General features: G+C 48.3%; 58 protein-coding genes, 1 other RNA gene and 1 riboswitch (1 of these 60 cut by a window edge). Of the genes, 12 read left to right on the top strand and 47 right to left on the bottom strand.

Features of this window, described 5'->3' with window-relative positions:
* The first annotated feature begins 62 nt into the window (after positions 1-62).
* From NFR98_RS02500 to NFR98_RS02490, 3 genes are read left to right on the top strand one after another with little or no spacing between them, the layout of a single operon-like run.
* Positions 63-782: a metallophosphoesterase family protein gene (locus tag NFR98_RS02500; protein ID WP_013859407.1), complete on the top strand. Its 720-nt coding sequence runs from the start codon at positions 63-65 to the stop codon at positions 780-782.
* Positions 775-999 carry a hypothetical protein gene (locus tag NFR98_RS02495; protein WP_251459598.1) on the top strand — a complete coding sequence of 75 codons (225 nt, stop codon included), beginning with the start codon at positions 775-777 and terminating at the stop codon, positions 997-999. The genes NFR98_RS02500 and NFR98_RS02495 overlap by 8 nt, the downstream gene beginning before the upstream one ends.
* Positions 987-2,051, top strand: coding sequence for a permease (locus tag NFR98_RS02490; protein WP_251459596.1), 1,065 nt, complete (start codon positions 987-989; stop codon positions 2,049-2,051). Before NFR98_RS02495 ends, NFR98_RS02490 begins: the two co-directional genes overlap by 13 nt.
* A 63-nt stretch (positions 2,052-2,114) precedes the next feature.
* Here NFR98_RS02490 and NFR98_RS02485 read toward each other — a convergent pair whose 3' ends face one another.
* Entirely contained in the window at positions 2,115-3,362 is a 1,248-nt protein-coding gene (locus NFR98_RS02485) for a glutamate-5-semialdehyde dehydrogenase (RefSeq protein WP_035184808.1), read from the bottom strand.
* Positions 3,363-4,457: a glutamate 5-kinase gene (gene proB, locus NFR98_RS02480; RefSeq protein ID WP_179234417.1), complete on the bottom strand. Its 1,095-nt coding sequence runs from the start codon at positions 4,455-4,457 to the stop codon at positions 3,363-3,365.
* A 576-nt stretch (positions 4,458-5,033) separates the two neighbouring features.
* On the opposite strand from proB, the gene NFR98_RS02475 reads away from it, so the two are divergent.
* The gene (locus NFR98_RS02475; protein WP_035184804.1) at positions 5,034-5,483 is read left to right on the top strand and encodes a helical membrane plugin domain-containing protein; all 450 of its coding nucleotides are present in this window, start codon (positions 5,034-5,036) and stop codon (positions 5,481-5,483) included.
* Between the two features lie 34 nt (positions 5,484-5,517).
* Positions 5,518-6,699: an NAD(P)/FAD-dependent oxidoreductase gene (locus tag NFR98_RS02470; RefSeq protein WP_251459594.1), complete on the top strand. Its 1,182-nt coding sequence runs from the start codon at positions 5,518-5,520 to the stop codon at positions 6,697-6,699.
* A gap of 149 nt (positions 6,700-6,848) precedes the next feature.
* Here NFR98_RS02470 and NFR98_RS02465 read toward each other — a convergent pair whose 3' ends face one another.
* The 3 genes from NFR98_RS02465 to NFR98_RS02455 form a co-directional block, all read right to left on the bottom strand.
* The gene (locus NFR98_RS02465) at positions 6,849-8,036 is read right to left on the bottom strand and encodes a DHH family phosphoesterase (RefSeq protein ID WP_251459592.1); all 1,188 of its coding nucleotides are present in this window, start codon (positions 8,034-8,036) and stop codon (positions 6,849-6,851) included.
* A gap of 53 nt (positions 8,037-8,089) precedes the next feature.
* On the bottom strand, positions 8,090-8,776 hold the full coding sequence (gene rpiA / locus NFR98_RS02460; RefSeq protein ID WP_035189947.1) for a ribose-5-phosphate isomerase RpiA: 687 nt from the start codon (positions 8,774-8,776) through the stop codon (positions 8,090-8,092).
* A 261-nt stretch (positions 8,777-9,037) separates the two neighbouring features.
* Entirely contained in the window at positions 9,038-9,733 is a 696-nt protein-coding gene (locus tag NFR98_RS02455) for a C39 family peptidase (protein ID WP_014098245.1), read from the bottom strand.
* Between the two features lie 365 nt (positions 9,734-10,098).
* Here NFR98_RS02455 and NFR98_RS02450 point away from each other — a divergent pair, with 365 nt between their 5' ends.
* The gene (locus NFR98_RS02450; protein ID WP_014098244.1) at positions 10,099-10,419 is read left to right on the top strand and encodes a MerR family transcriptional regulator; all 321 of its coding nucleotides are present in this window, start codon (positions 10,099-10,101) and stop codon (positions 10,417-10,419) included.
* Between the two features lie 44 nt (positions 10,420-10,463).
* Here the strand turns inward: NFR98_RS02450 and def are convergent, their stop codons facing one another.
* The 16 genes from def to NFR98_RS02370 all read right to left on the bottom strand — a co-directional run bounded on the left by def (position 10,464) and on the right by NFR98_RS02370 (position 28,755).
* On the bottom strand, positions 10,464-11,045 hold the full coding sequence (gene def / locus NFR98_RS02445; protein WP_014098243.1) for a peptide deformylase: 582 nt from the start codon (positions 11,043-11,045) through the stop codon (positions 10,464-10,466).
* Between the two features lie 217 nt (positions 11,046-11,262).
* Positions 11,263-11,442: a FeoB-associated Cys-rich membrane protein gene (locus NFR98_RS02440; RefSeq protein WP_014098242.1), complete on the bottom strand. Its 180-nt coding sequence runs from the start codon at positions 11,440-11,442 to the stop codon at positions 11,263-11,265.
* Between the two features lie 17 nt (positions 11,443-11,459).
* The gene (gene feoB / locus NFR98_RS02435) at positions 11,460-13,454 is read right to left on the bottom strand and encodes a ferrous iron transport protein B (RefSeq protein WP_014098241.1); all 1,995 of its coding nucleotides are present in this window, start codon (positions 13,452-13,454) and stop codon (positions 11,460-11,462) included.
* The gene (locus NFR98_RS02430) at positions 13,454-13,681 is read right to left on the bottom strand and encodes a FeoA family protein (protein ID WP_026104508.1); all 228 of its coding nucleotides are present in this window, start codon (positions 13,679-13,681) and stop codon (positions 13,454-13,456) included. The genes feoB and NFR98_RS02430 overlap by 1 nt, the downstream gene beginning before the upstream one ends.
* 206 nt (positions 13,682-13,887) lie before the next feature.
* Positions 13,888-15,072, bottom strand: a complete 1,185-nt coding sequence (locus tag NFR98_RS02425; RefSeq protein WP_061577604.1) for an LL-diaminopimelate aminotransferase — start codon at positions 15,070-15,072, stop codon at positions 13,888-13,890.
* A gap of 238 nt (positions 15,073-15,310) precedes the next feature.
* Positions 15,311-16,693: an argininosuccinate lyase gene (argH, locus tag NFR98_RS02420; protein WP_251459589.1), complete on the bottom strand. Its 1,383-nt coding sequence runs from the start codon at positions 16,691-16,693 to the stop codon at positions 15,311-15,313.
* 186 nt (positions 16,694-16,879) lie between these two features.
* Positions 16,880-18,094, bottom strand: a complete 1,215-nt coding sequence (locus tag NFR98_RS02415; RefSeq protein ID WP_179234420.1) for an argininosuccinate synthase — start codon at positions 18,092-18,094, stop codon at positions 16,880-16,882.
* Between the two features lie 68 nt (positions 18,095-18,162).
* The gene (gene argF, locus NFR98_RS02410) at positions 18,163-19,116 is read right to left on the bottom strand and encodes an ornithine carbamoyltransferase (RefSeq protein WP_035189940.1); all 954 of its coding nucleotides are present in this window, start codon (positions 19,114-19,116) and stop codon (positions 18,163-18,165) included.
* A 17-nt stretch (positions 19,117-19,133) separates the two neighbouring features.
* Complete coding sequence (carB, locus tag NFR98_RS02405) at positions 19,134-22,337, bottom strand: carbamoyl-phosphate synthase (glutamine-hydrolyzing) large subunit (protein ID WP_251459587.1); 3,204 nt, start codon at positions 22,335-22,337, stop codon at positions 19,134-19,136.
* Positions 22,324-23,400 (bottom strand): carbamoyl phosphate synthase small subunit, encoded by a 1,077-nt coding sequence (locus NFR98_RS02400; RefSeq protein WP_179234421.1) that lies wholly within the window; start codon positions 23,398-23,400, stop codon positions 22,324-22,326. The genes carB and NFR98_RS02400 overlap by 14 nt, the downstream gene beginning before the upstream one ends.
* 30 nt (positions 23,401-23,430) lie before the next feature.
* On the bottom strand, positions 23,431-24,627 hold the full coding sequence (argD, locus tag NFR98_RS02395) for an acetylornithine transaminase (protein ID WP_014098233.1): 1,197 nt from the start codon (positions 24,625-24,627) through the stop codon (positions 23,431-23,433).
* Positions 24,620-25,408, bottom strand: coding sequence for an acetylglutamate kinase (gene argB / locus NFR98_RS02390; protein WP_014098232.1), 789 nt, complete (start codon positions 25,406-25,408; stop codon positions 24,620-24,622). The genes argD and argB overlap by 8 nt, the downstream gene beginning before the upstream one ends.
* A gap of 64 nt (positions 25,409-25,472) precedes the next feature.
* Positions 25,473-26,711, bottom strand: coding sequence for a bifunctional glutamate N-acetyltransferase/amino-acid acetyltransferase ArgJ (argJ, locus tag NFR98_RS02385; RefSeq protein WP_026683379.1), 1,239 nt, complete (start codon positions 26,709-26,711; stop codon positions 25,473-25,475).
* 39 nt (positions 26,712-26,750) lie between these two features.
* On the bottom strand, positions 26,751-27,788 hold the full coding sequence (gene argC / locus NFR98_RS02380) for an N-acetyl-gamma-glutamyl-phosphate reductase (protein WP_168986027.1): 1,038 nt from the start codon (positions 27,786-27,788) through the stop codon (positions 26,751-26,753).
* Positions 27,789-27,951: 163 nt separating this feature from the next.
* Positions 27,952-28,278: a hypothetical protein gene (locus NFR98_RS02375; RefSeq protein ID WP_168986028.1), complete on the bottom strand. Its 327-nt coding sequence runs from the start codon at positions 28,276-28,278 to the stop codon at positions 27,952-27,954.
* 15 nt (positions 28,279-28,293) lie between these two features.
* Positions 28,294-28,755, bottom strand: coding sequence for a hypothetical protein (locus NFR98_RS02370; protein WP_014098228.1), 462 nt, complete (start codon positions 28,753-28,755; stop codon positions 28,294-28,296).
* Between the two features lie 150 nt (positions 28,756-28,905).
* Between NFR98_RS02370 and NFR98_RS02365 the strand changes: the two genes are divergently transcribed.
* Positions 28,906-29,730, top strand: a complete 825-nt coding sequence (locus tag NFR98_RS02365) for a manganese catalase (RefSeq protein WP_168986029.1) — start codon at positions 28,906-28,908, stop codon at positions 29,728-29,730.
* A 49-nt stretch (positions 29,731-29,779) separates the two neighbouring features.
* Here the strand turns inward: NFR98_RS02365 and NFR98_RS02360 are convergent, their stop codons facing one another.
* From NFR98_RS02360 to dacB, 5 genes are all read right to left on the bottom strand, one after another.
* Positions 29,780-30,247, bottom strand: coding sequence for a hypothetical protein (locus NFR98_RS02360; RefSeq protein WP_168986030.1), 468 nt, complete (start codon positions 30,245-30,247; stop codon positions 29,780-29,782).
* A 160-nt stretch (positions 30,248-30,407) separates the two neighbouring features.
* The gene (locus tag NFR98_RS02355) at positions 30,408-30,608 is read right to left on the bottom strand and encodes a cold-shock protein (protein ID WP_013859436.1); all 201 of its coding nucleotides are present in this window, start codon (positions 30,606-30,608) and stop codon (positions 30,408-30,410) included.
* A gap of 308 nt (positions 30,609-30,916) precedes the next feature.
* On the bottom strand, positions 30,917-31,159 hold the full coding sequence (locus tag NFR98_RS02350; RefSeq protein ID WP_437184211.1) for a hypothetical protein: 243 nt from the start codon (positions 31,157-31,159) through the stop codon (positions 30,917-30,919).
* Between the two features lie 198 nt (positions 31,160-31,357).
* Positions 31,358-32,272 carry a S66 peptidase family protein gene (locus tag NFR98_RS02345; RefSeq protein WP_061577608.1) on the bottom strand — a complete coding sequence of 305 codons (915 nt, stop codon included), beginning with the start codon at positions 32,270-32,272 and terminating at the stop codon, positions 31,358-31,360.
* Positions 32,269-33,756 carry a D-alanyl-D-alanine carboxypeptidase/D-alanyl-D-alanine endopeptidase gene (gene dacB, locus NFR98_RS02340; RefSeq protein ID WP_061577609.1) on the bottom strand — a complete coding sequence of 496 codons (1,488 nt, stop codon included), beginning with the start codon at positions 33,754-33,756 and terminating at the stop codon, positions 32,269-32,271. Before dacB ends, NFR98_RS02345 begins: the two co-directional genes overlap by 4 nt.
* Positions 33,757-33,946: 190 nt before the next feature.
* Between dacB and NFR98_RS02335 the strand changes: the two genes are divergently transcribed.
* Positions 33,947-34,531 carry a lysophospholipid acyltransferase family protein gene (locus tag NFR98_RS02335; protein ID WP_061577610.1) on the top strand — a complete coding sequence of 195 codons (585 nt, stop codon included), beginning with the start codon at positions 33,947-33,949 and terminating at the stop codon, positions 34,529-34,531.
* 231 nt (positions 34,532-34,762) lie between these two features.
* Positions 34,763-35,215 (top strand): DUF2621 family protein, encoded by a 453-nt coding sequence (locus NFR98_RS02330; RefSeq protein WP_251459584.1) that lies wholly within the window; start codon positions 34,763-34,765, stop codon positions 35,213-35,215.
* Between the two features lie 39 nt (positions 35,216-35,254).
* Here the strand turns inward: NFR98_RS02330 and NFR98_RS02325 are convergent, their stop codons facing one another.
* From NFR98_RS02325 to yneA, 9 genes are all read right to left on the bottom strand, one after another.
* A complete protein-coding gene (locus NFR98_RS02325; protein ID WP_014098220.1) occupies positions 35,255-35,734 on the bottom strand; it encodes a CcdC family protein in 480 nt (159 codons plus the stop codon).
* A 141-nt stretch (positions 35,735-35,875) separates the two neighbouring features.
* Positions 35,876-36,235: a response regulator gene (locus NFR98_RS02320; RefSeq protein ID WP_013859444.1), complete on the bottom strand. Its 360-nt coding sequence runs from the start codon at positions 36,233-36,235 to the stop codon at positions 35,876-35,878.
* Between the two features lie 46 nt (positions 36,236-36,281).
* Positions 36,282-36,989, bottom strand: coding sequence for a cytochrome c biogenesis CcdA family protein (locus NFR98_RS02315; RefSeq protein ID WP_014098219.1), 708 nt, complete (start codon positions 36,987-36,989; stop codon positions 36,282-36,284).
* A gap of 200 nt (positions 36,990-37,189) precedes the next feature.
* Positions 37,190-37,408 (bottom strand): YneF family protein, encoded by a 219-nt coding sequence (locus NFR98_RS02310; protein ID WP_013859446.1) that lies wholly within the window; start codon positions 37,406-37,408, stop codon positions 37,190-37,192.
* Positions 37,409-37,475: 67 nt separating this feature from the next.
* Complete coding sequence (gene sirA / locus NFR98_RS02305) at positions 37,476-37,913, bottom strand: sporulation inhibitor of replication protein SirA (RefSeq protein ID WP_014098218.1); 438 nt, start codon at positions 37,911-37,913, stop codon at positions 37,476-37,478.
* Between the two features lie 286 nt (positions 37,914-38,199).
* Entirely contained in the window at positions 38,200-40,206 is a 2,007-nt protein-coding gene (tkt, locus tag NFR98_RS02300) for a transketolase (RefSeq protein ID WP_014098217.1), read from the bottom strand.
* 118 nt (positions 40,207-40,324) lie between these two features.
* Positions 40,325-40,558, bottom strand: coding sequence for a DUF896 domain-containing protein (locus NFR98_RS02295; protein ID WP_014098216.1), 234 nt, complete (start codon positions 40,556-40,558; stop codon positions 40,325-40,327).
* Between the two features lie 90 nt (positions 40,559-40,648).
* A complete protein-coding gene (locus NFR98_RS02290) occupies positions 40,649-41,302 on the bottom strand; it encodes a YneB family resolvase-like protein (protein WP_014098215.1) in 654 nt (217 codons plus the stop codon).
* The gene (gene yneA, locus NFR98_RS02285) at positions 41,299-41,637 is read right to left on the bottom strand and encodes a cell division suppressor protein YneA (RefSeq protein WP_014098214.1); all 339 of its coding nucleotides are present in this window, start codon (positions 41,635-41,637) and stop codon (positions 41,299-41,301) included. The genes NFR98_RS02290 and yneA overlap by 4 nt, the downstream gene beginning before the upstream one ends.
* Positions 41,638-41,843: 206 nt before the next feature.
* Here yneA and lexA point away from each other — a divergent pair, with 206 nt between their 5' ends.
* Positions 41,844-42,464: a transcriptional repressor LexA gene (gene lexA / locus NFR98_RS02280; RefSeq protein ID WP_014098213.1), complete on the top strand. Its 621-nt coding sequence runs from the start codon at positions 41,844-41,846 to the stop codon at positions 42,462-42,464.
* A 218-nt stretch (positions 42,465-42,682) separates the two neighbouring features.
* On the opposite strand, the gene glnA is transcribed toward lexA, so the two are convergent.
* The 3 genes from glnA to NFR98_RS02265 all read right to left on the bottom strand — a co-directional run bounded on the left by glnA (position 42,683) and on the right by NFR98_RS02265 (position 48,171).
* Positions 42,683-44,020, bottom strand: a complete 1,338-nt coding sequence (gene glnA / locus NFR98_RS02275; RefSeq protein ID WP_014098212.1) for a type I glutamate--ammonia ligase — start codon at positions 44,018-44,020, stop codon at positions 42,683-42,685.
* Positions 44,021-44,089: 69 nt separating this feature from the next.
* Positions 44,090-44,479, bottom strand: coding sequence for a MerR family transcriptional regulator (locus tag NFR98_RS02270; protein ID WP_014098211.1), 390 nt, complete (start codon positions 44,477-44,479; stop codon positions 44,090-44,092).
* 92 nt (positions 44,480-44,571) lie between these two features.
* Complete coding sequence (locus NFR98_RS02265; protein WP_251459582.1) at positions 44,572-48,171, bottom strand: dynamin family protein; 3,600 nt, start codon at positions 48,169-48,171, stop codon at positions 44,572-44,574.
* A gap of 165 nt (positions 48,172-48,336) precedes the next feature.
* Here NFR98_RS02265 and NFR98_RS02260 point away from each other — a divergent pair, with 165 nt between their 5' ends.
* Together NFR98_RS02260 and NFR98_RS02255 are read left to right on the top strand one after the other, a co-directional pair.
* Complete coding sequence (locus NFR98_RS02260; RefSeq protein WP_035188116.1) at positions 48,337-48,540, top strand: hypothetical protein; 204 nt, start codon at positions 48,337-48,339, stop codon at positions 48,538-48,540.
* Positions 48,541-48,663: 123 nt separating this feature from the next.
* Positions 48,664-49,503 (top strand): SPFH domain-containing protein, encoded by an 840-nt coding sequence (locus tag NFR98_RS02255; protein ID WP_035188112.1) that lies wholly within the window; start codon positions 48,664-48,666, stop codon positions 49,501-49,503.
* Between the two features lie 46 nt (positions 49,504-49,549).
* Here NFR98_RS02255 and NFR98_RS02250 read toward each other — a convergent pair whose 3' ends face one another.
* The 9 genes from NFR98_RS02250 to NFR98_RS02210 form a co-directional block, all read right to left on the bottom strand.
* Positions 49,550-50,863, bottom strand: coding sequence for a nucleobase:cation symporter-2 family protein (locus NFR98_RS02250; protein ID WP_061565595.1), 1,314 nt, complete (start codon positions 50,861-50,863; stop codon positions 49,550-49,552).
* Positions 50,860-51,447 (bottom strand): xanthine phosphoribosyltransferase, encoded by a 588-nt coding sequence (locus NFR98_RS02245; protein WP_035188158.1) that lies wholly within the window; start codon positions 51,445-51,447, stop codon positions 50,860-50,862. The genes NFR98_RS02250 and NFR98_RS02245 overlap by 4 nt, the downstream gene beginning before the upstream one ends.
* 152 nt (positions 51,448-51,599) lie before the next feature.
* Positions 51,600-51,701: riboswitch (purine riboswitch) on the bottom strand.
* A 292-nt stretch (positions 51,702-51,993) separates the two neighbouring features.
* On the bottom strand, positions 51,994-53,514 hold the full coding sequence (locus tag NFR98_RS02240) for a carboxypeptidase M32 (protein WP_251459580.1): 1,521 nt from the start codon (positions 53,512-53,514) through the stop codon (positions 51,994-51,996).
* Between the two features lie 81 nt (positions 53,515-53,595).
* Positions 53,596-54,741, bottom strand: coding sequence for a THUMP domain-containing class I SAM-dependent RNA methyltransferase (locus tag NFR98_RS02235; protein ID WP_251459578.1), 1,146 nt, complete (start codon positions 54,739-54,741; stop codon positions 53,596-53,598).
* A gap of 154 nt (positions 54,742-54,895) precedes the next feature.
* Positions 54,896-55,287, bottom strand: an RNA gene (gene rnpB, locus NFR98_RS02230) — RNase P RNA component class B.
* Positions 55,288-55,471: 184 nt separating this feature from the next.
* On the bottom strand, positions 55,472-55,774 hold the full coding sequence (gpsB, locus tag NFR98_RS02225) for a cell division regulator GpsB (RefSeq protein WP_013859462.1): 303 nt from the start codon (positions 55,772-55,774) through the stop codon (positions 55,472-55,474).
* Positions 55,775-55,854: 80 nt separating this feature from the next.
* Positions 55,855-56,406 carry an SLOG family protein gene (locus tag NFR98_RS02220; protein WP_014098203.1) on the bottom strand — a complete coding sequence of 184 codons (552 nt, stop codon included), beginning with the start codon at positions 56,404-56,406 and terminating at the stop codon, positions 55,855-55,857.
* A 69-nt stretch (positions 56,407-56,475) separates the two neighbouring features.
* Positions 56,476-56,727, bottom strand: a complete 252-nt coding sequence (locus NFR98_RS02215; protein WP_014098202.1) for a CotD family spore coat protein — start codon at positions 56,725-56,727, stop codon at positions 56,476-56,478.
* 343 nt (positions 56,728-57,070) lie between these two features.
* On the bottom strand, positions 57,071-57,671 hold the final stretch of the coding sequence (locus NFR98_RS02210; protein ID WP_251459576.1) for a ribonuclease H-like domain-containing protein. 698 nt of this gene lie beyond the right edge of the window; only the last 601 of its 1,299 coding nucleotides appear in the window; its start codon lies beyond the right edge, outside the window; its stop codon occupies positions 57,071-57,073.

Genomic DNA, 57,671 nt, shown 5'->3' with positions numbered 1-57,671 from the left:
TCGGGATAAACCCGCAACCCATTATGGTATAATAAAGGAAACAAATTTTTGAGGTGATCGCGTTGAAACTGGCATTTATATCCGATATTCACGGCAATGCGCATGCGCTCGAAGCCGTGCTGGAAGATATTGAACAAAAGCGGGCCGATAAAATTTTTGTCCTCGGCGATCTTTGCTTTCGCGGCCCGGAACCACAGCGGGCATATGAGATGGTGATGGCTTTAAATACGGAAGTGATTAAAGGAAATGCTGATGAATGGGTGTACAGGGGTGTCGGCATGAACGAAGTGCCGGAAAAGGCTTATGAAATGATGAACCGGGAGCGGGACTGGACGGTTTCCCGGATGGAGCAGAATGCAGTGGAGTCGTTGCACCAGCTCCCCGAAGAGGTAAAATACGAATACGGCGGCATCAAAATTCACGGATTTCACGCCACCCCGTACAGTTTGTTTGAAAATGTGCCGCCGGATAGTGAAAACAGCAAGTTGAAAGAGAAGTTAATGCAGGAAGACGCGGATATTTATTTATACGCGCACATCCACCTGCCGTTTATCCGCACGTTTGATGGCAAAACGTTTGTCAATCTCGGCAGTGTCGGTCTGCCGTTTGACGGGATCGCCAAAGCCTCTTATGCGATGGTGGAAATTGGCGATCACGATTACCAGGTTTCCAATGTCCGTGTTTCCTACGATGTGCAAAAGACGATCGGGTTATTTGAAGCTTCCGATTATCCGAATAAAGACAAGCTGATCGACATTTTAACCCGGGCAAAAAATGATTGAACCCACCCCCGGTTTTAACCGGGGGTTTTTTTCGGCAGAAGTTTTTGTGAAATTTTTCACGAAAGAGCATAAAAAAGCGCAGCAGCCCCATGCCAAAAAAGAGACAGCCTTTGGCATCACCCGCCATTTATTTTTTCACCTTATTATGTTATCATTAACAATTGGTATAAATTTTACTGTCATAGAAATGGAGATGTTGTTGCTTTGGCTGTTGTGAATCATACGGCAAAACCTGAACAGCAATCCGGGAAAAAGGCGGCCTGGCTTGCCGTTTTGTTTCTCGTCATTGCCGGATTCGGCCTTTTTTATGTAAAATGGTGGCCGTACTATGAGAAGTCTTTGCTTGCCGCCCATACGCATTCCATCGGGACGTCGATTCTCGGGGATCCGGGCAAATCGGCATCATTTTCATGGGATGGCACCTTCCAATATGTGATCGCGTATTTTCAGGCTGTTTGGAAAGCGGCCGTGCTCGGCATTTTGCTCGGTTCGCTCGTGCAAGTGCTCCTGCCTTCTGCATGGCTGCTTAAAGTGCTCGGCAAAACGTCATTTGGAAGTACGGTCATTGCCGGAGCGAGCGCCATTCCCGGCATGATGTGCACATGCTGCGCAGCACCGATTGCAGTCGGGCTGCGCAAAAAACAAGTGTCCACACCTGCGGCACTCGCCTTTTGGATTGGTAACCCGATGCTGAATCCGGCAACGCTGATTTTCATGGCTTTTGTATTATCATGGAAATTTACCCTTCTCCGCATCGTCGCAGGGCTTATCATGACGTTCGGGGTCAGCTGGCTGGCGGGCCGGCTTGTGAAAAACGAACAACCGGTGAACATCCGCCAGTTCGAGCCAGATGCCGGAGAAAACAACGGGTCCTTTTTCTTAAGATGGGGAAAGGCCGCCGGAAATATGATCCTGTATCTTGTTCCGGCTTATTTGCTTTCGGTTGTTGTGTTAAGTGCGGCCCGTTTCTGGTTGTTTCCGGCATTCGGCCAGCATGCCGGAAACAGCATTACGGCGGTGATCCTGCTTGCTCTTGCCGGCATGCTGTTTGTCATTCCGACAGCAGCTGAAATTCCGATTGTCCAGACGATGATGGCTTTCGGGCTCGGGACAGGTCCGGCCAGCGCACTGCTTGTGACGCTTCCGGCCATCAGCCTTCCTTCCTTGATCATGGTTGGCCGGTCGTTTTCAAAACAAACCCTTCTGTTTGTTGCAGCCTCCTGTGTTGTGGTCGGGATTGTGGCAGGATTATGTGGAATGTTTTTTTAACCAAACGATTGCCCGGAGCATATGAATAAAACGGCGCGGCTATCTGGCCGCGCCGTTTTGCATTCATTCTCTGACTTGGCCGCTCCCGTAAATCCAATATTTTGTGGACGTTAAGGCATCCAACCCCATCGGACCGCGGGCATGCAGTTTCTGGGTGCTGATGCCGATTTCCGCCCCGTATCCGAACTCAAAACCGTCTGTAAAGCGGGTGGACGCATTATGGTACACACAGGCGGCATCCACCATGAACATGAAATGTTCCGCCCGGGCCCCGTCTTCTGTTACAATCGCCTCTGAATGTTTTGTGCCGTAACGGTTGATGTGCCGGATCGCTTCATCTGTATCTTCCACCGTTTTGACGCTGATTTTAAGCGCGAGGTATTCGCAATACCAGTCCTCTTCCGCCGCCTCTTTTGCAGCCGGAAAAATTTTTCGCACCGGCTCGTCTCCGTAAATCTCCACCCCTTTTTCGGCCAGTGCGCTAAGCAGCTTTTCACCGTGCTGGGCGAGCCAATGCGCATGGATTAAAAGCGTTTCGATAGCATTGCAGACGGATGGGCGCTGTGTTTTTGCATTGACTGCGATCCGCACGGCCATTTCCGGCTGTGCTGTTTCGTCAATATATAAATGGCAATTGCCCGCCCCGGTTTCAATCACCGGTACAGAAGCTTCGCGGACAACAGTATCAATCAGCTTTTTCCCGCCTCTCGGGATTAAGACATCAAGATAATCACGAAGGTGGAACATTTCTGTTGCCGCCTCCCTGCCTGTATCTTCGATGAGCTGGACGGCATCTTCAGGAAAGCCTGTCTCCGCCAATGCGCGGTGAATGGAAGAGACGAGCGCCTGATTTGAGCAGATGGAAGACGAGCTTCCCCTTAAAATGACCGCATTGCCCGTTTTGATCGCAAGCGTGGCAGCATCGACCGTAACATTCGGGCGCGCTTCGTAAATCATGCCGATGACACCGACCGGCACTTTCTTTTTGAGGATGAGCAATCCGTTTTCTTTCTTGATTTCCTCGACCGTTTCCCCGACCGGATCTCTTAATTTCACAAGCAGCCGGACCGCTTCTGACATATCATGGATCCGCTTCTCGTTCAGCATCATCCTGTCGAGTATATTTTCCGGAAGGCCCGCCCGGCTCCCCCGCCTGAGGTCTTTTTTGTTTTCGAAAATGATCGTTTCCCGGTCCTCAAGCAAAACACGGGCAATCGCCAAAAGCGCTTTGTTTTTTTCTTCCGTTGTTTTTTTGGCGAGTACCATGCTGATATTCTTCGCTTTTTTTCCTTTTTCTGCGGCTTCAGACATTTAACCCAGCCCCTTTCTGTTTAAAGGCACCCAATGATCGCGGTGAATGACTTCTTCTGCTGCCCGCCCGCTAGGCCTCATAAGCACGCGCAACAGCTCTTCTGCACCGTAAAGCACTTCCCCTTTTCCAAGCAGCCCTTTTGCGCCGTAGACGTCCACGACATCGCCTTTTTGGAATGTGCCGGAAATTTTTTGAATGCCTGCCGGAAGCAGGCTGCTCCCTTTTTGCAGCAAAGCCTGTTCCGCGCCGCGGTCAATGTATATTTTTCCGGCACTTTCCGAAAACAGCGCGATCCATTGTTTCCGGCTCTTTACAGCTGGGCGGGTGGCTCCGATATACGTGCCGTCCCCTTTTCCTTCGAGTATCCTGACGAGTTTATCGCACCCTTTTCCTTTTCCAATAAACACCCGGACGCCGAGGGAAACCGCTGTATTTGCGGCTTTTAACTTTGACAACATGCCGCCTGTTCCTGCTTTCGACCCGGCGCCTCCAGCCATTTTCATCATCTCGGGCGTAATATGATCGATAAAATCAATGCGCTGCGCACAACGGTCGTATTTTGGATTCGTGCTGTACAGCCCATTTACATCCGTTAAAATGATGAGGCATCCGGCGTGGACAAGCCCGCTGACAAGCGCTGACAGCATATCATTATCGCCGAAAGTCAGTTCTGAGACCGACACGGAATCATTCTCATTGATAACTGGGATGACGCCGCGGCGCAAAAGTTCTGTTATCGTTGAATAAGCGTTATGGTACCGGTCTTTTGTGGAAAAATCTTTCCGGGTCAACAAAATTTGCGCCGGTATTAAGCCGTAAGTACCGAGCGCTTCCCTGTAACGCTGGATGAGCACACTCTGGCCGATAGCAGCAGCAGCCTGCTTCCCTTTTAACGTGACGGGCCGCGCCGGGTAACCGAGCAGCCGGAACCCGCACGCGACGGCGCCGGATGAAACGACGACCACCTCATGCCCGGCTTTGTGCAATGCGACAAGGGCGCCGATATGATCGGCAAACTTCTGTTCATCGATTTCACCGGCGTCATTTGTTAAAGAACTGCTTCCGATTTTTACGACGACTCTGTTTTTCTCCATGGCTTTTCTCTCCTTCTAAAAAAGGTGAAACAAAAAGGCCTTTCCGTCCCTGTAAAAAGGACGAAAAGGCCTTGCTTTTCGCGGTACCACCTTTTTTGGGCGACATTTGCGCCCCGCTCTTTTTTGATAACGCAAAACTTTGCGCCCGGTTTTCCGGGACTCGGAAGGCAGGTTCGGCAGGCCGCCTGCTGCTGCACCTTTCAGCCTGTGGGTGCCGCTCTCTTATGCAAGGGTGATCCGCCTACTATTCCTTCGTTCACGTTCAGTATTTTTAATTATCTTACAACAGCAGTCGCAGAAATGCAAGCAAAATATTTTGCTATGCATAACCCAGGCAGCCGGGACAGAAAATAAGCTTACATGCGGATTTCCCCCGAAAATGGAAAGCAAATTACTTTCTATACGGTGAAAATTTGATATACTAGTCATGTATGAGGTTTCATCACCTTTCTTTGTGAATCTTGGTACGTAATTATGGGAGGAAATTCACAATTAGGAGGGGGGAATCAGGGAACCCGTATATTTTTTTGCATCTACATATGTGTGGGAATTCCATCAGAAAAGGAGAAATAGAAGATGGCAGAAACTTCAGCTCAAAAAGGCAATCCTGAAGAAAAACCGGAAGTAACCCCGGAAACGGCAGTCGTACAGAAAGATTTGCTGGATCAATTATTGGATCCGGAAATCCAGCAATCTTTGACGGTGTTGGTTGAAAGCCTGCCGAAAATGGCCGAACTGGTCACCATGTTAAACAAAGCCTATGATTTTGCGCAATCCATTATGACAGATAAAGTGCTGGTCAATGATTTTAAAGGCGGATTTCTAGGCTTTCTGGATCCCGTTGCCGAAAAAGCAAAGGGGCTTGCCCAAACTGCGATTGAAGCAAAAGACCGTGCCGAGACGTCCACAGACACAATCGGATTGTTCGGCCTGTTGAGGTTGCTGAAAGATCCGCAAGCCCAGAAGCTGTTCCGTTTCCTGCAGTCTTATCTTGCAGTCGCGGAAGAACGCAGCAAACAGCAGTAAGGTGAATGAGAACTAATGAAAACGGGGGATCCATATGAGTAAAAAAATTGTCATTTTAGGGGCCGGTTATGGCGGCCTGTTATCTGCGTTATCAGCGCGTGAATATTTGTCAAAAGACGATGCAGCGATCACGGTCGTAAACCGTGTGCCGGACCATCAAATTATTACGGAATTGCACCGTCTGGCGGCGGGCGGCGTTTCTGAAAAACGGGTGTCGCTTCCGCTCAGAAAACTGTTTAAAGGTAAAGATGTCGACGTTCAGGTGGATGAAGTCACAAAAATCTCGCCTGATTCGAAAGAAGTATCGCTCGGAAGCGGCTTTAAGCTGAATTACGATGTGCTCGTTGTCGCACTCGGCAGCGAAACAGCTTTCTTCGGCATTCCGGGCCTTGAAGAAAACAGCTTTCTGTTAAAATCAGTGGACGATGCGAAACGCATTCATGCCCATATCGAGTCCTGCCTTGCGCAGTATGTCAAAACGAAAAACAAAGCGGATGCCACATTTGTTGTCGGCGGTGGCGGCCTGACCGGGATTGAACTGGTTGGTGAGCTGGCGGACAAGGTGCCGGTATGGTCGAAAAAATTTGCGATCGACCCTTCCGAAATCTCGCTTATTTGTGTCGAAGCGGCGCCTTCCATTTTGCCGAACTTCGCGCCAAATCTGATTGAGCGGGCAACGAAGAGCCTGGAAGCGCGCGGCGTGCAATTTTTCACAGGCATCCCTGTTACAAAATTCCAAGACAATGTCGTGGAATTAAAAGACGGCCAGAAAATCGAAACGAAGACGCTTGTCTGGACGGGCGGCGTGCAAGGAAACCGTGTCGTTGCGAATTCCGGGATTGAAGTAAACCGCGGGCGTGCAACGGTAAACGCCTTTTTGCAATCCACTTCCCACCCGGATGTGTTTGTTGCAGGCGACAGCGCGGTTGTCTTCCCGTCAGAAGGCGCACGCCCTTATCCGCCAACAGCACAAATGTCATGGCAAATGGGCGAATTGATCGGCTATAATCTTTATGCTTATTTAAAAGGCGGAAAAATGCAGACGTTCCAGCCGGTCAACTCCGGTACGCTTGCAAGCCTCGGCAGAAAAGATGCCATTGCGTTTATCGGGGAAAACCAAACGCAATTAAAAGGCTTCCCTGCTTCCGCTATGAAAGAAGCAAGCAATATTCGTTACCTGGCCCATATTAACGGGTTATTCTCACTTGTATATTAAGGAAAAAGGCGCATCCAAACGCGGATGCGCCTTTTTTAAGCCTCTTTTTCCCCGGCAAACCTAAGTTGCAGGCCGCGCTTTTTTTCGTGCAAATTTGGCCGCAACCGGCTCTACCTGCACGAAAAAAAGCCCGGCATCACCGGGCAGCTTTACAAACCACTTTTGCTTCTTTTTTTCTTTTTGTCCATATATTCCAAATACGCCTCATCGTGGGTAAGCCATGCTTGGAACTGGCGCTTTACAAATTTTTCCGCTTCTTCAAAGGCAGAAAAAGAAGGAGACTGCTTTAAGCCTCTTGCTTCGATCGCCCAGCCTTTTTGAGGGTCTTTATAAATAAAGATCGGTTCCCCGCTGCGGTTTTGGTATAAACATCCCGCTTCCTGCCCTTTGATATTGGACTGGTTATGGGCAAAATCGCGTTTCAGCGGTTCTGTTTTAAACGTTTCGACGACAAACTGCCGGAACGCCTCTTCCGTCAGCACGGCCCCCGATGCTTTTTTGTGCCCGCCCCCGTCGTATTTTTTGGCAATTTCCGATACGTCAATATGGTCATGAATCGTCCTGAAACTGATCCGTTTCTTTCCGACCATGCAAATGGCGATATAATCGAGATGCGGGTATTCTTTTGCAACGGCATTCCCCAATTCGGAATGATGCGACTCGGCATGAATAACGCCTGCATAATAACCGTCAATCACAGCCTGGTAGACTTCCCGCTTTTTTCCATTTATATATCTTTCGATTTTTTTCTCTTCCAGATCGAGGATCTTTTCTTCCAAATCATCAAATGAAAACGTTTCACTGCCGCTAAGTTTATGTAGCAAAATCTCTTCAAACTCTTCGATCGGATACAGATAGAAAAGATCATTTAATTTTTTGGCCTGCATATTCCCGTTGCGTTCCCATTCCCATGTATCCATTTGCCGGACAAGTTCGACAAACGCGTCAACAGCACCTGTCGGGTTGATTTTTCCTTCCGCTTGCAGATACCGATAAAACAAAGAAGTGGCGCTTGCCTGTTTGCCGTCTTCCTCCACCTGGACAGAAGCCCATTCATGCTCATTTAAGTGAAGCGCGCTTTTATGGTGGTCAATCAGTTTCACTTTTCCGCCCTGTGCGGCATAGGCATCAAGAAGCTGCGCATTTTTTTCATTGACCGATAAATCGGTAATCCATAACATGTCTTCTTTATGTTCTTTTTTCAAAAAAGCTTCAACCTGGGTATTTAAACCGGACACGGAATTATACTGGATTTCAATGTCTTTGCCGAATGCAAGCCTGGCAAGAATCCCGCAGCCAAGCCCGTCCAGGTCATTGTGGGTTAATAAACGATACATCAATCTTCCTCCGAAATTCAATTTTCTGTATGGTCTCCCATACGGCTGTTTTTTCACAAAATAATGCTCTTTGCCTCCGCCCGGTTCTTGGTATATACCTTGCTGCCGTCCCCGATGACAACAAGATCGCAAATGCCGAGAAAAAGCCCGTGTTCAACAACACCTGTGTAACCATCAAGCCAGGCTCCAAACGCGCCGATATCAGGCGATTTGAGCTTTATATCCACGATATAGTGGCCGCCGTCTGTTACATACGGCCGGCCTTCTTTCATCCGGAGGACAGGGTTTAATCCTTCCCGCTCAAACGTTTTCATCAAATGCTTGTATCCGAACGGGACCACTTCCACCGGCAGCGGAAAAGCGCCAAGTTGTTGAACCATTTTCCGGGAATCCACCACCCAGATATTTCTTTTTGATGCCTTTGCCACCAGCTTTTCAAACAACAACGCCCCGCCGCCGCCTTTAATGCCATTTAAGGAAGGGTCCACTTCATCGGCCCCGTCAATGGTCACATCCATTTGTGCCGTGTCGTTCAAGTCTGCTATCGGAATGCCGCATTCGCGCGCAAGTTTTTCTGTCGCACGCGAGGTGGGCACACCGGTGATGTGCAGGCCGCTTTGCACCCGTTCCCCTAATTTTTTTATCGTGTAATAAACAGTTGAGCCGGTCCCAAGCCCGACAATCATTCCATCTTCTACGAGTTCCGCTGCTTTCTCCCCGGCCATCTTTTTCCCGTCCATACCTCTGCACCTGCCTTTACTTTGATTTTATAACAGTCTTAAAGAATTATAAAGGAAAGCGCAAACAGCCATGAAATGAAAATAAAAAAATCGCTCTGCCTTTCAAGGTTTAAACGCAACACGCACACACACGGGCCATTTTTGGATAATATAACCGGACATGCCGGGCCTTATACAAGCATACATTCACGGGCGGCCGCTTTTTGCGCTTTTTCGGGCAATCCAACAACTTTGAAGCTCGTTTTCCGTCAGGCTTTTTGTTCACCGGATCACAATGGCCTGGCTGCCCATCTGCTTCCACGCTTTCTCAAATGCTTCACGGCCAAGCTGCTTATTTTTTGTTCCATACGGGTCATTCACATAAATATGGCCTGGATCGTACCCTGTAATGACAACACTGTGTTCGCTGTATGTGATGTTAATACTTCCCTGGGGCGTGTCCCATGTTTTGAAATCAGAAACCGGCTGAAACCGGGCTGTCGTAATCACCCAGACAGCATGCCCTTCCTCAACATTTTCCAGGATTTTTGAAAAAGGCTGTCCCGTTAAATCCGCCGCTCTTTTGCCGGCATATTTTTTGGCCAGTTCAAAAACAGGGCCGTGGTACACGCCATACCCGGGACCATCCTCCATGTTCCCGACAAAACCTGCGTTCGGATTGCCGTGCTGCCCGTTTTTATAGGTAAACGGCACATACTTGATTTCTTCCGCCAATTGATTCTTGGTCACATGAAAACCGTTATCGACAAGCAGCATCGCGAGGCTTGTCACTTCACAGCCGTTATAAAGGCGGGGCGCATCCATTTGCCTGATAATCGGCACATCGAGCAGTTTTTTGGCAGCAGCGTTATTTTGCGCGGATTTTTGGGCCGATTCTTTATGGGTCAGATACTCATTTAAGGCGAGCAACATGACGATCAATACGATTGCTGCAAAAATGAGCCTGGATGATTTCATCTGTGCTACTCCCCTTTCGGTTATGGCGAAAGCATTCACCGTCTTTCCGTTCTTTCCTGTATGCACTTTAACCCCTGCCGGCCGGGGAAGCGCACGGGAAACTGTCTGTCCCGCTTTTAAGCCGGCCACGGGAAGCCGCCATTCCTGCAGAGAAACCAGTCTTGAATTATTATATGGATAAATTGGAAAGAACTCAACTCCGCGTAAGAGCAATCCAAAATGAACATCAAAGGACTGCTGTTATGTAATCTCACGTGCCGATGAAAAATACGTATATTTTTGTCAGGTTTTCTTACACAAAGATGGTCTAAACGGCTTTTTTGGTATATATTAATAAAAACACCTTACAAAGGGAGGATGCACCGGTGGCAACGAATGAATCATACTTGGAAAAGAAAGTCATCTCGATCGGAACGGTATGTGAATTAACCGGCTTAAGTGAAAGAAGAATCCGCTACTATGAAGAAAGGAAATTGATTTTCCCGGAACGGACAAACAGAGGGATCCGGAAATATTCATTTACCGATGTTGAACGCCTGATGGACATCGCCAATAAACGTGAAGAAGGCATCCAGACTGCGGAAATCCGCAAAGAATATATGAAAGAGAAAAAATACAATGAACGCACGATGCGCGAACAAGTCATCCGCGGCCAGCTGAATGCTTATTTCCGCACAAGAGAATAATGCATCAAACGGCAGCCGGGCAGGCTGCCGTTTGCGCAAGCTGTTTATTCATACACGCTCCGGATATCCGTGTTTGCAGGAAGGGCGAACGGATTGTCCTTGTTAATATGGTCATAGAACATAATCCCGTTCAAGTGGTCCATCTCATGCTGAAAAACAATCGCGGGATAGCCCTTTAATTTAATGAGCACTTCATTCCCGTCCAAATCGTATGCCTTTACTTTAATCCGTTCATAACGCGGCACAAAACCATCCACTTTCCGGTCAACCGACAGGCAGCCTTCCCCTTGCGGAAGGTAGATCATCGATATCGAATGGCTGACCAGTTTTGGATTAAAAACCGTGTACGCCTTTTCACCGTCTTCATCCGCAATATAAACGGCAAACATCCTTTTATTAAGGCCGATCTGATTTGCGGACAATCCAACGCCTGCACGCAAATTGCATTTGCCGGCAATCTCCGGATCCTGGCTGTTTTTTAAAAACTGGAGCATGCAGCGCAGTTCCGCTTTGTCTTCTTCAGTTGGCGGCATGTTCACTTCATCCAGCACTTTTCTTAAAATCGGATCGCCTTCCCTGACGATATCATCCATTGTAATCATATAATCATCATTATATTTGCTCATAGATTGAACCCTCATCTGCCTTTTTCCTGAAATTCTATTTACCCGGCACGGGACGGCCCCGGAACCGGCTGCCATTATACCTGTTTGGACATTGTTAATCTTACCATACCGCAGCAAAAAAATCTAAACAGACGGAACGCCGGACACGGTTTCCGCCAATGCGAACCCCCTGCCTATCATAAACCGGGCACACCTTTTAAAGGGCGGCCCGGTATTTTCAGCTTTTTGCCGTTTTGGCCCGAGATGGAGCGTCCGGCGCACAACAGCTTGCTGTATTGCAGTGGTTTTTCAATGCACAGGAAGCGCACTGCCCTTCCCTGCTTTTTTTGATAAAACGGATCAGCGTAAATGCCGCATAAGCAAAAATCACAACACCGAGCAAAATACTAAATAACATCGGAACATTCCCCCGTTTTAAAAAGCGATGAACCGCCCAATATTGTAAATCAGAAAAGCGATCAAGTAAGCAATCACAAGTGCATAAGCGATCGAAAAAAGCGTCACTTTCCCCGAACCGGTTTCTTTATGGATAATGGCCACGGTCGAAAGGCATGGAATGTATAAAAGAATGAATACCATGAAACTATAGGCCGAAAGCGGTGTAAAAGCATGGGAAATCACACCTGCCAGAGATGCGCCGTCTGGAACAAAATAGAGGACGTTCATCGTCGAAACGACCACTTCTTTTGCCATAAAACCGGTCAGAAGGGCAGCCGCGGCCTGCCATGTTCCAAAACCGAGCGGCTTGAAGACAGGCGCAATCCATCCGCATAGGATCGCCATAAAACTTTTATCGACAGGCACATTGAATCCGCCCGGCCCCGCATTCGAAATGAGCCAAATGGCTACCGTGCCACCGAAAATCAAAGTCCCTGCTTTCCGGACGAAACCTTTCCCTTTATCCCATGTGCTTCTGTACAAACTCCGCGCATTCGGCACGCGGTACGGCGGCAGTTCAATGACAAAAACAGAACCTTCCGTTTTTACCACCATTGAAAATACTTTGGCAAGCAAAAGCGCAACGACAATGCCGAGCACATACAGCGACAGGACAATGAGTGCCTGATGGTGGCGGAAAAAAGCCGCGACAAACAAACTGTAGACCGAAAGCCGCGCAGAACAGGACATCAATGGGGTCAAAAGCGTCGTTAACAGCCGCTCTTTCGGCTGTTCAATCGTCCTTGCTGCCATGACGCCGGGCACATTGCAGCCGAAGCCGATAATAAGCGGAATAAACGCTTTTCCGTTCAAGCCGACTGATTCCATCACCCTGTCCATGACCATCGCTACCCGTGCCATATATCCGGAATCTTCAATCACCGAGATAAAGAAAAACAAAACAAAAATTTGCGGCACAAAAACGAGAACGCCGCCAACTCCGGCCACAATCCCGTTTAACACAAGATCACGGATAAACGGTGTTGCCCCCGCTTCTTTCAACCCTGCTTCAATCCAGGCGGTCAGCGGGCCTGAAAAAAACTTGTCAAGCCAATCCGATAAAGGGGTGCCGAGCCAGTTGAATGTAATGCAAAATACCAAATACATCATCACAAGAAAGATCGGCACGCCAAGGTATTTATTCGTGACGACGGCATCTATTTTCTCCGTCAGCGTTTTCTTTTCTGCCGCCGTTTTTTCAACAGCGGTTTCCATTAGCCTGTCAATAAATTGCTGCCGCTTTTTAAACATTTCCTGCTTAATGGAAGTATGCGGGTTGGCGGCACGGAGCCTGCGCTCCACACCCGCGCAAAAATCTTCGAGTTCCGGCTTTACATTCATAAACGCCGGAATTTGGCGAATCACTTCATTGCCTTCCAAAAACTGGAGCGCCAGCCATCGTTTGTTCAATGACCGGAAATCCGGCAGCCGGTCCATGAGATAGGTCGCCGCATGCTCCAATTCATCGCCGTAATCAATACGGAAATCGGGCACAACCGCCTTTTCTTGCATCTGCTCCGATATGGCCTTGCATCCTTTTCCTGTCCTTGCAATAATCGGCACGACTGGAATGCCGAGGGCTTCTGCAAGTGAACGATCGTTCACTTTCATGCCGCGCGATTTTGCAACATCTATCATATTCAGCCCGATCAAAACCGGCTTTCCGTACTCCATCAATTGGATGGTCAAATGCAGGTTCCGTGCAAGCTGGGAAGCGTCGACGATATTCAAAACGGATGTGAAGTCTTCCTCAATTAAGAATCTCGATGCCACCGCTTCATCTTTAGAAAGCGGGTTCAAGGCATAAATACCGGGCAAATCAATCAGCACCCCGGCATTTTCCTTCAGCTGGCCCACCTTTTTTTCAACGGTGACACCTGTCCAGTTTCCAACATATTCATATGATCCGGTAAGCTCATTAAAGAGTGATGTTTTTCCCGTATTGGGGTTTCCAAATAAAGCGACCTGCATTATAAACACTCCACTTGGATCCGCATTGCTTCTTTTTTGCGGATGCCGATGCACTGCCCGCTGACTTCAAGCATGCAAGGCCCGCCGAAAGGCAATCCGCATTTATAACAAACTTCCCGGCCTTCAAGCACACCCAAATCAAGAAGGCGCCTTTGAATACTTTGATCAATGCTTGATAAATCTGTAATAATCCCTTTGCTTCCGGGTTTCAGTTCGGTCAAGACCATGGTATGCCCCTCCCAGAGATAGAGAAATAGCGTCTGTTCATTGATAATGATTATCATTCTATATTCCTATCATACCGCATTTCATTGTGAGCGTCTATCTTATTTTCAGGAAACAAGGGAAACTTTCACATATTTATGTGAAATTATTCACATAAATATGCATTGACAGCCGGCTTGTCCGCCACAACATGCAAAAAGCGGGCCCCTTAAAGGAGTCCCGCTTTTTGCGGCAAATGCACGCCGCTTTTTTCAATGCGGCGGACAGCTTCCATAAGCCTTTCTTCATCCTGTACAAGCGCGATTCTGACATATCCTTCGCCGTGGGGACCAAAGGCGTTGCCAGGCGTAACCACAACGCCGGCTTTGTCCATCAGTTCATATGTAAAAGCGAGGGACTTTTTGCCTTCCGGGATTTTGGCCCACAAAAACATCGTAGCATCAGACGGGCGGATTTCCCAGCCGATCCGCGATAATCCGGAAACAAACAAATCCCTTCTTTTCTCATACAGTGCAGCATTGTGGCGCGCGAATTCCTTGCCGTTTGCCAAAGCAGCGGCAGCCGCCCTTTGGACCGGTTCAAAAATGCCGTAATCCATATGCGATTTCATTTGGGCAAACAGCCGGATCACTTCCCGGTTCCCTGCCAGAAAACCGATCCGTGCCCCCGCCAGGTTAAAGCTTTTCGATAAGGAATTAAATTCAACCCCCACATCTTTTGCCCCGTCAACAGACAGGAAACTGATCGGCTTTTTCCCGTTAAAGACGAGTTCACAATAGGCAAAATCGTGGACGACGACGAGATCATATTGTTTTGCAAACCGGACGGCTTCTTCAAAAAACTTTTTCTCAGCAAGCACCGGGATTGGGTTGCCCGGAAAATTCAGCATCATCATTTTCGCTTTTTTTGCGATCTCTTCCGGGATTTTTGACAAATCCGGCATAAATCCGTTCTCTTCCAGAAGTGGCATCGGATAAGGTACGGCTTCCGCCAGTTTTACCCCTGATTCATAGGCTGTATAACCGGGATCCGGAACGAGAATGATATCGCCGGGGTTACAAAAGACGAGTGGAAGATGGATAATGCCATCCTGGGAACCCGCAAGCTGAATGATTTCGTGTTCAGGATCCAGTTTCACTCCGAACTGTTCGTAATACCGGGCCGCCGCCTCGTAGAAAGCTCCGATCCCGGAAATTGTATACCCGTATTGGCGTGGGTCAGCTGCATTTCGGGCCATTTCTTCCATTACAAAAGCAGGCGGTGCCTGATCCGGACTCCCGATGCTTAAGTCAATCATCCGGTTGCCTTCTTCTATTTTTTTCTTTTTGTACGCCAAAAGCTCATTGAATATCAACGTCGGTAACTGGTTCATGCGTCTTGCAGTGTCAACCAAAAGCTTTTCCTCCCAATTTCCCGGTCCTAGGGCTTTGTGTGCCTGTTCCAGGATGCATTAGCATAAGATTAAAAGGTTTATAATGATTTATTGTACCACACTTTCCGGCATCCTGGGAGCTGTTATCATACAGTTATAGTTGGAAGCGAAGGATCCGGCCTGATTAAAAGCCTGACGATTGCGTAAGAAGCCCGTTTCTTATGCTTTTGATTCCGTAGCCACGTTTGCATCCGCTTGTTCAATCCGGTTTGCGGAGTTGTTTTTCCGCCATCTGAAGCTGTGCCGCCACTTGTGCATGTCCTGTTCCCCCGGCGCTGTTCCGCATTTTTACAACATGAACCGGTTTCAGCACTTCAAAAATATCGGCCTCAAAAAGCGGGCTGAACGACTGGTATTCATCCAGTGTCAGGTCAAGCAAATACTTGCCGTGCTGAATGCCATAAAGGACAATCTGCCCGATCACCGCATGCGCCTCACGGAACGGCAGCCCTTTTTTTGCCAAATAATCGGCAATATCGGTTGCATTCGCGTAATCGTTCGAGACAGCCCGGAACATCTTCTCCCGGTTCACTTTCATCGTTTCAATCATCGGCGCAAGCAGCTTAAGCGCCCCTTGAAGCGTATCAGCCGTATCAAAAATGCCTTCTTTATCTTCCTGCATGTCTTTATTATAGGCAAGCGGCAACCCTTTCAGGACGGTCAACAGCCCGATGAGGTTCCCGAACACCCTTCCCGTTTTCCCGCGCAAAAGTTCGGGGACATCGGGATTTTTCTTTTGTGGCATAATGCTTGACCCCGTGCAAAAAGAATCATCCAGCTCGATAAACTGGAATTCCTGGCTCGACCACAGCACCAGTTCTTCCGACAAACGGGAAATATGCGTCATCAATATAGCGGCATTTGCCAAAAATTCAAGCACAAAGTCGCGGTCGCTGACAGCATCCAGGCTGTTCGGATAAATGCGGGAAAATCCGAGCAGTTCGCGCGTCCGTTCCCTGTCAATCGGAAAAGTCGTCCCGGCAAGCGCCCCGGCACCGAGCGGCAGCCAGTCCGTCCGCTTTAAGCTGTCTGAAAATCTCTCTTTATCACGTTCCAGCATCCAAAAATAAGCGAGAAGATGGTGGGCAAACAACACCGGCTGCGCCCGTTGCAGATGGGTGTAACCGGGCATCATCGTTTCTTTGTTTTCTTTTGCTTTCGTCACGATGGCTTCCTGGACGAGCGCAATCAGGCGGATCATTTCTTTTGTCGTTTTCCGGACATACAGGTGCATATCGGTCGCAACCTGGTCATTCCGGCTCCGCCCTGTATGCAGCTTCCCGCCGGCAGGGCCGATTTCATCCATCAACATTTTTTCGATATTCATATGGATATCTTCATTCTCAACTGTAAATGCTGCTTCTCCGTTTTTGATTTTTTCGGCAATTTTCCGAAGCCCTGCTTTGATCTGTTCCACATCGTTTTCAGGCAAAATGCCGCATTCGCCGAGCATTTGGACATGGGCAAGGCTCCCTTCAATATCTTCAAAAGCAAGCCTTTGGTCATATCCGATCGAAGCTGTATAGCTTTCAACAAGCTGATTCGTTTCCTTTGTAAAACGTCCGCCCCAAAGCTTTGACAATGTCATTTCCTCCTGCTGCAATAGAATTAAAAAATGAAGGCTGCACGGCAAACCGCCACAGCCTTCCGGATATTTTACCGTTTTCTCCCGGCCCGGTAAACAAGTGAAAAATACCTGAACGGGCCGGTTCCAACCTTGAAATTTGCCGTGCTTATGATTTAACATCAGGAACAGCGGCCAAATGGCTTATTGATTTAGCACTTTCCCGTTTTCCTGGATTTCGGCAAATACTTTTGTCGGCAGCCCCCACAGTTTGATGAAGCCGACTGCAGCATTATGGTCAAACGAATCGCCTTTCAAATAGGTCGCCAGTTCTTCATTATACAGGCTGTACGGGGATTTTCTTGCCACTACCGTGTGGGTGCCTTTAAACAGTTTCACGCGGACCGTGCCGGTGACCGTTTTCTGTGTTTCCTCGACAAACGCATCGAGCGCGGCCTTTAACGGCGAATACCAGAGTCCTTCATAAATGATTTTGGTCAACTGCTGTTCCACCGTTGTTTTAAATTGTGTCACTTCACGCGGCAGCGTTAAAAATTCCAGTTCTTTATGGGCATTGATCAGCACGACTGCAGCAGGGTTTTCGTATACTTCGCGCGATTTGATCCCGACAAGGCGGTTTTCAATATGGTCGATTCTGCCGATGCCATGCTTGCCGGCTGTCAGGTTCAGCTCTTCGATCATTTGGACGAGGCCCATCGCTTTGCCGTTTAAGGCAACCGGGACGCCTTTTTCAAACGTAATTTCAATATATTCTGGCTCATCCGGCGTCATTTCGACCGGCGCAGTCCAGTCGAATGCTGCTTCCGGCGCTTCGTTCCAAGGATTTTCAAGGACGCCGGCTTCGCACGCTCTTCCCCATATATTGGCATCAATCGAAAACGGATTATCTAAGTCTACCGGAATCGGAATATTGTTTTTCTCCGCATATGCAATTTCTTCATCGCGGGTCATGCCCCATTCACGGACAGGCGCAACGACTTTCAGGTTCGGGTTCAGCGCCTGAACGGACACTTCAAAACGGACCTGGTCGTTCCCTTTTCCGGTACAGCCGTGCGCCACGGCAACGGCGCCTTCCTGTTCCGCGACATCCACTAGAAGCTTTGAAATAAGCGGGCGGCTAATCGCAGAAGACAGCGGATATTTTCCTTCATAGAGCGCATTTGCCTTTAATGCCGGCAATATATAATCTTTTGCAAGCATTTCTTTCCCATCTATGATCACAGCTTTGATTGCACCGACATTCAGCGCTTTCTGGCGGATCGCATTTAAATCTTTGCCTTCGCCGACGTCAATGCCAAGAGCAATAACATCATAGCCGTATTTTTCCTGAATCCATTTAATCGATACGGATGTATCCAAACCGCCTGAGTAGGCCAATACAATTTTTTCCTTTGCCATTTCTCTCTCCCTACCTCTTTGTATAATTAATATTGAAGTTGAATTTTTATACACCTATTATATCGGATTCATTCAACATTTTCCAGTAGTTTTTTTAAAATGGCTTTATGGGCATGGAGCCGGTTCTCCGCCTCGTCAAAAACCGCGGAATGCGGGCCGTCAATGACCGCCTCCGTGACTTCTTCGCCGCGGTGGGCGGGCAGGCAATGGAGGAAAAGAAAATCTTTTTTTGCCAGTTTGCATAATGATTCATTTACCTGATAATCTTGTAAATCTTCGAGCCGTTTCTTCGTTTCGTCTTCCTGCCCCATGCTCGCCCACACATCGGTGATGACCACATCGGCATTCCGGATCATTTCTTCCGGGTTTTGGCCCACTTCAATACAGACCCCTTTTTTGGCCGCTTCTTTTTGAGCCTCGGCAAGAATGCCGGCATTCGGCAAATAGCCTTCCGGGGCAGCGACGGACATATGCATGCCCACCTTTGCCGCCCCCTCGAGCAATGAGTGGCACATATTGTTATTGCCGTCCCCGAGGTAGCAGATTTTAAGCCCGGCCAGTTGTCCTTTATATTCCTGAATGGTCAGCAAATCAGCCAAAACCTGGGTCGGATGGTGCAGATCGGTCAGCCCGTTGATTACAGGGACATCTGCGTGGCGCGCAAAAGACTCGATGGTTTCGTGCGCGAATGTGCGGATCATCAGGCAGTCGACATAACGCGACAACACTTTTGCCGTGTCATGGATCGTCTCGCCGCGCCCGAGCTGAATATCCCTTGAACTGAGGAAAAGAGCGTGGCCGCCGAGCTGGAGCATGCCGGCTTCAAAAGAAACCCGGGTGCGCGTGGATGATTTTTCAAAAATCATTCCGAGCACTTTCCCTTTTAAGTACGGGGTCTCCTTCCCTTCTTTATGCGCTTTTTTTAAAGCGGCCGCTTCCTGAAGCAGATCGTTCAACTCCTCTTCCTGCAGCGCGCCGATTGTTAAAAAATCTTTCTTTTTCGTACGGGCCAATGTCGCCATCTGTATCTTCCTTTCTGCTAAACTTCTGCTTTTATACGGTTAAAATCGTGAAGCGGGGCCACTTTTGGCGTTGTCCCTGTGGCATAGCGGGTAATGGCTTCCAATGTATCCAGACAGGTAAACAGCGGAATATGGAAACGCATCGCTGCTTCACGCAGCTTGCTGCCGCCCCTTCTTTGGTCCCGCCCTTTTGTCGGGATGACCACCGCAGCGGTTACGGGTTGCTGTTCGAAAAAGGCGGGGGCATCCTCAAGGCCTACTGTTTCCGCCGCCACGCCGTTTTTCGCCAGGAACCGGGCCGTATGTTCCGTTGCGGCAATCCGGTAGCCTCTGTCCGCCAGTGTTTTCAATACCGGGAGCGCGGCTGCTTTTTCGCGGTCCGTCACCGAGCAAAATACAAATTGTTCTTCAAGCGGCGGCTCAAACACCGGGTCATGGACGGACAGAAGCGTTTTTTCGAGTGCTTCCCCGAATGTCCGGGCAAGGCCGAGCACCTCGCCTGTTGATTTCATTTCAGGCCCTAAAACAGGATCGACATCTTTCAGTTTTGTATAGGAAAATACCGGTGCCTTCACGGCGACAAGTTCCGGCGGTGCAGGAAGCCCTTTTTCCGCAAGCGGTTTTCCGAGTTGTACGGCAATGGCGAGATCAATCATCGGAATGCCGGTGACTTTGCTTAAAATTGGGACGGTTCTTGAAGCACGCGGATTCACTTCCAGCACATAAACGGTCCCTTCATAAATTAAAAACTGGATATTGGCAATGCCTTTGATTTTGCCCTTTAAACAGATTTTTTCGGCATACCGGATAAGCGTTTCCTGCACAGACGGGCTTAAATGCTGGTGCGGATAAACGGCCATGCTGTCGCCGGAGTGGACGCCCGCTTTTTCAATATGTTCAAAAATGCCCGGGATGAGCACCTTCTCCCCGTCACAAATGCAGTCGAGTTCGCATTCCGTACCCGGCAAATACTGGTCAATCATAAGCGGCCAACTTTTTTCGCTTGCGTACTTCAACGCATCAGCATAAGCGTTGAGTTCGTCCTCGTGGTAAAAAATGAACATTGACTGTCCGCCAATAACATAGGACGGGCGGACAAGCACTGGAAACGACAGGTCTTTTGCTGCCCGTTTCAGTTCTTCTGCATCATAGGCGGTATGCCCTTTAATATGCGGAATGCCAAGCTCATCCAGCAGCTTGTAAAAAAGGTTGCGATCCTCAAGCTGGTCGATTTGTTCCACGTTCGTTCCAAACAGTTTCACGCCTTCAGCTTCAAGGCTCGATGCGACATTGATCGCGGTCTGGCCGCCGAATTGCGTGAAGACGCCGGCCACCTGCTCTTTTTCAATAATATGCAGCAAATCTTCCGGGCGCAGCGGGTCAAAATACAATTTATCCGCCATTGAAAAATCGGTGCTGACCGTCTCCGGATTGTTGTTTACAACAATCGTTTCATAGCCAAGTTGTTTGAGCGCCATAACGGCATGGACCGAGCAGTAATCAAATTCAATTCCCTGCCCGATGCGGATCGGTCCGGAACCGATGATCAGCACTTTCGGGCGGTTTGATACTTCCACTTCATCCCGGCCGCCCCAGGTGGAATAGTAGTACGGCGTTTGCGCCTCAAACTCGGCGGCACAGGTGTCCACAAGTTTATAAACCGGCATAAGCCCGAGCTGTTTTCTTTTTTCGCGCACCGCTTTTTCGCTGCATCCGCATAATGCCGAAAGACGCTCATCACTGATGTTCATTTTTTTGGCAGCGCGCAGCAAAGCAGCCGGCATCGTATCGATCGTATATTGCTTGCATGTTTCTTCCATATCCACGATATTTTTTATTTTTTCAAGAAACCAGCGGTCGATTTCCGTGTATTTTTCAATGTCATCCAGCGCCATGCCTTTACGCATCGCTTCCGCCACCGCAAACAGGCGGATATCGGTCGCTTCCGTTAAAAGCGGGACCAAATCATCCGGCTGTTTTTCAGCAAGCGCCGGATAGAACAGACCTGAAAGCCCGAGTTCAAGCGAACGGATTCCTTTGTTAAGCGCTCCTTCAAATGTGCGGTCGATCGCCATTGCTTCGCCGGTCGCCTTCATTTGCGTGCCAAGTTTCCGGTCCGCTTCCGTAAATTTGTCGAACGGAAAGCGCGGAATTTTCACGACAACATAATCAAGGGCCGGTTCGAAGGAAGCAAACGTGTTGCCGGTTACCGGGTTTAAAATTTCATCCAGATGATAGCCGATTGCGCATTTCGTGGCAATGCGGGCGATCGGGTAACCGGTTGCTTTCGAAGCCAAGGCGGATGACCGGCTGACGCGCGGATTGACTTCAATAATATTGTACTGGTCGGAGTGGGGATCGAGCGCAAATTGGATGTTGCACCCGCCGATCACCCCGAGCGCGCGAATCACTTTTAAAGAAGCGTCCCGGAGCAGCTGGTACTGCACATCCGATAAAGTCTGCGATGGCGCGACCACAATCGAGTCGCCCGTATGCACTCCGACCGGATCGATATTTTCCATATTGCAGACAATGATGCACGTGTCGTTTGCATCGCGCACGACTTCGTATTCAATTTCTTTCCAGCCTTTGATGCTTTTTTCAAGCAGCACCTGGTGGATCGGGCTCAGGTCAAGGCCGCGCTGGAGCACTTCCCGAAGTTCTTCATCATTGGCTGCAAATCCCCCGCCGGAGCCGCCAAGCGTATAAGCGGGGCGGATAATGACGGGGTAGCCGATTTTTTTCGCAAATGCCAGCCCGTCTTCCATATTTTCCACAATTTTTGACGGCGGGATCGGTTCCCCGATATCAAGCATCAACTGGCGGAACTTTTCGCGGTCTTCCCCCTTCTGGATCGAATCCACCGGTGTCCCGAGCAATTGTACCCCATACTTATCGAGAATCCCCGCTTCATAGAGCTGGACGGTGAGATTCAGGCCGGTTTGCCCGCCCAATGTCCCGATAATGCCGTCCGGACGCTCTTTTTGTAAAATCTGTTCTATCGACTCCACCGTCAGCGGGTCAAAATAAATCCGGTCGGCCATTTCTTCATCAGTCATGATCGTTGCCGGATTGCTGTTGACAAGCACGACTTCAATTCCTTCTTCTTTCAAGGCAAGGCAGCTCTGCGTACCCGCATAATCAAATTCGGCGGCCTGGCCGATAACAATCGGGCCGGAGCCGATCACAAGCACTTTTTTGATCGATTTATTGAATGGCATAAGACAAAACTCCCGCTCTTTGTTGTACTCGTTGTAAAAAGTGGTCAAAAATGTATTCGGAATCACGCGGCCCCGGATGTGCTTCCGGGTGGAACTGGACGGAATAGACCGGCAAGTCCGGATGGATGCAGCCTTCAACCGTGCCGTCATTCACATTCTTAAAGGAAAGCTCGAGTTCCGATCCGGCAAGTGATGCTTCATCGACAACATAGCCATGGTTTTGGGCTGTCATCAACACTTTTCCAGTCTTTAAATCTTTAACCGGATGGTTGCCGCCCCTGTGGCCGAATGGCAGCTTTTTCGTCTTTGCCCCGTAAGCGAGTGCCAATAGCTGGTGGCCGAGGCAAATGCCAAGCACCGGATAAGCAGCGCTAACTTTTTTGATTTCCGGCAGCCACTCGGCTAGTTTAGCAGGATCCCCGGGGCCGTTTGAAATGACAATGCCGTCAGGTGCAAGTTCTGCCATTTGTTTTGCCATAAAATCAAAGGGCACGACGGTCACTTTGCAATTGCGGTCAAGCAAGTATTGCAAAATGGATTTTTTGTAGCCGAAATCCATCAAAGCAATGTGCAAAGGGCCATCTCCATACGTTTCCGGTTGTTTTATGGCCACTTCGGCTACGAAAAATTCATCGCCGCCGCATGGCACTTTTTGATCGCGGGACGTTGAAACAAGGCCGCGCACAGTGCCGCGTTTTCTGATCGTTTTTACAAGCGCGCGCGTGTCCACTCCTGCAAGGCAAGGGACACCCGACTTTTCCAAAAAGGATAGGGCCGTCTTTTCCACTTTATAAAAACTCGGGCTTGCGCATATTTCACCGGTCACAACCGCGCGCGCCGAGATGCTTTTGCTTTCGTGATCATCGCCGTTTACGCCGTAATTGCCGATTAAAGGGTAACAAAACACCAGAATCTGCCCGGTGTACGACGGGTCGGTGAGCATTTCCTGGTACCCCGTCATGCCGGTGTTAAATACCACTTCTCCCGTTGTTTCAGCGGGGTTTCCCGCAAAAAAGCCTTCAAAAATTTCTCCCGTTTCAAGAATAAGATATCCGCTTGTCACGATGTCTGTCCTCCCTTGTCTCTTTGCCGGTTAAAGATTGTTTTGGCTTGCCTTAGTAAAAACAGTTTTCATTTTTTCTGCAAAAAGCGCCGTTTCCTTTTCCGTAATAACAAGCGGCGGCAACAGACGGACAACATGCGGGCCTGCTGTTAATACAAGCAAATGCTCAGCCAATGCCGCCCGGGTGATTTTTACAGCTTCCATTTCCGTTTCAAGGCCGGCCATCAGCCCTTTCCCGCGGATTTCTTTAATAAAAGAAAATTGCGTCTTCAAGTCTTCCAATTTTGTCCAAAAATCGATGCTTTGTTTTTGGACATGTTCGATGATATTTTCTTCCGCAAACGTTTCAAGCGTTGCCAGACCGGCTGTCGCAGATAGCGGGTTGCCGCCAAAAGTGCTGCCGTGCGTACCGGGCGTAAAGCTTTGCGCGATTTTTTCTTTCGCGAGCATGGCGCCAATCGGAATGCCGGACCCCAGCCCTTTTGCAAGCGTCATGATATCCGGTTCGAAGCCGTACTGTTCATAGGCAAACAGTGTACCGGTACGGCCCATGCCCGTCTGCACTTCATCTACAATGATTAAACAATCGTTCTTTCTGCACGTGCGGACAAGGGCATCCACCCAATCCTGTTCCGCAGGGATGACGCCGCCTTCCCCCTGAATCAGTTCAAACATGACGGCAATGGGCTTAAGCTTTTCGAGATCGCGGAGTGCCGTGATGTCGTTAAACGGCAAATAGGTGAATCCCGGCACAAGCGGTTCAAAGCCATGCTGGATTTTTTCCTGTGCCGTTGCCGACAATGTCCCGAGTGTCCGGCCGTGGAACGAAGCCTTGAAGGTGACGATGGGCCCCGATTTTCCGCGTTTTTTTGCATCAAGGCGGGCCAGTTTGATCGCCGCTTCATTGGCTTCCGCGCCGCTGTTTGCGAAAAACACCCGGTCAAATACGCTTTGTGCTGCTAGTTTTTCAGCCAGCTCTTCCTGCGGCCCGATTTCAAACAGATTGGAAGTATGCCAGATTTGGTCCAGCTGGCCGGTCACCTTGGTTTTTACCTTTTCGGGGACATGGCCGAGATTGCAAACGGCAATGCCTGAAGTAAAATCCAAATATTTTTCTCCATTTTCATCCCATACATAACTGCCTTTTCCTTTTACAAACTTTACCGGCGTCCGGCTGTACGTTTGCATAAGTGCTTGCTTTTTTACCGTTTGCGTCATCTTATCCATCGATCAAAACCCCGTTCCCTGTAAATTTCGTCCCGGTTTTTCCGCCGCCTGCCAAAAACAGGAGGCTGTCTTCTTCTGTCCCGTCCACAATCACCACTTCTTTTACGCCGGACCGGATGCATTCCGCTGCTGCCCGGACTTTCGGAATCATGCCACCGGTAATGACTTGTTTTTGGATGAGCCCGTCAACCTGTCCGGGGGTAAGATAAGGGAGCACTTTCCCTTCCATCATGACCCCGGGGACATCCGTCACCATCCAAACACGCGCGTTCATTTTCCGGGCAACCGCGGCTGCTGCCAAATCAGCATTGACATTCAGGCGCTGGCCGTTTTTATCCGTCGCAACCGGGGAAATGACCGGGATAAACTGCTGCCGCAATAAAGCAAGCAGCACCTGTTCATTTACGGATTCGATTTCCCCGACATATCCGAGATTGGGTGTCTCAATCTTCCTAGCTGTTAAAAGCCGTGAGTCGGTTCCGCTGATGCCGACCGCTTTGGCTCCCGCCTGCGAGAGCCGGCGCGTAATCCATTTGTTGATGGAACCGGAAAGCACCATCTCAACGACGTTTAACACCGGCTCGGTCGTAACGCGTAACCCGTTTTTAAATTGCGTTTTGATCTGCATTTTTTCCAACATGGCCGAGATTGCCGGCCCCCCGCCGTGGACGATGACAGGTTCAAGCCCGAATCGCGCTTTGATTTGCACCAGATTTTCAAAAAATGCATCCGGCAGCTGGTGGAGAATGCTGCCGCCGCACTTGATGACAACGTATGCCAATTTGGCCAACCCCTTATAAATAGTTATGGCATTGTATAATTATGCAACGATGCGTGCACCAACATTATGAACGATAAGTGGCATTGATTTTCACATAATCATAGGTCAGGTCGCATCCCCATGCAGTACCCTGGCAAGTTCCGGCACCAAGGTCGATGGCGATACAGATTTTGTCATTTTCCTTTAAATAGGCATGTGCCTCGTCTTCGGAATAGGAAGCCGGCATGCCTTTTTCCACTACGGGAATCCCGCCGATGCGGATAGAAAGCGCTTGTTCATCCACTTGGACGCCGCTGTATCCGATCGCATTGATAATCCTTCCCCAGTTCGCATCGGCGCCAAAGACAGCAGCTTTTACCAAATTTGAGCCGATAACGGTTTTTGCGACCGTTTGTGCCTCTTTTTCCGTTTCAGCCCCGGTTACACAGACTTCAACCAGTTTCGTCGCGCCTTCCCCGTCTCTTGCAATTTGTTTGGCAAGTTCCCGGGCAATATAGGCAAAGCTTTCTGCGAATTTCTTCCAATCCGGGTGTGCATAGGAAAGCGTATCGTTTCCGGCCAGCCCGTTTGCCATTACAACGACCATGTCATTTGTGCTTGTGTCGCCGTCCACCGTAATCATATTGAACGTTTCATCGACCGTTTGTTTCAGCAGGTTTTGCAATGCAGCGGCCTCAACTTTGGCGTCTGTCGTGATAAAAGCGAGCATCGTTGCCATGTTCGGATGGATCATCCCCGATCCTTTGGCGCAGCCAGCAACCGTGACCGTTTTCCCATCAATTTCAAGCGTTACGCAGGCGCGTTTTTGAAAGGTGTCCGTCGTAAGTATCGCTTTTTCAAAAAGGTCCGGATGGGATGTGCCCTCTTTCTCGATACGGCGAATGCCGGTTTCAATTTTTTCAACCGGTAAAAGCTCGCCAATGACACCTGTTGAGGCAACGCCGATCAGGCTTTCGTTTACGCCGATTTGAGCGGCGAACCATTCCCGCATCAGGCGGGCGTGGCGGAGGCCTTCATTGCCTGTAAAGGAGTTCGCGTTTCCCGAATTCACAATGATGCCGGACAGCTTCCCACTTTCCATAATGCTTTCTTTTGTAATCTGGATGGGTGCAGCTTGAAACTGATTCGTCGTGTAGACCGCAGCCGCTTGTGCCGGGACAGCGGAGTAAAGCCACCCAAGATCCGGACGTTTTCTTTTAATGCCGCAATGGAGCCCACCGGCAAAAAATCCTGCCGGGCTCGAGATGTTTCCGTCTGTTTTCGTAAAAAATGCAGTACTTTCTTTTTCATATAATTGATTCATTGCCATCCTCCATATATAAACGGTATGTTTAAGATTGCCTTATGGATAAACCGGAACATGGTCGAGCCCTGTATCTTCTTCCAGCCCGAAAAGCAGATTCATATTTTGGATTGCCTGCCCGCTTGCACCTTTTACAAGATTGTCAATGGCAGAAATGACCACGAGCCTCCCCGTCCGTTCATCCACATGGACGCCTATATCACAGTAATTTGAGGCGTATACTTCCTTTGTAGATGGAAAAGAACCAGCCGGCCTGATCCGGATAAATTTCCGGCCTTTATACACTTTCCTATAATATTGGCGGACATCTTCGGTGGTGACTTTTTTTGCTAAAGGCGCGTATATCGTGCAAAGAATCCCCCTCGTCATCGGAATAAGATGGGGCGTAAATGAAATTTTCGCTTCTTTTCCGGCAAACGCCTTGATGAACCGCTCGATTTCCGGTGTATGCTGGTGGCTTCCGACTTTGTACGCACCGGTATTTTCATTTACTTCAGTAAACAAGTTGCCTAGAGAAGGGTTTCTTCCCGCACCGGAAACACCGGTTTTACCATCAATCACAATAAAGGAAGTATCGATGAACCCCCCTTGAACAGGCGGGAGAAGTCCTAAAAGCGCTGCGGTCGGGAAGCAGCCGGGATTGGCGATCAGTTGAGCCTCTTTTATCCTGTCCGCATTCATTTCTGAAAGGCCGTAGATAGCTTTATCCAGCTCTTTTTGCGGGGCGGGTTCGCGTTTATACCATTGCCTGTACGCTTCCCCATCCAGCCTGAAATCCCCGGACAGGTCGATACACTTTAAACCTTTATCAACAAACCGTGGTACCCAGTTTTTGGCTACCCCAGACGGCGTTGCGAAAAACAATAGTTCCACCCTGCCTGCGATTTCATCCGGAACCATGTCTTCCAATCCGGCTTCTATGATTTGCTGGAAATGCGGGTAATGTGCGGTCAGCATCGTGCCTTTTGTGCGGTGCGATATCAACATTTCCAGTTGTGTGCGGGGATGGCGGGCAAGAAGTCTGACAAGTTCCGCACCGCTGTATCCGTTTGCCCCGACAATCCCTATTTTCAACATTTTCATCTCCCTATTGTTATGTATGTGCATTATTATAATTCATTATGTATGATTATACAAGGCTAAAAATATAAAAAAATAGAAACTTTTCGCTTTCACGCATAACAAAAAAGATCAAGGCCTGCATCCGGCAGGGCTTGATCTTTTTTGTCTGCAAGGAAAATTAGTCGTGTGCCAATACGACGATTTTTCCGTTTGCCGCCGCACCGACATACCGGGTGGCAATTTCAAGCGGAATTCCGAGCTCAAGGACCTTTTCCAATATTTTTTCCGGGTATGTTTTTCTTTTGACCAGTGCTTTCAGTTCATCCATGAGATCCACATACGTATGAAGGCATATTCCGTTTACACCTTTTCCGGCTTCGCGGCCGACTTCACGGATGGCCGCAGCATTGTTGGCGATGACAGTAATGCGCCCATTTTCTCTATGATGATGTAAAATGGCTTCCGCTGCTTCCCCGGGTCCGGCAAAAATTCCAATTAACTGCATACGCGTGTCCCCATATTAATCACCAAAAGAAATGACGAGTTTTTCCAGTTCCGCCGCGCTGGGTTCCGTCATCGTAAAGCCGAGTCTTTTCATTTCTTCAGCTACTGCCGCTGCATGGCTTTGATCCGTAACAATAAAGGTGCGGTCGCGCTGAATGGTGTCTTTCACTTTCGCCAAAAAGGAAAACAAAGCAGCGGTTTTCGGTTCTTGAATTTCACGCATAAAATGGGAAGATTTCTCGGTTACCGGCAAAATCCAAATCTCACATGCATATGGCATTTTTAAAATTTCATAGAAAGCATCTGTTTTTTCGAGCGGCGTACGCAGCGTATAATCGAAAAACTCATACACTTTCCGGCTGGAAAAAGGGAAGTTTGCAAACGGGCGAGAATCTTCCTTGTCGAACACGTGAATGTCCACTTTCGATTTATTTTTTTCAAAATAATTGTCTTCTGTTTTTGCAACGATATTTTGCATCGTTATGTTCCCCCTTGTATGTAAATCATTTTTATATTGCCTTTTTGCCCCGTTATTAAACACCGGTGTTCGTTTTTTTCGGAATATTTAACCCGTTTTTCCTAGGGTAGACAGGAATTGAAGATCAAAACCGGAACAGGAGTGGAGCAGATGTTTTTACACAAAAAAGAGTTGCAGTTTGAAGCAAAACCTGAAAGGCCGGATCCGGTTTTCGCCAATAAAGTGCAGGAAGTGCTCGGCGGGCAATACGGGGAAATCTCTGTGATGATGCAGTATCTTCTCCAAGGATGGAACTGCCGGGCAGATGAAAAATACCGGGATATGCTGCTTGATATCGGGACAGAAGAAATCGGCCATGTGGAAATGCTGGCCACATTAATCGCCCGCCTGCTCGATATGGCACCGGTCAAAATGCAGGAAGAAGCGGTTGCGAAAGACCCTGCCATTGCAGCTGTCATGGGCGGGATGAATCCGCAGCACGCCATTGTCGGCGGGCTCGGCGCGTTGCCGGTCAACAGTGCGGGGGTTCCGTGGAGCGGCAGTTATATCGTATCAAGCGGAAATTTAATCGCTGACTTCCGCGCCTATCTCAACGCTGAATCGCAGGGGCGACTTCAAGTCGTCCGCTTATATGAAATGACGGACGATCCGGGCGTGAAAAAAACACTATCGTTTTTGATCGCGAGGGACACGATGCATCAGAACCAGTGGCTGGCCGCCCTGCGTAAACTGGAAGAACAGGAAGGTGTTGTCGTACCGAGCACATTCCCTCCTGAACAGGAGCCTGAAGAATTTACCCATCTCTTTATCAATCATTCGGAAGGCAAAGAAAGTGCCAAAGGAAGATGGGCGAGCGGCGAAAGCATTGATGGAAAAGGTCAATTTAAATTCGTCGAACCTTTTGCATCCCATGACCGTGTCGGACAACAACCGGCACCGCCCTATCTGCACGGAACACTGCCAATCGTTAAATAAATCAAAAACCGAAAGAAGACTTTCCTTCTTCTGGTTTTTTTGCCATTTCTTAATATGCACCCGCCATCACCGGTTGGCGGTAGGCAGATAGCGACTCATCCATGATTTTTTGAAAAAGCGGCTCAAGATGTGCGGGGATCAGCTGGCCGGCAAAATCCCACGCATTTTGCTCAATCGTAAGTGCCAGTGCTTGCTTTTCCGGTAAATGCCCGGACTCTTCAAAGGCGGCGGACAATAGAGGCAGATTTTCATCCATCGCATGGCCGATTTCATGTGCAAGCACAATCGTGGCGTAAGGCAAAAAGTATTCGCAGCTTCCAAACAATAGCTCGCACTGCCGCCGGATTGTCTCTGTATACAGCGTAATCGTATCGGTGTGCGGATGATATTTGCCGCCAACAAGGCGCCCGCCGGGGAACTGTTTCTTTATTTTTAAATGGGCGGTGCACCCGGCGTTTTTTAGTAATTCTGTTGCCATTTCTCTAATTTGCAAAATTCCCCTGTCTCCTTTATCCATATTGGCATTGCTCTTATCATATATTATGAAAGATCGCGATTGCAATATGTATCTATTTTTTATCCGAAGCGGCCGGATTAAAAGGATATTTTTTCCTAGCAAAGGGACGTGTGAACCTGATTCCCAAGGCAAAAAAAAACAGGCCATAAAGGCCTGTTTTTTATAATTTCGAAACGTTTGCAGCTTGCGGTCCGCGGTTGCCTTCTTCAATATCAAAAGATACGGATTGGCCTTCTTCCAAAGTTTTAAAACCTTCGCCCTGAATCGCTGAGAAGTGAACAAATACATCGCTGCCGCCTTCGCGTTCGATAAATCCGTAGCCTTTTTCCGAATTAAACCATTTTACTTTACCTTGTTCCATTTTGTTTCCTCCTAATGTGTTTGAACACAAAATTACTATCCTTGCTCAAGTGATTTCAGGGGGTCAGTTTTAAAACTTTTTCCTTCCTTACCATACCGAACAAAAATAATTCTTTATTAGAATAGCAGATTATAAATGTGGTGTCAAGACGAATTGATTATCTTTTTCTTTATTTTTTTCTCCACTAATGCCGTGATTTTTTCGTATGAAAACCTTTCATGGCTGCCGAATCCATCCGCCTGGAAAAATGCTGCTGCAAAAATGGGAAAAAGATGCCTGCACGCAGGCATCTTTTTCGGTAAAGCGTTTTATTTTTCTTCCCTGTACCCGTGGCCCGGAAAATTCCCGTATCCGCTGTGGCCGTAATGTTCGGAATGGTAATGATGATGGTGGCCGTGCGGGTAACCATAACCATGTGAGTGGCCGTACGAATGCGCGTACGGATAACCGCCGTAACCACCGTATCCTCCATAATGGTGGTGGTGCCCATACGGCATATAATGGCCCGGATAGCCGCCATAATACTGCCTGGATTCTGCCAAATTTGTCACTCCTTTATCCATTGCTGCTTTTACAATATGGCAGTTGGAAGCGCATCGTTTGTGCATCCGCCTGCAAGCGGGAAAACAGGCGCCAATTTAAACGGCCGGATGTGCGTCTGCATTGTAAACCCCTTGCTAGGCCAGCCTGCTTCCGGACATACCGTACGGGCAATAAGTATGCGGTTATGATGAGAACGATATGCAAGCTTATTCAGCGACAATGGTTTCGCAAAAATGCAGGCGTTGGCCTACTGTATCCAGTGTGACCGGGATGCCGAGCGGAAGCGCCAGATTCGGGGTACCGTGCCCGGACTGTATGCCGGCAAGCACCGGCTTACCGCTCCCGTAAAAAAACTTTTTCAGGACATCCTGTGCCGTAAACCCATCCGCGTATGCTTCCGGCTCACAGTCCATCCATTGCCCGAGCACAAACCCGGAGGCGTCATCCAGTTTTCCGGAAAGCTGAAGCTGGGTAAGCATCCGGTCGATCGCATATGGCTCTTCATGCACTTCTTCAAGAAAAAGAATTTTTCCGCTTGTATCGATTTCAAACGGCGTTCCCATCAGTGCGCAGATTAATGACAGATTCCCGCCTGTAAGCGGCGCTGTCATGACCCCTTCACCCCACGCTTCCCCCGTGTAACTGCCGGTAGGAACACCGGTTGACGCCAGCTTGAGCAATGATTGTACCGAAAGCGCATCGTCTGTGATAAATTCGACAGCCGCCATCGGGCCATGGATCGTGGCGAGGCCGCATTTTTGCTGGAAAACGATGTGTAGTGCTGTAATATCGCTGTAACCGATAAATAATTTCGGATTCTCCCGGATCCATTCAACGTCGAGATACGGTAAAATTTGCGGTGTCCCGTACCCGCCGCGCAAACAAAGAATTGCCCGCACGTCATCGTCTGCAAACATCGCATGCAGATCGGCTGCCCGTTCAAGCGGCGTACCGGCCATATACCCACCGTATACTTTCTCCGCATTTTCTCCCACTTTTACCCGGAAACCGAGCCGCCGCAATTTCGCAACAGCAGTTTGAAGCCTTTCGATTGAGACCGGGCTTGCAGGCGCGACCAGCCCGATCGTATCTCCCACCTGTAATCGTTTCCCTTTTCTCATCCTTCTCCCCCCTGGTTGATGAATTGCAGTACAATTTGCTCTTCCGCTTGATGTACTGCTTCTTCATCCAGTACATTATTGATCAAAATGGAAAAAATCAGCTTTTCCCCGGATGTTGCCTGCATATAGCCGGAAAGTGTGCTGACGCCTGTAATCGACCCAGTTTTGGCAAACACCTGTCCTCGAGCAGCCGTCCCCTTAAACCGGTTTCTGAGGGTTCCGCCTTCCAACCTGTTTTCAGCCCCCGCAACAGGCAGCGCATCGAAAAAGCACGGAAACCAGTCTTTTTCCTGTATCCGGTATAAAAGCGCCGTCAAATCATTTGCCCGGACCAAATCGGCGTGAGATATGCCCGAACCATCACGGAGCATCATCTGGTCAGGGTCCATGCCAAAGTTACCTGCAACGCTGCGAATGACTTCAAGCCCTTTTTCCCAGCTTCCTTCCCCTTTTTCCGTTTTCCCCATTTCTTTTACAAGCATTTCGGCGATGGTATTATTGCTGAATTTTAAAAATGGCACCATGATGCTTGATAAAGGCGGCGATTGTGAAAAGAGAACCGGAACTGCTGCATCCTTCACCCTGCCCGTTTTGATTGTGCCTTGAACGGTGATCCCGTTTTCCTCTAACGTTTTTTTGAAAACAGACAGCACCCATTTCGTCGGGTCCCAGACTGCTTTCCATTGCCGGACTGCGGCGGAATCGGCTGTAATTGTCCCGCTTGCCGTAAACGTATTCCCGCCATGTGCCCGGCTGATGACGATATCGTCCTCCTGCTGCTCACCGTCTCGCACGGTTCGGACATGGTTGACCAGTTTAACCATCCCGCTTTCCGGAACCATTTTGATTCGCGCTTTCATGCCGGGTTTTTTTGCCGGAACAACTTCAAAAATGGCCGTCCCTGCATCATAATCCCGGTTAGGCGATAAAGTTAAAGCCGAAATTTGTGCGCCGTAATATTCCTGTTCATCGCTCCATGGCAAGTCAAGTGAATACCGGGTATCATCATAGCGCGAATCATCCCCGACCAGGTCCCCCTGAATACGCCGGATTCCCTGCTTCTTTAATTCAGCCGCCCAGTCCGCTAAATCGGATTTCAATAAAGCAGGATCTCCTCCCCCTTGTATGTATATATCACCGTAAAGCGTACCGTTTTGGATCGCGCCTGTCCGGTACACGCCCGTTTTAAAACGGGTATTTTTCCCGAGCGTTTCAAGCGCGGCGGCTGCGGTCAGCAGTTTCATATTGGATGCAGGGCGCAGCAGCGTATTGCCATTTTGTTCGTAGAGCAGTTTCCCGCTATCAGCCGAACGGACGCTGATCGCAACGATCCCGCCTTTTAAAGGGGCGGCCTCAAGAATACCGGCAATCTTTGCGTCTGTTTCTTTTTTCCCGCAGCCTTCCCTGTCCCCTGCTGCATAAGGCCCAGTTCCCTGAATAAATAGAAATGCCATCGTCCATATCACGACCCATCTTTTATGCAATCCGTTTCCCTCCGTATGAAATTCTGCCTTGCTTTATCATATTCCTTCTTTATTTTAATCTTTCCGTAAACGCTGTTTTGGCTGCTATCTTCTTTTTTCCAATGATTCATTTCGCGTTTTTAAATATTTTTTTCCAAATTAGTAGAACAAGCATGCCTGTATAGTATAAAATGCTTGTGGGGGTGTAATCATGTACCGGTTTGGCTATTATGTTGTTGCCGGCATTTTTTGGCTGCTTGGCGGCAAAATCAAAAAAGAAAACAAAGAGAAAATCCCTGCGGCTCCGTTTGTGGTCGTTTGTACCCACCAAACATGGCTGGATATTATTTACCTGGCGATTGCCATCTGGCCTGTCCAAATTCATTATATGGCGAAACAGGAACTTTTCTCTAAAAAATGGTCAAAATGGCTATTCACGAAGTTGCACGCTTTTCCCGTCAATCGTGAAAATCCGGGCCCGAGCTCGATTAAAATTCCAATGAAACTTTTAAAAGAAGGGAAGGTCGTCGGCATTTTCCCTTCCGGAACACGCAAAAGCGAACATGTTTCTTTAAAACGCGGTGCCGTGACGATTGCTTTAAAAGCAAATGTGCCGCTTGTCCCGGCCATTTACGAAGGGCCGAAAACGTTCAAAGAAGTCCTCGCGAGAAAGCCGAAACGCGTGCGCTTTGGCGACCCGATCAGGCTGGCAGACGGAAAAAAAGGAACAAAAGAAGAAATTGAAAAAACGATTGTTCTGCTGCAAGACACTTTTGAAGCGCTGAAAAAACAGTAAAAATGCTTTCTGCTTGCCCGAAGCAGATGAAAAAGCACAAAAGAAATCAAAAAAACGGCGAGGCACCGCATTCAAAGTGCCTCACCGTTTTTTTCATGGACAAATAAAGATAAAACATCCCTTTTTCTCTGTCCCCTGCCGGCCGGCGAAAGGGTTTTTCCTTTTTTAATTGAAAAAACAGTCCATCTTTTCTTATAATAAAAGCGAGTACTTGCCAAGGAGGAGAGCGTCATGCTGAGTGGATGGTTTTCTGCCGTTATTTTAATATGGATCCTCTGTCTCGTTTTTCTCTTTTCAGTTGGCGGCTATTTTATGTTCCGGAAATTTTTGAAAAGGCTTCCGAAAGAAGACCGAAAATCAATACTTGACCGGCAGGAGGAGACAATCCTTAAAACGCGGCACCTCTGGACGCCGGAGTACAGGGAACTGCTTGAAGAACTGGTAAGCCCTGTCCCGGAATTGTTCCGCGATGTGGCCAGGAAAAAAATCGCAGCAAAAATCGGGGATGTGGCGCTTTCCAAAAATGCAAAAAAAATGACACTGGACAATGTCATTCAGGGCTATATTCTCGCCACGCCAAAACGCGACCATAAATTCCTCCGAAAAAAATTAAAGCAGCTGGACATCGACGACAGCCGATATGAGCATTTGTTTGCGCAGGAAAAAACAAAATCGGCCCAGTAAATGAAAAAACATCATTCGGCAAAAGCGAATGATGTTTTTTCAAGCACGGACCCCTTCATCCAGTTCCTGCATAAGCCGCCTGTACTGAATATACATGGCGACGCGCCACGGCAGAATCATGCCGAATGCGAGCAGAAAAAACATACCGCTCAGCTGCCCGATTTGAATCGAAGAACTAAGCACCACCTTCATCAGCAACCGGATGAGAAGAAGCCCGATCAAAATAAACGGAAAAGCTTTCGATCGTTTTAAATATACGTTTCCGTCACGGACTTCGAAACGGGAAGTTTTAATTAAAAATATGGAAAAGAACATTCCGACCACAAATGCTTCCAATACTTCGGCAGGTGTCACACGAAAATACGGGACGACAAACATCAATGCCCCGGTACTCATAAAGACCGGCGGCAACAATATTTTTTTTGTGGAAACGGGCTTGTTCTGCCCTTTTAAACGGACAAAAATGACCAAAGACCCCATCAAAATCGCAACAATGAACGAGATGATAATGCCTTCCATGTCTCAACCCTCTTTAGTAACAGATTTTTAACAAAAGAAATGTAGATACGATAAATATATGTTTCCTATGGTAATATTCAACCATAAAAGCGGGGTTGATGTCCAGCCGGAATGCCTGCCTCCCTTTTTTTGTGGCGCCTGTCAGTTCAAAACGCGTTCAACCGCTTCTAAAACACGCGTTTCATCAAAAGGCTTGACGATAAAATCCTTTGCGCCGGATTCAATTGCTTCGACGACCAGTTTTTGCTGGCCAAGCGCGGAGCAAATAATAATTTTTGCGTCCGGGAATTCGCGCACGATCTTTTTTACCGCTTCAATGCCGGTCATCTCCGGCATAGTAATGTCCATCGTCACAACATCCGGCCTGACTTCACGGTATAATTCAATCGCCCGCTGCCCGTTCTCCGCTTCGCCTACAACGGTATGGCCGCCGTTTTCCAGCATTTTCGCCAAAGTCATCCTCATAAATTTTGCATCATCCACAATTAACACATTTGCCATCGATCGAATTTCTCCTCCTCATTGATCCGTTAAAATGCAACCCGGATTAAAATCCCTGGAATCCCCCGAACAGTGCACTCATATAACCGGAAATGACAGGCATCCAGTCAAAAAAGAGCAGGATTCCGGCGACTATCATCACAACACCGCTCCATTTTAAAAGTTTTACGCTGTATTTTTGCATCCACCCCAACCGTCCGATAAAAAAAGCAAGGACAAAAAAAGGTATGGAAAAGCCAAGTACATATGCAGCCATATAGACCGACGCAGAAGCCGGATGGGCCACTGCCATTGCCAATACCGAGGCAAGAATCGGCCCGGTGCAGGGCGTCCAGCCGGCAGCAAACACTAGCCCGACGAGAAAAGAACCCAAAAATCCCGCCGGCTGCTTTTTTATATCGATTCGGTACACCTTCATAAAGATCCCCGGATGAAAAATGCCCGCTGCAAGCAGCCCAAAAAAAATGAGCGCGACTGCACCGAGCTGCCGGATGACATCCTGGTAACGGATAAAAAAACTCCCGATCCAGGAAGCACCAAACCCCAATGCAATAAAAACAGTGGAAAATCCCGCGAGAAACCAAACGGTATGCAGGATACTTTTCCACTCCCGCATGCCGCCCCCGCTTTTTAACCGGCTGACAGAAGCGCCTGTTATATAAGAAACAAAAGCAGGATAAAGCGGCAGGCAGCAAGGCGATATAAAGCTCATGAAACCTGCCCCGAAAGACAGCCATACAGTTACATCAGCCATCGGTTCACTCCCCATCCCGGCTCATTTTCATTTTAACATAAACTGATTGAAAGAGAAAAAACATCGTGAAAAGCATAAAAATGGAACATGAAATCAAAAACCACCTTTTCTGTGCAGAAAATTGGCAGAAAAAGTGGTTTACAGAATCGTGAGAAGCTTAACAATGGTGATGGATATACCACAAAAGCCGGTCGCCCAGCTTAAGATTTCATTTGTTTGTTCATGGCATTCATCATTTGATTGATTTTCTTTTGAGACGGCTTCATACCCATTTGCATCATCATCATTCTCAGCATTTGTTCATTAATCGGCGGATTTTTCTTCAGGTAATTCATCATATATTTACGGGCGATGAAAAACCCGATTGCTGCGCCTGCCAAAAGAGCAATTAGGGCTACAAGAACGAACACCCAAATCATAATATACCTCCTTCACTCACATACAGTGTACTAAATCCATTTGAATTATACAATACTTGTTTTCTTCTCACACGAATTTTCTTTCTTTAACCGGTTTTATCCAGCCGAATCGTTTATGGTCATAATCGATTGCAAGCAAATCTCCTTTAAAGTTCCTCAGAATTTCAAAAACGGCGGTTTCTGTATCATAACTCCCGTATACGTTCAGCTGGAGCATTCTTTCTTCTATGGTCACTTCCAGCACCTGCCCCTCTTTCTTTGAAAGAAGTTGGCAAGCGCCTGTTTTCGTCATGTTGCTGGTGTCAGAAAATAACGGCTGCAAGACATGATGGACAGACAAGAGCGGAATCGGCTTTGTAATATAATGGATCTGTCTGCTGAGGACATTTTTCAAACTTCCGGAAACGTGCGCATACTGGTGAAAAAGATTAAAAAACATTCGTTCCCTGCCGTAATAATATTGTGCAAACTCCTCTTTTATCAGATAGATAGAATAGGACCGCATATGATCTCACTCCCGCAACTTTGTTACCTTCACTATAATGGACGGGCCTCAAAAAAGTTGTCGTTTGTTGTAACAAAATTTAAAAAATGAATTTGAAACATTTGATTGCATGTACAGACAAGAAAATAAGCGTAAATACATCAACGCGCTGCCGATTATGCGGTAGCATCCAAGGGAAAAGCCATTCAGCTCAGCCCCCGCACTTTTAGTCCCCCTTTTCTTATACCCTTCCTGCATAAAAAATGAGCCTGCTTTCGCGAATACCGCAAAAGCAGGCCCGGAACGATTACATGCCCAATAATTTTTTTACACGTGCCACAACATTTTCAACGGTAAATCCGTATTTTTCCATAACGGTTTTACCGTTTCCGCTGGCGCCAAACGTATTAACCGACAAAATATCGCCTTCATCCCCGGTATACCTTTCCCAGCCGAATGGTGAAGCCATTTCAATGGCAAGGCGTTTTTTCACCTGTGCCGGCAATACGGATTCTTTGTATGCTTTGCTTTGCTGTTCAAAACGGTCCCATGACGGCATGCTGACAACAGCAGCATCAATCTTTTGTTCCGCCAATTGCTGTTGCGCGAGCACAGCCAGATGGACTTCCGACCCGCTGGCAAGAAGGAGAACGTCAGCCGTTTCTTTTTGTGCAGGGGACACGACATAGGCACCTTTTGAAACGCCTTCCAACGCTTTTTCAGACGTCCCTTTCAAGGTTGGCAGCCCTTGGCGCGTCAAAACAAGCGCTGTCGGATGGTTTTCAGATGACAGAGCAAGGCGCCAGGCAGCCGCCGTTTCATTGCCGTCCGCGGGGCGGATGACCGACAAGCCCGGCATCGCTCTTAAAGAAGGAAGCTGTTCAACCGGTTCATGTGTCGGACCGTCTTCCCCGACAGCGATACTGTCATGCGTAAAGACGTACGTTACCGGAAGGCCCATAAGAGCAGCTAGGCGGATGGCAGGACGCAAATAATCCGAGAAAACAAAGAACGTGCCGCCGTATACATGGACACCACCATGAAGCGCCATACCGTTCATGGCTGCGCCCATCGCAAATTCGCGGACACCGAACCAAATATTGCGCCCTTCATAGGCATCCGGCATATAGTCCTTGTCTTCTTTCAGCCGCGTATTGTTGGATCCGGCAAGGTCTGCAGATCCCCCGAACAAAGACGGCAAATGTTTGGAGACGGCATTTAGCACTTCCCCGCTTGCCGCACGGCTGGCAAGGGTTTTGCCTTCTTCATAGACCGGAATGTCCTTGTCCCATCCATCCGGCAGCCCGCCTTTTATCGCCTGTTTTAGTTCAGCCGCAAGCTGCGGGTATTGTTTTTCATAGGCCTCAAACAGGGACGCCCACTCCTGTTCCTTTTTCACGCCATTTTCCACAACCAATTCACGGAACCGTGCGTAAACTTCATCCGGAACATAGAAGTCTTCTTCAAATGTCCATTTATACGCTTCTTTCGTTAGTTTCAGTTCATCTTCTCCGAGCGGGGCGCCGTGGGCAGCCGATTTCCCGGATTTGTTTGGAGAACCGTAACCGATGATCGTTTTCACTTCAATGAGTGTCGGCCGACTTGTATCCGCCTTTGCTTCCTCGATCGCTTTTGCGACCTGTGCCATATCATTCCCGTCTTCAACCCGCAAATACTGCCAGCCGTATGCTTTAAACCGGTCGGCAACACTTTCGGAAAAGGCCTTATTTAAGTCGCCGTCAAGGGAAATGTCATTGGAATCGTACAATACAATGAGACGTCCCAATTTTAAGTGTCCCGCCAATGAAGCAGCTTCGGCAGATACGCCTTCCATTAAGTCGCCATCTCCGCATAAAGCATATGTATAATGGTCAATGACAGGGAAATTTTCTTTATTGTATACAGCCGCCAGATGCCGTTCTGCCATCGCCATTCCGACTGACATGGCAATCCCCTGCCCGAGCGGACCGGTCGTTGCTTCCACGCCTTCCGTATGCCCGTATTCCGGATGACCCGGGGTTTTGCTGCCATATTGCCGGAAATTTTTAATATCATCCATGCTTAATGCATAACCGGATAAATGGAGCAGGCTATAGAGCAGCATGGAACCATGCCCTGCGGATAATACGAAACGGTCCCGGTTAAACCAGTGCGGGTTTTCCGGATTATGGTTCAAATATCTTGTCCAGAGGGTGTATGCCATTGGTGCAGCCCCCATCGGAAGCCCCGGATGACCGGATTTTGCTTTTTCGATGGCGTCAATGGACAATGTTCGGATTGTTGTGACTGCCAGTTCGTCCGTTTTATCAAACATCTGTTAACATCCTTTCTTCATGGGTTACAACTCTATATTAAGGCAAGTGAAACCCATAACACAACTCTTTTACCATTTTGTATGGATTTTGTAAGAAAAAAGCAGGATGGTTTCCTTTTTAGTGCAGCTTTCTTTTTGTTTGAATTTGCTTAATTTTTTCAGGGGTAACGTCCTGGCCAGCCGGGTCAAGCACACGGACATTTTCAATCGTTTTTCTGAATGAAGAGCGGAACGCCTGCAAATACTCGCTTCGCAATTTTGACTGTTCCTTTGCTTCTTCACTTGTCAGGGCGCCGGTTTTCGCTTTTTTCGCCAATTCGTTAATCCTTGCCATTTTTTCTTTTGAAAGCATATTTTCTCTCCTTTTATCCGTAATTGATGCCATCTTACTAAAATATGGACCCGCCTGCAACGAAAGCGCACCCGTGAAACGGTTTTGATACTATTTATCATGCCCCGTTTCCTCCATATATTCCCTGTAACGCCGGTGGACGGTTGCTTTTGAAACTTGGTAGCCGAAACCGCGCATAGTCGCAGCAATTTCTTGAAAAGTCAAGCCGTTATCCCGCAGGCGGATAATTTCTTCAACCGGCACTTCCTTTCGCTCCCTGCCGTCCGGATTCCGCTTCCCTTTTAAATTTTTTTCCGGACGGTAGCCGTTTTTGACTGCACGCTCCATTCCCCTTTTAATTTTTAAGTTATGCAGCTTTCGCTGATACTCTTCAACCATGCTGACAATTTTCAGCACCATTGAATCAGATTCCGAAAGCTCCAATTCTCCGTTTTGCGCATAACAATATACTTTAATCCCTTTTTTATATAAAAAATGAAGCAATGCAATTTTTGCATTTCCTCTTCCGATCCGTGTTTCATCCTGCACCAGTACGGCGTCAATCTTTTCATTTTCAATCGTATCAAGAAGATCAAGGATGCCGGGCCTGTCCAGGTCATAGCCGCTTGCCCGGTCACAGATCACCCCGGCCACTTGAAAACCGTGGGAATCCGAAAGCTTCTCCAGCTCTTCCCGCTGCCTCGCCAAGGAAGTTTCCTGGCTTTCTTTTTCCGTGCTTACTCTGCAATATAAAACAACTTTCATTTTTTCGTCTCCCGTTGTGATTTCATCGCAAGTTCCCTATTATCATCGCTGAATTCATTTTTTTCTATTGGAATGACAATTTTTTCGCCGGCTTTGATCATGTTGCCGTCAATATCATTATGACGCTCAACCCAGCTGATAAATGCTTCCCTCGACATTTTGCCCTTTTCCGCATACTGCCCGGCGATGTTCCAAAGCGTATCGCCCTCTGTGACGCTGATTTTGATATAGTGTGGGGATGGATCCCGCAGACTTCCAATCATGAAAAATCCGAAAACAAGCGTAAGCCCTGCTAAAATCATAACATAGTTATACTTTTTCCATAATCGTGACATCTCCATCTTCCTCCCGCGAATATTCGTTCGTCCAATCACCAGTTCTATTATAAAACGAACGCCTGTTTTTCGTCAACATTTTTTCGAACTTACGTTTGTTTTATCTGCTGCAATGTGATATAATAATAGCAAATAATGGCATTCCTCCCGTAAACGTCCCCATACGCAGCGCGGGTGCCAAACAAAACTGTGACGAGGTGAATAGAATGGCAAAACTATCAAAACGGCAACAGGCGATACTTGATTTCATCAAGCATGAAGTAAAAACAAAAGGTTATCCCCCTTCCGTGCGGGAAATCGGCCAGGCAGTCGGACTTGCTTCCAGTTCAACTGTCCATGGCCATCTCGCAAGGCTTGAAAGCAAGGGGTTGATCAGGCGCGACCCTACAAAGCCGAGAGCGATTGAAATTTTGGACCATGATGAAGAAATACCGGCCCAAAATGTTGTCAATGTGCCTGTTGTCGGAAAAGTAACAGCAGGCATACCGATTACCGCTGTAGAAAATATTGAAGAGTATTTTCCGCTTCCGGAACATCTTGTCCCGTCTGACGAGTCCGTCTACATGCTGGAAATTGAAGGGGACAGCATGGTGGATGCCGGGATTTTAAACGGCGATTATGTGATTGTCCGCTCCCAGCAGACGGCAAACAACGGAGATATCGTGGTCGCTATGACAGATGAAAATGAAGCGACAGTAAAAAGATTTTTCAAGGAAAAAGACTACTTCCGGCTGCAACCTGAAAACCAGACAATGGAACCGATCATATTGAAAAACGTCACCATTCTCGGCGTTGTCATCGGGCTGTACAGGCAAATGGTGCACTGATCAAAAAGAAGCAGTTTCGGCTGCTTCTTTTTTAATAGAGCATATGCGAGTTTGATGGCAAAAATGCCTGTGACACTTGAGGATTTCTGGGCTTCCAATCTATTTTCGAAGGAAAAATCGGGGCAATTAATGGGCATTTTGTTTTTCTGGGCGTTCGACGCAAAAATGCCCGATAAACAAAAACCCCTCAAAGCCTTACGCTTCAAGGGGTTTCTTGCTTAATACATTTCGATATACTGGTCGCGTTCCCATTGGTGGACTTGTGTGCGGAACATATCCCATTCAATTTCCTTAGCTTCAAGGAAGTGTTCGAGAATGTGATCGCCAAGGGCGTCTACCATTACATCATCCGATTTTAAGTTTTCCAGCGCCTGCAGCAGTGTGCCCGGGAGGTCGACAATGCCGGCTTCTTCTCTTTCTTCTTTCGTCATGACATAGATGTTGCGGTCGACCGGTTCCGGCGCCTGCAATTTGTTCGCGATGCCGTCAAGCCCTGCTTTTAACAGGACGGCGAGCGCGAGATACGGATTGGCAGACGGGTCAACGCTGCGCACCTCAACGCGCGTGCTTAAACCGCGGGAAGCCGGAATCCGCATGAGCGGGCTGCGGTTGCGAGCGGACCAGGCAACATAACAAGGCGCTTCATAACCCGGCACAAGCCGTTTATAGGAGTTCACCGTCGGATTCGTGACAGCCGTAAAGTTCGAAGCATGCTTCATAATGCCGGCAATGAACTGGTATGCCGTATCGCTCAGCTGCAGTTCTGCATCGTTCGGGTCATAGAATGCATTTTCTTTTCCTTTAAAAAGCGAAAGATTGGTGTGCATCCCGGAACCGTTCACGCCAAACAACGGTTTCGGCATAAACGTCGCATGCAGGCCATGTTTGCGTGCAATCGTCTTGACCACCAGTTTAAAGGTCTGGATATTGTCGCATGCCCTGACTGCATCCGCATATTTAAAATCAATTTCGTGCTGGCCGGGTGCAACTTCATGGTGGGACGCTTCAATTTCAAAGCCCATTTCCTCGAGTTCCAATACGATGTCGCGCCGGCAGTTTTCGCCAAGGTCCGTCGGCGCCAGGTCAAAATAGCCGCCGTTGTCGTTCAGCTCCAGTGTCGGTTCATTTTTTTCATTCAGCTTGAAGAGGAAGAATTCCGGTTCAGGCCCAAGATTAAAACTCGTGAAGCCAAGTTCTTCCATTTCTTTCAATACCCGTTTCAAATTATTCCGCGGATCACCTTCAAACGGGGTGCCGTCCGGATTATAAATATCGCAAATCAGACGGGCGACTTTCCCTTTCTCAGCGGTCCACGGGAAAATGACCCATGTATCATAGTCCGGATACAGATACATATCCGATTCTTCAATCCGGACAAACCCTTCAATCGAAGAGCCGTCGAACATGATTTTATTGTCGAGCGCTTTTTCAAGCTGGCTGAGCGGGATTTCCACGTTTTTAATCGTCCCCAAAATATCCGTGAACTGCAAGCGGATGAATTTCACATTTTGTTCTTCGGCATTCTTCAAAATATCTTCACGTGTAAACTTAGGCATGAACAGTATTCCTCCCTTTAGGCAATAAAAAGTATATATCTAAGCTATAAAACTAGCTTTTCAACAATGTTAATGGAAAAACCGGGGCGCATCGGACAACCGCTGGCTCGGTCTTTGAAAACGGCCGGCCTGCAGCAGTTCCTGGCGAAGCCGTTTGCGGATTTCTTCATCCGTTACATGATTTTTGACGAGTACCGGCCCGGTTCCGCGGCGGTCGTTCATCAATAAGATTTTTTTGATGCCTGCAATATTGATCCCCTGATCCAGCAAATCTTTAATATCAAGAAGCCGGTCGACATCATTTAAAGAATAAAGGCGGCGATTGCCTTCCGTTCTTGCCGGTGTAATCAGCTCGTGTTCTTCATAATAGCGGATCTGCCGGGCCGATAAATCTGTTAGCTTCATAACGGTTCCGATCGGCAAAAGCGGCATCGAACGGCGGATTTCTTTTCGACCCATGTTATACGCTCCTTTTCTTTATATTTTTACTATATTCCATGTGAGTTTTTTTGTCAACAAAATGTTATATTTTCTTACATCATTTTTTATCCTCAGGAAGGCAAAACGAGTTTTTCGCGGATTTCCATCCATTCTGCCACGTCCACGCTCTTTCTAAGGGCTTCAAGGCGGGCATCGAACTGTTCGGCAATATCGAGCAAAGCTTCCGATTGCATTTTTGCAAACTCTTCCTCCAGCCATGAGCGGAACGAACCGGCAAGCTTTTCTCCTTGCACGTCAAGATACTGCTGCGCAAGCGGTTCAAACATCGCCTGCAGTTCTTCCTGCATGCCGGCTTTTCCCCCTTTTTCAAAAAAAGTGCGCGCATTTTTAAAATGGCGGAATGCCTTTTCAAACGGTTCCAAATCCGTTTCCGAAAAGGCCGCAGGAAAATCAGGCGTAGCGTGTGCGCCCGCTTCAAACGTGCTGACAGACAAATCAGGAAGCAAACGTTTCATCTCCCTGTTCCATTCCGCGCTTTGCGATGTGAATAATTTCCGGCAATGGGCTTCAAGCCTTACATTTGTCGCCCGCATCTCCTGCGCAAAATCATAGCCAACGAGTTCTGCAAGCTCTTGAAGGGCGCCCGGCAAATCTTTCGCTGCCTTCACCGTTGCCGGATTAAAAGCTTCCTTGAAAAAGTCGGCGAAGCGGTAGAAAACGCGCTGTTTTACGTAATAGAGCAGCTCCTTCTGCTCCTGCATGACGCTGTCCGTGAAAAACGCCGGCTTTGTATTTTTCAAAATGGCTTCTGCCTCTTCCCGCCGTTTCCGGAGAAGTTCCCGTTTCGCTTTCTTTGTTTCAATCGATTCATTGGCATCGCGGATCACGGCATCCACCATTGCAAGGCCGCGTTCCAGCTCGTTTTGTGCAGACTGAAGCACCATATTCAGCAAATCATGGTCGAGAAATTGGCGGAAGCCCGCTTCAAATTCGGCCATTTTCGCTTCCTCCCGCCTGCCTGAAAGCGCAAGCAGGCTTGATACACCATAAAGGCGCGGATTGCGGATGCCGAAATGGAGCAGCTGACCCCTGACATAGTCCATCACTTCTTTATATTCTTCGCCGGACGAGGCAAGATCAATCGCATTGACAATAAAAAACATCTTATCCAGTTCAAATGCTTCTTTTACCCGCCCGAGCTGGATGAGAAATTCCCTGTCTGCGCGCGCGAAGGCATGGTTGTAGTATGTGACGAAGAAAACCGCATCCGAGTCTTTAATATATTCAAATGCTACGCCGGTATGCCGGGCATTGATCGAGTCGGCTCCGGGCGTATCGACAAGCGTAATGCCAAGTCTTGTGAACGGGCAATCATAAAACAAATCAATGGATTCAACAAAACAAGACTGGGTTTCATCGGCAACAAACCGGCGGAACGCTTCCATCCCGGCATTGAAGTTCTGTCCGGCCCGCCCGTTAAAATCAGGAAAGCCTTTCGCAAAGGCACGCAAAAAAGATAAATGGACTTTTTCGTTTGCTTTGCCTGTTTCTTTTGCGTGTAAAGTTTCAATTTTTTCAAGCGCTTCCCCGAACGAACGGCAACTAAGCCCGAAAACAGCGAGCGACTTGTTTACATCTTCCAGCATCTGCGCCTCCGTTTTCAGCTTTACGGCTGCTGTTTTATGCGGATGTGCCGCATCAGGCGGGCAGATCCTGCAAATGGCCGCTGTGGTCGGATTCGGTGAAACCGGCAGTACTTTTTCGCCGGCAAGCGCGTTTGCAAAAGACGATTTTCCCGCGCTGAACGCGCCGAACAGCGCAACGGTATAGCGGCGGTTTTTCAGGCGCCTGCTTTTGGTTCTGAGCGTTTCGGTATACCGCCCGAAACCGTGCTGGTGCTTAAGCAGCGTAATCGCCTGCTCTATTTTGGCAAGCACGGTTTCAGGCGGCAATGTGCCGGCTTGTTTTTCTGCCGGGGCGAGGCTTTCTAAAGCCTTGCCGGTTTCTTCAGGCTGTTTTGCATCCTTTTCCCCGCGATACACCCGGTAATGCGCCTTTTCACTCGCCCATTCTTTCTCTATTTCAGCCAGCAGCTGTTCCGGATGTGCGGCAGGCACTTTCAGTTCAGTCCGTTTTTCGGCAAGCTGCCTTTCTATTTTTTCGAGATTCCTGTAAGCCTCTGCTAGTTCTTTTGCCTGCACGGCCTTTTTCCGAACCATTTTAAGCTGTTCATCCGTTTCCAAGGCAGCCTGTTTCAGGACGAGCGCTTTCCAATCGTTCCAAGCCTCACGGGCGGCTCGTTTGATTTCATCCGAGACATTTTCGCAATAATGGAGGATATAGTCGCCTGTCAGCCGTGCACCCTCTTTTACCTGGGCGGCGAGCATTGCTTCGCTGAAATCTGCTTTAAGCATGCCGGCCTGTTGTTCCAGCATTTGCGCGCCAGCAAGATGCAGCGGTTTTAAAGCTTCTTGCGCCAGCGGGCGGAGATGCCAGTCGATTTGTGCTTCGGTATTGGCTTCGAGGGCGGCATAGAAATCATGGAGCCGCTGTTTTCTTGCTTCTTCGGTTTTTTTCTTCTTTGCAAAAAAAACGCCGGCATGGAAATCTTTTTGCATGCTTTCAAGATACGCCTTTGCTTTCTCTCTCGTTTCAAACGGCATTAAATAGGCGCCGTCCAGAAACGTTTGAAGCTTTTGCCGCGTATCCTCATCCCAATTTTCAATGCGGGTAAGAAGCGCCCGTTCTTTTTCAAGCCACTCTTGTTCCGCTTCGTACGCTTCCGTTTTCCCGGTGCCCGAATATTTTGCAAGCACTTCCTCATATGCTGCTTTTTGCGGTGCGTACTGCGCTTCAAGCCAGTCGTCATGCTCTTTTTCCAAGACGCTTAAGGATGCTTCAACAGACCGTTCCAGTCGGGCGGATTTTTCGGAAACGGCGTGGTCAATGAGCGCTTTCAGCCGGCCGAATTCATTATCGGGATGATCCGGGTCTTTTAAAGAGGTGTAAAAAATGCCGCCCGGCTGGACATGCCAGGATGCAAATGCATTTTCAACCCCTCGCCGGAATGCGGAAAACGGCAGCTCTTCGCTCTGGTGCTTGTCAATCTGGTTAATAATTAAATAAAGTTCAAGCCCGTGATCGAGCAGTTCTTTTGTAAAGGTAAAATTGAGTTCCGACTGGACATGGTTGTAATCCATCACATAAAAGACAAGATCCGCCATATAAATAGCCGATTCCGTGGCAATCCGGTGCGCATCGTCGGTTGAATCGACACCCGGCGTATCCATCACCGTCAATCCCGCCGGCAAATCGGAATCGGGCTTTGTGATTTCAATTTCCTGGACATGCCCTTTTTTGCAATAATTTTTGACAACTTCAAAATCATACGGCGCGTGAAAAATCAAAGGGGCTTCCCCTTTTTCATAAACGATGGCACAGTCTTCCGTCCCCTTTTCAATTTTGACAAGATTGGCGCTCGTCGGAATCGGGCTTGACGGAAGAACACGGCTGCCTAAAAGCGCGTTAATCATGGTGGACTTGCCGGCTGAAAAATGCCCGCAAAACGCGATATGAAAGTCTTCGCGGCGGACTTTTTTCAGCAGGTTTTTCGCTTTTTCCACCCTTTGTTCATCCCCGTTTTGCCGGAAATGTTCAATTAAGCTTAAAATCTGTGTTGTGTTTTTGCTTTTTTCCTGTAGTTTGGCCATCACTTTACTCCCCATTGTGTGTTGATAGCTCTATTTTAACGAATTTTTCATCGTATTCATACTATATTAGACTCATTTTTTCCCTTGCCTGGGCGAATGCTGCGGACCGCGGATAATTTTCCGGAAAAAAACCTATAATATGGCTGTATCAGGAGGTGACCGCAGATGGGATTATTCCGTTCCCTTTCTGCCTGGCAGTCCGCAAGACGTGAAAAATACATGTCCACGATGCAGGAACAAAACAAATGTCCGGATTGCGGCGGGCGCGGTTTTATCATGCCGGCCGCATACGAATACGCTTATCCGTTTGACTGTTCCGGATGCAACGGAACGGGCTCCTTTCAGGAATGGCAGTTAAACCGGCAGTAGCCGCCACACTTCGGCGGCTTTTGTTTTGTTAAAATATTACAGGATTTTCCTCGCCTCAGCGTGACGGCAATATGCCGGCATGTTATGATGAAGTGAAGAGAAAATAAAAGAGGTGGGGATAAGATGTCCGAAAAGAAAGCTTGGCACATAAACGGTTTTCTCGGGATTTTAGCGATTGTCGTTTTCGCGCTTCTAGGTTTGTTTTTCCTTTTTGCCGTCAATTTTTTTGCCGGTATTGTCCTGCTTGCCATAAGCGTCCTGCTTGTCTCGGGAATTTGTGTCATCCAACCGAATCAGGCGCTGGTTGTCACTTTTTTCGGCCGCTATATAGGCGCGATCCGGGAAAGCGGCTTTTACGTAACGGTCCCGCTCAGTGTAAGGCGGCGCGTTTCGTTGCGGGTAAGGAATTTTAACAGCGCCAAATTAAAAGTGAATGACGTGGACGGAAATCCGATTGAAATTGCGGCAGTCATCGTGTTCCGTGTAGTGGATGCTGCAAAAGCCGTGTTTAATGTGGAGGACTACGAGGAATTTGTTGAGATTCAAAGCGAAACGGCGCTCCGCCATGTTGCCACAAAATACCCTTATGACAGCGCGGAGGAAGAAGGAATTTCGCTGCGCGGAAACGGGGAGGAAGTCTCCAAACATTTAAAAGAGGAACTTCAGCCGCGCCTTGACGTTGCCGGCGTGGAAATTATGGAAGCGCGCCTCACGCACCTTGCCTACTCTACAGAAATTGCCAGCGTCATGCTGCAGCGCCAGCAAGCTTCCGCCATTCTTGCCGCCCGGAAAAAAATCGTGGAAGGGGCAGTCGGCATGGCCCAGATGGCGATTGCGCAACTGGAAAAAGACGGCTTTGAACTGGACGAAGAGCGGAAAATGGTGATGATCAACAATCTGATGGTTTCGATTGTATCCGACCGGGCCGCACAGCCGGTCATCAATACCGGCAATTTAAATTAACCCGAAAAAAGCTGAACCGGATTCCGGTTCAGCTTTTTTCATGCTGTCAGGATGCCTGTGTCCCGACTTTTTTCACCTTTGCTTTTGCCTCTTGTTTATTCGGAAGGATATGGAAAAAAAGATTCAGCACAATCGCCGTCACACTACCTGCGACAATGCCACTTTGCGTAAGGAGCTGGATATTCGACGGCAAACCTTTGAAAATATCCGGTACCACCGTGACGCCAAGGCCAATCCCGATTGAACAGGCAATGATAAACAAGTTTTCGTTATTGGCGAAATCGACTTTGCTTAGCATTTTGATGCCTGACGCAATGACCATCCCGAACATCGCAATCATCGCCCCGCCGAGTACGGAAGATGGAATAATCGTCGTCAGGGCGCCTAATTTTGGAATCAGCCCAAAAAGGAGCAAAAAGGAGCCGACAAGTACCATCACGTTTTTCGATTTCACACCCGAAAGCTGGATGAGGCCGACGTTTTGAGAAAAAGCGGTGTACGGGAAAGCATTAAATAATCCGCCAAGCATGACGGCAAGACCTTCAGCCCGATAACCCCTCGCAAGGTCGTCTTCATGGAGCGGCTGTTTGGTGATCCCGCTTAAAGCGAAGTAAACACCGGAAGACTCCACAAGACTGACGAGCGCCACAAGGATCATCGTGATACAAGCGCTCCACTCAAAAGTCGGCATGCCGAAATAAAACGGCTGCACGATATGCACCCACGAGGCTTCCGCAACCGGGGCAAAGCTGACCTTTCCGAACAATGCAGCCGCGACGGTGCCGATTGCCAGCCCGATTAAAATCGAGATCGAACGGATAAACCCTTTTGCAAACCGCTGCAAAAGGACGATGATGAGCAAAGTGCCGAATGAAAGGGCAATATTGGCCAGGGAGCCGAAATCTTTGCTACCGTCTCCGCCCGCCATATCTTTCATGGCAACCGGAATAAGTGTCACGCCGATAATCGTCACAACCGACCCGGTTACAACTGGTGGGAAAAAGCGGGCCAGCTTGCTGAAAAATTTGCTGATCAAAATGACAAACAGCCCTGATACGAGAATAGCGCCGTACACAGCTGAAACGCCGTACTGCTTGCCGATTGCGATCATCGGCCCGACGGCGGTAAAGGTGCAGCCGAGCACAATCGGAAGCCCGATGCCGAAAAACCGGTTTTTCCAGATTTGCAGCAGTGTCGCAAGGCCGGACATGAAAATATCAACGGAAACAAGATACGTCAGCTGCCTGCTATTCATTCCTAGGGAACTGCCGGTAATAATCGGTACAATGACTGCGCCCGCATACATCGCCAAAACGTGCTGGAGCGCCAGTACGGTCATTTTCGTTTTTTCCGGTTTCATTTGGCATGCACCTCCTCTTGAAATGTGACCGTACCGTTTTCAAGCGACCGAATGGATGCGAGCGACTCCACGCGGATGCCCCGGTCGCGCAGCCTTTTTCCGCCCGGCTGGAATGCTTTTTCAATCACAATGCCGATGCCGCAAAGTTCAGCCCCCGCCTGGTCTATTATATCGATCAGCCCTTCTGCTGCCTGGCCGTTTGCGAGAAAATCATCTACGATAAGCACCCGGTCAGCTTGATTTAAAAAAGCGCGCGAAACGGAAATGATATGGTTTGTTTGTTTTGTAAATGAATGGACGGAAGCTTCATATACGTCCGCGTCCTGCGTGAACGGTTTTCTTTTCCGGGCAAAAACCATCGGAACGTTTAATTCAAGTGCTGTCATTAATGCGGGCGAAATGCCAGAAGATTCGAGCGTCAAAATTTTGGTTACACCATCCTGCTTAAACAGCCCGGCAAATGTTTCCCCGATCTGTTTCATAAGGACAGGATCGACCTGATGATTTAAAAAAGCGTCCACTTTCAGCACCTCGTCCGAAAGCACGATGCCATCTTTTCTAATTTTTTCTTGTAAAGCTTTCAATGTTTTTCCTCCTCTTTGCCTTCGCTGCATTGATCTTGATTGAAACATGCGGCCTTCAGAAAAAAAGCCCAAAGGCCGCTGCACCCACAAAAAATGGAGTAAGCAACGCCTTTGAGCTTTTTCATGTGCAAAAAGGAAAAGGAACATCCACAACGTTCCCATTGCCCACCCATAGTCAGGCCGTTTACGGCAGCCTGGTAGAAACTTGCGGGCCATATTCCCGCGATTATATGAGTGAATGCGTTCAGTTTTTATAATAAAAGTATAAGGGTATCTTTCCGGCATGTAAAGACGAAATTTCCGAACGGCGGATTTTCCGTCTTTCTTTTTGTTCGCGTTTGGCAAAATGCAGGCAACATCCGCCGAAAATTTTACAGAAAAGTCGGCGGGCAACATGGATAGAAAAACCGGAATATCCACCGTTTTTTCCATCGTTACAATTGCCTGTGTTAGGCTACGCACACCGGATCTGCAGCATACGCAGGTTTCCGGTTTTCTTTCTGAAACCGGCGGCTGCCGCACTGTTTGTTAGCCGAAAGTTCTATCTTAATCTTTGATCCGGTATACATCGGTATATTTTTCGGTTAAGTAATCAATCAAGTATTTCGGGTTGAGCGCTTCACCAGTGGCATCGCGCAAAATATCGGCAGGTTTTTTCAATTTGCCGAACCGGTGAACATGCGCCGTGAGCCATTCTCGGACCGGCTCCAGATTGCCCGATTCCACAAGCTTGTCAAAATCTGGAAGCGATTTTAACATCGCATGTTTGAACTGGGCGGCGTACATCAGGCCGAGCGCATAAGACGGAAAATAGCCGAAATCCCCGCCGGCCCAATGCACATCCTGGAGGACGCCTTCCCCGTCATGTGCCGGCCGGATGCCAAGATAGTCCTCATATTTCGCATTCCAGATTTCCGGGAGGTCCCCGATTTCGATTTCATCATTGAGGAGCGCTTTTTCAATTTCATACCGCACCATAATATGAAGCGGATACGTCAGCATATCGGCTTCAATCCGGATCAGGGATGGTTTCGCCTCGTTCACTGCACGGTAAAATGCTTCAAGCGGCACGTCATCAAACTGCCCGGATGCAAACTGTTTCAAAAGCGGATAATTTTTCTTCCAGAACGGAAAAGAACGGCCGATGATGTTTTCAAAAAACAGGGATTGTGATTCGTGTATCCCCATTGACGCGCCTTCTGCAAGCGGCGTACCCGACAGATCTTTTGAAATATGCTGCTCATACAAAGCGTGCCCGCCTTCATGCATGACACCGAACACATCGACGCGCCAGTCGTTTTCATTATAACGTGTCGTAATCCGCACATCCCCCTGGTTGATGCCGGTTGCAAACGGATGCACCGTTTCATCCAGCCGTCCCGCCTCAAAGTCAAAGCCCATTTGCTTTAGTATTTCAAGCGTAAACGCTTTTTGCTTTTCTTTCGGGAATGGGTGAAAAAGAAATGCCGTATCCGGTTTTTCTTCCGACATACTGATTTTCTGGACAAGCGGCACAATCGCATCTTTCACTTGTTCGAATACACGGTCGAGTACATCGACCGTCATGCCCGGTTCATACAGATCGAGCAGGGGATTATACGGATGGCCTTCATACCCCCAGTAGCGGACAAATTTCTTTTTGAATGCCACGATTTGTTCGAGATAAGGCTTGAACAAGGAGAAGTCTGCTTTTTCCTTTGCTTCTTCCCAAACATTTTCCGCTTTCGAGACGAGCACCGTATAAGCCTGGTATTCGTCAGGCGGGATTTTTTTGCTGCGTTCGTATGTTTTCCGGCATTCTTCCAATGTACCGGCTGTCCGTTCCGGCAATTGCTGCTTGTGCGGCAAAAGCTTCTCCAAAAATTCGGCCATTTCTTTTGAAGTTTGCATGTCAAAGACTTCACCCGATAAAATGCCGATCACTTCCGCGCGCTGCCCGACGCCTTTTTTCGGCGCGCCGGTCCGCAAATCCCAGTATATGAGGGCGAGCGCTTCTTCATAAGCTTTGATTTTTTTGACATATGTCAAAAAGTCCTGCTCCAGTTTTTCAATCGACTCTGTCCCCATCATCATGCCTCCCGTCAAATCACTTGCACGTCCATCTTATCATGTTTCACGCGGCGCACAAACGATAACCATTCGGCTTGCTTAGTTTTCTGTTTTCCGCGGCGGGCGCGGTCCCCAAAACTGGTACAGATCGGTTTTGATCGACCCGTTATAAAGCTTTCTCTTTTTCGTCGCTTTTTTGCCGTATGCGCGTTCAAACTGTTCGTCCGACGTCAAAATATAAACTGACCATGTGTCAAGCTTGGCAAATGCCCGGCCCATCTCCCGGTACATGTTTTCCACTTCCGTCCGTTCACCGATTCTCTCACCGTACGGCGGATTGCCCACAATCGTGCCGTATGCTTCCTGCGCCGTAAAATCGGCCACCTGCATCTGTTTAAACGTGACGATGCCGCCAAGTCCTGCCTCATTGGCATTTTGCCGTGCGATTTCAACCATCCCAGGGTCGATATCTGAACCGGCTATATCAAGCGGCTGGTCGTACCGGGCGAGATCTTCCGCTTCTTCGCGCGCTTTTTCAAAGACGGTCTCACTCATCCACGGCCATGTTTCGCATAAAAAATCGCGGTTAAAACCCGGTGCAATATTTTGCCCGATGAGCGCAGCTTCGATCGGAATCGTGCCGGAGCCGGAAAACGGATCGCGAAACGGCCGGTCCGGGTGCCAGTTTGTCAGCCGGATCAGCGCGGCGGCAAGCGTTTCTTTGATCGGCGCCGGCCCTTGCGCCGCGCGGTAGCCGCGTTTATGCAGCCCGGCCCCGCTTGTATCGATCGTAATCGTGGCCACGTCTTTCAATAACGCCACTTCAATTTTAAAAAGCGGGCCGTTTTCTTCAAACCAGCTCGTTCCTTTATAGCGGGACTTTAGCCGTTCAACGATTGCTTTTTTGACGATCCCCTGGCAGTCCGGGACACTGAATAGCTTTGACTTGACCGATTTTCCGGTGACGGGGAACTCGGCATCGCGCGGCAGAAAATCCTCCCAGGGAACCGCTTTTGTCCCTTCAAACAGTTCATCGAAAGTTTCCGCCTTAAATTCAGCGGCTTTGATTTTGACGCGGTCCGCGCACCTCAGCCAAAGATTGGCACGGGCAATCGCCGATTCATCCCCGGCAAATTCGATTTTCCCGTTTTCCACCGTACAGTCGTAGCCGAGTGCGCGCACTTCTTTTGCTACAAGCGCCTCGATCCCCATTGCGCTTGTCGCGATCAATTGAAAGTCAGACATTTTCCCACCATCTCTCGTCTAATATTTCTTATTGTATGGCATGCCGTACCAAATAACACGTTTTAAAAAATTATGTATAAAAAAGGCCGGGCGCCTGCTGTATATCAAAATACCGCAGCGCCGGCCCGATTCTTCCGATTCAGCCAGAATAACGTTCTGTAAGCCATGTTCTGTGCCTTTGTACTGCAAACGATGTGGCGTCATCTCGTACGAAGGCGGTAATCATCTATCTACAAGCAATACGCTTGTCTCTTTCCTCGTTCATTTCCTCAGAAAGAGTGCCTCTACCATGATTTGAGTTGCTCACTTGCGGGGTTTACCTCGTTCCACCTTTACGGTTTCCCGTAAAGCTTCGTCACTGTGGCACTTTCAAGGGTACTCCGCCATGCCGTTAAAGGTTTAGGCGTTTTCCCTGCCGTCAGCCTTGAATCAAGGCTGCCCTGGCTTATGAATTCGCCAGGCACAAACACTACGGGCATCTCAGCACCGTGCGAGCATGGACTTTCCTCAACAGCCGTTTTCAGGCTGCAGCGATTACCCGAACGTTATTCACAACGCTTATCTATTATATAAAAAGAAACCGGGACTTGCAAGCTGTAATTTTTAACGGATGTGTCAATTTCTTCCCCCTGCATTGCCATACCGGGTTCGGGCAAGCGATTGTCTGTTTTTTTTATGCCGCTTCCCCGTGCCCTTTTCTACAGAAAAATTTCACACATTTTTTAGCCGGCTATTCATTTAATTTGTTGCCGAAAACATGTTTTTCAAGATTGGACAGCCGTTTTAAAATATCGAAATTCGTTGTCCCGGTCATTTGCTGTACAGGCTGCCGTTTTGCTAGTTCTTCCGCCTGCTTTTTGAGCCGGAGGTTTTCCTGCTGGAGCTCCTCAATCGTCTGATTAAACGTTTCATAATCTTTTATGATCAGATCCAGAAATTTGTCTACTTCTTCCTGCCGGTAGCCTCTGACAGCCGTTTTAAACTCTTTTTCCAAAATGTCTTTCGCCGTCAATTTAATTTGATCCGATAACATGTTTGCACCACCTTACATCTCCCAGACATAATTTCATTTTTTCAAAAACCTTTTTATTTGTCAATTGTACCACAGCTTGCCTAAAAATCTGTCTGTTCTTCTTCTATTATTGCCTGTAAATCGTAAAAGTCAATGATGCGGATGTCATACGGGTGCGATTCGCTGAACTTTTTTGCAGCTTCGAACAAGTATTTCGGAGACCCTTCGCGTTCTTCGTCATACACAATCATCAGGCAGTCGCTTTTATGTAAGAAAATCCGGTTTTTATTGCGGAACTGCTGCGGGCTTTCGTACGGCCTTTTCGAGATGGCGGCAACAAAATCGGCCTGGGAAAGCACCATCTCGTAGTATGCTTTTTGTTCGTCTTTCCACTTTTCTTCCTGCCCTTCAAACGGCATTAACACAGCGAGTTTAAGTTCCGGGTATTCCGCTTGTAGATCAAAAACGGTTTCAGCAGCCCAAAGTTCGGTGCCCTGCTGCCCGGAAATGAGTACCCATTCGTACCCTTCATCGAGCAATTCCACTAACCGCCTTCTGATGGCCGTTTGAATATAGCGAATACCCGGGTGGTCCGTCCCGAATATCCCCAGTTCATACGGTTTATAACCTGTAATGGCGACAACTTTTCCCAATGCATTACGCTCCTCGTTTTTTGTTTTCCTAAAAGCAGGACGGCAAGGATTACCCTTGCCGTCCATTTGTCAGCAGCACTTCGGCCCGTGCGGTTTGACTGGATCAAAAAAGTTGCTGACCGTTCCCGGATCGGTTTGATTGACGTACGATTCCGTGTGCGGGAAGTAGTTTTGCTGATGAAATACATGGTGATTCACATGGGTTGTATGCGTCGGGAAAACATGCGGCACGATGACATCCTGGACGGTGTGCGTAACGCAGCATTTTGTCGGATGCACAACAGCCGGCATGATCCGCGGCGGGCAATGGTGGTGAAACATGTTCCGATCTCCTTTCATCATCAGACGTCTTTTTTCTTACACTACTAACCTATGACTTGGAAAGGGAACATGTACTAAGGAAAAAACCCAATTTGCCGTTTCTTCCAATCCTTGCCCCCATCCCCCCATGTAGCCCGGTGCATCGTTTTTCGACCTCTTTAACAATTCGTTTTGATCAAAAACCATTTTAACGGGACTTTTGGCGGGCTGCAATAAAAATGGCGGAAATCGACAAAGAGCGCGCATTTTTCTCTGATCCAAAAGAAACCGACAAATCCCAACAAGGGGCGTTTCAAAATCCCGGATTCCCCGTCGAATCATGCGCTTGCCCAGGAAATAGCGGTTAAAAACCGGTTCTTTTCCCGGACATTTCCTTGCTGACAGAGGATCTCGCCGGGATTTGGGCTTTCCGGTACAACCGTAAAAGGCGTTTTTCCGTTTCCAAATAGCATTTTTTCCATTTCCCTGAACCGAACTTGCCGTACTTTTGATAAATTTCCAGTCCCTTTTCGGCATAGTGGACGGCTTGCAAAAGGTCTTTTTTCTTGTGTTCATACAGTTTGGAAAGCTCAATGCACGCTTCGGCTCTGATCGTATCCGGCGCATTTTCGGCTAATTCAGCCCAAAGCATTCCGGCTTTCCTGTATGCTTTTTGTTTTTTATACTGGAAGGCCAGACGGTGTTTGGCAGCCAGATCATTTTCGCCCGCGGCCGCTTCAAAACTTTTCACGGCGGCATCATTTTCGCCGATATATTCAAACCATTTCCCAACAAGCCGTTTTTCCTTTGCCGTCTGGTTTGGGTCGGTCTCCAGAATTTGAAACGTAAGGTGAGTATACAAAGTAATGAGCGATAAAATGTCCTCTTCGTTATGGCGGATGACGCCAAGCAGGCCTTCCGGATTTTTGCGCTCAACGAAATCAAAATAAATCATTGGCGCCAAA

Origin of the sequence: Weizmannia agrestimuris (assembly GCF_943193165.1) — a bacterium.
Lineage (GTDB): Bacteria > Bacillota > Bacilli > Bacillales > Bacillaceae_C > Weizmannia > Weizmannia faecalis.
Note: the sequence above shows the minus strand (reverse complement) of the source record. Positions and strands in the feature narration are given on the sequence as shown.

Coding starts and splice junctions, on each gene's coding strand:
- NFR98_RS02495 (WP_251459598.1), top strand. CDS start 775: ATGATTGAACCCACCCCCGGTTTTAACCGGGGGTTTTTTTCGGCAGAA.
- NFR98_RS02485 (WP_035184808.1), bottom strand. CDS start 3,362: ATGTCTGAAGCCGCAGAAAAAGGAAAAAAAGCGAAGAATATCAGCATG.
- proB (WP_179234417.1), bottom strand. CDS start 4,457: ATGGAGAAAAACAGAGTCGTCGTAAAAATCGGAAGCAGTTCTTTAACA.
- NFR98_RS02475 (WP_035184804.1), top strand. CDS start 5,034: ATGGCAGAAACTTCAGCTCAAAAAGGCAATCCTGAAGAAAAACCGGAA.
- NFR98_RS02470 (WP_251459594.1), top strand. CDS start 5,518: ATGAGTAAAAAAATTGTCATTTTAGGGGCCGGTTATGGCGGCCTGTTA.
- NFR98_RS02465 (WP_251459592.1), bottom strand. CDS start 8,036: ATGTATCGTTTATTAACCCACAATGACCTGGACGGGCTTGGCTGCGGG.
- rpiA (WP_035189947.1), bottom strand. CDS start 8,776: ATGGACGGGAAAAAGATGGCCGGGGAGAAAGCAGCGGAACTCGTAGAA.
- NFR98_RS02455 (WP_014098245.1), bottom strand. CDS start 9,733: ATGAAATCATCCAGGCTCATTTTTGCAGCAATCGTATTGATCGTCATG.
- def (WP_014098243.1), bottom strand. CDS start 11,045: ATGAGCAAATATAATGATGATTATATGATTACAATGGATGATATCGTC.
- NFR98_RS02440 (WP_014098242.1), bottom strand. CDS start 11,442: ATGTTATTTAGTATTTTGCTCGGTGTTGTGATTTTTGCTTATGCGGCA.
- feoB (WP_014098241.1), bottom strand. CDS start 13,454: ATGCAGGTCGCTTTATTTGGAAACCCCAATACGGGAAAAACATCACTC.
- NFR98_RS02430 (WP_026104508.1), bottom strand. CDS start 13,681: ATGGTCTTGACCGAACTGAAACCCGGAAGCAAAGGGATTATTACAGAT.
- NFR98_RS02415 (WP_179234420.1), bottom strand. CDS start 18,094: ATGGCAAAGGAAAAAATTGTATTGGCCTACTCAGGCGGTTTGGATACA.
- argF (WP_035189940.1), bottom strand. CDS start 19,116: ATGGCGACATTGGCCCGTACGAAAAAGAAAGATTTTTTAACAATCGGC.
- carB (WP_251459587.1), bottom strand. CDS start 22,337: ATGCCATTCAATAAATCGATCAAAAAAGTGCTTGTGATCGGCTCCGGC.
- argD (WP_014098233.1), bottom strand. CDS start 24,627: ATGGATAAGATGACGCAAACGGTAAAAAAGCAAGCACTTATGCAAACG.
- argJ (WP_026683379.1), bottom strand. CDS start 26,711: ATGAATCAATTATATGAAAAAGAAAGTACTGCATTTTTTACGAAAACA.
- argC (WP_168986027.1), bottom strand. CDS start 27,788: ATGTTGAAAATAGGGATTGTCGGGGCAAACGGATACAGCGGTGCGGAA.
- NFR98_RS02375 (WP_168986028.1), bottom strand. CDS start 28,278: ATGCAGTTAATTGGAATTTTTGCCGGACCCGGGGAAGCAGCGGAAGCC.
- NFR98_RS02370 (WP_014098228.1), bottom strand. CDS start 28,755: ATGCAAAATATCGTTGCAAAAACAGAAGACAATTATTTTGAAAAAAAT.
- NFR98_RS02365 (WP_168986029.1), top strand. CDS start 28,906: ATGTTTTTACACAAAAAAGAGTTGCAGTTTGAAGCAAAACCTGAAAGG.
- NFR98_RS02360 (WP_168986030.1), bottom strand. CDS start 30,247: ATGGATAAAGGAGACAGGGGAATTTTGCAAATTAGAGAAATGGCAACA.
- NFR98_RS02355 (WP_013859436.1), bottom strand. CDS start 30,608: ATGGAACAAGGTAAAGTAAAATGGTTTAATTCGGAAAAAGGCTACGGA.
- NFR98_RS02345 (WP_061577608.1), bottom strand. CDS start 32,272: ATGAGAAAAGGGAAACGATTACAGGTGGGAGATACGATCGGGCTGGTC.
- NFR98_RS02335 (WP_061577610.1), top strand. CDS start 33,947: ATGTACCGGTTTGGCTATTATGTTGTTGCCGGCATTTTTTGGCTGCTT.
- NFR98_RS02330 (WP_251459584.1), top strand. CDS start 34,763: ATGCTGAGTGGATGGTTTTCTGCCGTTATTTTAATATGGATCCTCTGT.
- NFR98_RS02325 (WP_014098220.1), bottom strand. CDS start 35,734: ATGGAAGGCATTATCATCTCGTTCATTGTTGCGATTTTGATGGGGTCT.
- NFR98_RS02320 (WP_013859444.1), bottom strand. CDS start 36,235: ATGGCAAATGTGTTAATTGTGGATGATGCAAAATTTATGAGGATGACT.
- NFR98_RS02315 (WP_014098219.1), bottom strand. CDS start 36,989: ATGGCTGATGTAACTGTATGGCTGTCTTTCGGGGCAGGTTTCATGAGC.
- NFR98_RS02310 (WP_013859446.1), bottom strand. CDS start 37,408: ATGATTTGGGTGTTCGTTCTTGTAGCCCTAATTGCTCTTTTGGCAGGC.
- sirA (WP_014098218.1), bottom strand. CDS start 37,913: ATGCGGTCCTATTCTATCTATCTGATAAAAGAGGAGTTTGCACAATAT.
- tkt (WP_014098217.1), bottom strand. CDS start 40,206: ATGTTTGATAAAACGGACGAACTGGCAGTCACAACAATCCGAACATTG.
- NFR98_RS02295 (WP_014098216.1), bottom strand. CDS start 40,558: ATGCTTTCAAAAGAAAAAATGGCAAGGATTAACGAATTGGCGAAAAAA.
- NFR98_RS02290 (WP_014098215.1), bottom strand. CDS start 41,302: ATGAAAGTTGTTTTATATTGCAGAGTAAGCACGGAAAAAGAAAGCCAG.
- yneA (WP_014098214.1), bottom strand. CDS start 41,637: ATGTCACGATTATGGAAAAAGTATAACTATGTTATGATTTTAGCAGGG.
- lexA (WP_014098213.1), top strand. CDS start 41,844: ATGGCAAAACTATCAAAACGGCAACAGGCGATACTTGATTTCATCAAG.
- glnA (WP_014098212.1), bottom strand. CDS start 44,020: ATGCCTAAGTTTACACGTGAAGATATTTTGAAGAATGCCGAAGAACAA.
- NFR98_RS02270 (WP_014098211.1), bottom strand. CDS start 44,479: ATGGGTCGAAAAGAAATCCGCCGTTCGATGCCGCTTTTGCCGATCGGA.
- NFR98_RS02265 (WP_251459582.1), bottom strand. CDS start 48,171: ATGGCCAAACTACAGGAAAAAAGCAAAAACACAACACAGATTTTAAGC.
- NFR98_RS02260 (WP_035188116.1), top strand. CDS start 48,337: ATGGGATTATTCCGTTCCCTTTCTGCCTGGCAGTCCGCAAGACGTGAA.
- NFR98_RS02255 (WP_035188112.1), top strand. CDS start 48,664: ATGTCCGAAAAGAAAGCTTGGCACATAAACGGTTTTCTCGGGATTTTA.
- NFR98_RS02250 (WP_061565595.1), bottom strand. CDS start 50,863: ATGAAACCGGAAAAAACGAAAATGACCGTACTGGCGCTCCAGCACGTT.
- NFR98_RS02240 (WP_251459580.1), bottom strand. CDS start 53,514: ATGGGGACAGAGTCGATTGAAAAACTGGAGCAGGACTTTTTGACATAT.
- NFR98_RS02235 (WP_251459578.1), bottom strand. CDS start 54,741: ATGTCTGACTTTCAATTGATCGCGACAAGCGCAATGGGGATCGAGGCG.
- gpsB (WP_013859462.1), bottom strand. CDS start 55,774: ATGTTATCGGATCAAATTAAATTGACGGCGAAAGACATTTTGGAAAAA.
- NFR98_RS02215 (WP_014098202.1), bottom strand. CDS start 56,727: ATGTTTCACCACCATTGCCCGCCGCGGATCATGCCGGCTGTTGTGCAT.